Annotated in this window: 63 protein-coding genes (1 of these 63 running past the window's edge); 13 read left to right on the forward strand and 50 right to left on the reverse strand. The window is 26.6% G+C overall.

Features of this window, described 5'->3' with window-relative positions:
• Positions 1-106 precede the first annotated feature (106 nt).
• On the forward strand, positions 107-1,270 hold the full coding sequence (locus tag AVBRAN12647_RS02960; RefSeq protein WP_336609874.1) for an MFS transporter: 1,164 nt from the start codon (positions 107-109) through the stop codon (positions 1,268-1,270).
• Between the two features lie 639 nt (positions 1,271-1,909).
• On the opposite strand, the gene AVBRAN12647_RS02965 is transcribed toward AVBRAN12647_RS02960, so the two are convergent.
• Positions 1,910-2,971 (reverse strand): tyrosine-type recombinase/integrase, encoded by a 1,062-nt coding sequence (locus tag AVBRAN12647_RS02965; protein ID WP_214120637.1) that lies wholly within the window; start codon positions 2,969-2,971, stop codon positions 1,910-1,912.
• A gap of 718 nt (positions 2,972-3,689) precedes the next feature.
• Between AVBRAN12647_RS02965 and AVBRAN12647_RS02970 the strand changes: the two genes are divergently transcribed.
• Entirely contained in the window at positions 3,690-3,848 is a 159-nt protein-coding gene (locus tag AVBRAN12647_RS02970; protein WP_336614673.1) for a hypothetical protein, read from the forward strand.
• Between the two features lie 427 nt (positions 3,849-4,275).
• Here the strand turns inward: AVBRAN12647_RS02970 and AVBRAN12647_RS02975 are convergent, their stop codons facing one another.
• The 11 genes from AVBRAN12647_RS02975 to pheS form a co-directional block, all read right to left on the reverse strand.
• Positions 4,276-4,752, reverse strand: coding sequence for a PaaI family thioesterase (locus AVBRAN12647_RS02975; protein ID WP_214117512.1), 477 nt, complete (start codon positions 4,750-4,752; stop codon positions 4,276-4,278).
• A 1-nt stretch (position 4,753) separates the two neighbouring features.
• Positions 4,754-5,539, reverse strand: coding sequence for a tRNA 5-methoxyuridine(34)/uridine 5-oxyacetic acid(34) synthase CmoB (cmoB, locus tag AVBRAN12647_RS02980; RefSeq protein ID WP_239803684.1), 786 nt, complete (start codon positions 5,537-5,539; stop codon positions 4,754-4,756).
• The gene (locus AVBRAN12647_RS02985) at positions 5,539-5,802 is read right to left on the reverse strand and encodes a DUF2018 family protein (RefSeq protein ID WP_214117514.1); all 264 of its coding nucleotides are present in this window, start codon (positions 5,800-5,802) and stop codon (positions 5,539-5,541) included. Before AVBRAN12647_RS02985 ends, cmoB begins: the two co-directional genes overlap by 1 nt.
• Before the next feature lie 38 nt (positions 5,803-5,840).
• Positions 5,841-6,173: a hypothetical protein gene (locus AVBRAN12647_RS02990; protein ID WP_214117515.1), complete on the reverse strand. Its 333-nt coding sequence runs from the start codon at positions 6,171-6,173 to the stop codon at positions 5,841-5,843.
• Between the two features lie 2 nt (positions 6,174-6,175).
• On the reverse strand, positions 6,176-6,745 hold the full coding sequence (gene efp / locus AVBRAN12647_RS02995) for an elongation factor P (RefSeq protein ID WP_214117516.1): 570 nt from the start codon (positions 6,743-6,745) through the stop codon (positions 6,176-6,178).
• A gap of 23 nt (positions 6,746-6,768) precedes the next feature.
• The gene (locus AVBRAN12647_RS03000) at positions 6,769-7,251 is read right to left on the reverse strand and encodes a hypothetical protein (protein WP_214117517.1); all 483 of its coding nucleotides are present in this window, start codon (positions 7,249-7,251) and stop codon (positions 6,769-6,771) included.
• Between the two features lie 2 nt (positions 7,252-7,253).
• Complete coding sequence (locus AVBRAN12647_RS03005; protein ID WP_214117518.1) at positions 7,254-8,909, reverse strand: 30S ribosomal protein S1; 1,656 nt, start codon at positions 8,907-8,909, stop codon at positions 7,254-7,256.
• Between the two features lie 84 nt (positions 8,910-8,993).
• Positions 8,994-9,821 (reverse strand): 4-hydroxy-3-methylbut-2-enyl diphosphate reductase, encoded by an 828-nt coding sequence (locus AVBRAN12647_RS03010; protein WP_336614674.1) that lies wholly within the window; start codon positions 9,819-9,821, stop codon positions 8,994-8,996.
• Between the two features lie 3 nt (positions 9,822-9,824).
• Positions 9,825-11,102, reverse strand: a complete 1,278-nt coding sequence (aroA, locus tag AVBRAN12647_RS03015) for a 3-phosphoshikimate 1-carboxyvinyltransferase (RefSeq protein WP_336612459.1) — start codon at positions 11,100-11,102, stop codon at positions 9,825-9,827.
• Complete coding sequence (gene pheT / locus AVBRAN12647_RS03020; RefSeq protein WP_336614675.1) at positions 11,099-13,405, reverse strand: phenylalanine--tRNA ligase subunit beta; 2,307 nt, start codon at positions 13,403-13,405, stop codon at positions 11,099-11,101. Before pheT ends, aroA begins: the two co-directional genes overlap by 4 nt.
• A complete protein-coding gene (gene pheS, locus AVBRAN12647_RS03025) occupies positions 13,402-14,394 on the reverse strand; it encodes a phenylalanine--tRNA ligase subunit alpha (protein ID WP_336614676.1) in 993 nt (330 codons plus the stop codon). The genes pheT and pheS overlap by 4 nt, the downstream gene beginning before the upstream one ends.
• A gap of 84 nt (positions 14,395-14,478) precedes the next feature.
• Here pheS and AVBRAN12647_RS03030 point away from each other — a divergent pair, with 84 nt between their 5' ends.
• The gene (locus AVBRAN12647_RS03030; protein WP_214120332.1) at positions 14,479-14,841 is read left to right on the forward strand and encodes a histidine triad nucleotide-binding protein; all 363 of its coding nucleotides are present in this window, start codon (positions 14,479-14,481) and stop codon (positions 14,839-14,841) included.
• 31 nt (positions 14,842-14,872) lie between these two features.
• Here the strand turns inward: AVBRAN12647_RS03030 and AVBRAN12647_RS03035 are convergent, their stop codons facing one another.
• The 13 genes from AVBRAN12647_RS03035 to mobB all read right to left on the reverse strand — a co-directional run bounded on the left by AVBRAN12647_RS03035 (position 14,873) and on the right by mobB (position 27,701).
• Positions 14,873-15,901, reverse strand: coding sequence for a cytochrome-c peroxidase (locus tag AVBRAN12647_RS03035; protein ID WP_214117524.1), 1,029 nt, complete (start codon positions 15,899-15,901; stop codon positions 14,873-14,875).
• Positions 15,902-16,152: 251 nt separating this feature from the next.
• Positions 16,153-17,346, reverse strand: coding sequence for an argininosuccinate synthase (locus AVBRAN12647_RS03040; RefSeq protein WP_214150519.1), 1,194 nt, complete (start codon positions 17,344-17,346; stop codon positions 16,153-16,155).
• A 9-nt stretch (positions 17,347-17,355) separates the two neighbouring features.
• Positions 17,356-18,072: a transporter substrate-binding domain-containing protein gene (locus AVBRAN12647_RS03045; RefSeq protein ID WP_214117526.1), complete on the reverse strand. Its 717-nt coding sequence runs from the start codon at positions 18,070-18,072 to the stop codon at positions 17,356-17,358.
• Positions 18,073-18,380: 308 nt separating this feature from the next.
• Positions 18,381-19,076, reverse strand: coding sequence for a transporter substrate-binding domain-containing protein (locus tag AVBRAN12647_RS03050; RefSeq protein WP_336607976.1), 696 nt, complete (start codon positions 19,074-19,076; stop codon positions 18,381-18,383).
• Positions 19,077-19,085: 9 nt separating this feature from the next.
• Positions 19,086-19,787: an ABC transporter substrate-binding protein gene (locus tag AVBRAN12647_RS03055; RefSeq protein WP_336614677.1), complete on the reverse strand. Its 702-nt coding sequence runs from the start codon at positions 19,785-19,787 to the stop codon at positions 19,086-19,088.
• 284 nt (positions 19,788-20,071) lie between these two features.
• Positions 20,072-20,536 (reverse strand): ankyrin repeat domain-containing protein, encoded by a 465-nt coding sequence (locus tag AVBRAN12647_RS03060; RefSeq protein ID WP_214120329.1) that lies wholly within the window; start codon positions 20,534-20,536, stop codon positions 20,072-20,074.
• Between the two features lies 1 nt (position 20,537).
• Positions 20,538-21,965 (reverse strand): catalase, encoded by a 1,428-nt coding sequence (locus AVBRAN12647_RS03065; RefSeq protein ID WP_336614678.1) that lies wholly within the window; start codon positions 21,963-21,965, stop codon positions 20,538-20,540.
• A 110-nt stretch (positions 21,966-22,075) separates the two neighbouring features.
• Positions 22,076-23,476 (reverse strand): UDP-N-acetylmuramoyl-tripeptide--D-alanyl-D-alanine ligase, encoded by a 1,401-nt coding sequence (locus AVBRAN12647_RS03070; RefSeq protein ID WP_336614679.1) that lies wholly within the window; start codon positions 23,474-23,476, stop codon positions 22,076-22,078.
• Positions 23,473-24,312, reverse strand: coding sequence for a hypothetical protein (locus AVBRAN12647_RS03075; protein ID WP_214117532.1), 840 nt, complete (start codon positions 24,310-24,312; stop codon positions 23,473-23,475). Before AVBRAN12647_RS03075 ends, AVBRAN12647_RS03070 begins: the two co-directional genes overlap by 4 nt.
• A 3-nt stretch (positions 24,313-24,315) precedes the next feature.
• Entirely contained in the window at positions 24,316-26,187 is a 1,872-nt protein-coding gene (gene metG / locus AVBRAN12647_RS03080) for a methionine--tRNA ligase (RefSeq protein WP_214120458.1), read from the reverse strand.
• 8 nt (positions 26,188-26,195) lie between these two features.
• A complete protein-coding gene (locus tag AVBRAN12647_RS03085) occupies positions 26,196-26,381 on the reverse strand; it encodes a hypothetical protein (RefSeq protein ID WP_214117534.1) in 186 nt (61 codons plus the stop codon).
• Positions 26,368-27,231, reverse strand: a complete 864-nt coding sequence (locus AVBRAN12647_RS03090) for a class 1 fructose-bisphosphatase (RefSeq protein ID WP_336614680.1) — start codon at positions 27,229-27,231, stop codon at positions 26,368-26,370. The genes AVBRAN12647_RS03085 and AVBRAN12647_RS03090 overlap by 14 nt, the downstream gene beginning before the upstream one ends.
• Positions 27,231-27,701 (reverse strand): molybdopterin-guanine dinucleotide biosynthesis protein B, encoded by a 471-nt coding sequence (gene mobB, locus AVBRAN12647_RS03095; RefSeq protein WP_214117536.1) that lies wholly within the window; start codon positions 27,699-27,701, stop codon positions 27,231-27,233. Before mobB ends, AVBRAN12647_RS03090 begins: the two co-directional genes overlap by 1 nt.
• Before the next feature lie 56 nt (positions 27,702-27,757).
• Between mobB and AVBRAN12647_RS03100 the strand changes: the two genes are divergently transcribed.
• The gene (locus tag AVBRAN12647_RS03100) at positions 27,758-28,159 is read left to right on the forward strand and encodes a hypothetical protein (protein ID WP_336612468.1); all 402 of its coding nucleotides are present in this window, start codon (positions 27,758-27,760) and stop codon (positions 28,157-28,159) included.
• A 20-nt stretch (positions 28,160-28,179) separates the two neighbouring features.
• Here the strand turns inward: AVBRAN12647_RS03100 and AVBRAN12647_RS03105 are convergent, their stop codons facing one another.
• From AVBRAN12647_RS03105 to AVBRAN12647_RS03130, 6 genes are read right to left on the reverse strand one after another with little or no spacing between them, the layout of a single operon-like run.
• A complete protein-coding gene (locus AVBRAN12647_RS03105; protein ID WP_336607131.1) occupies positions 28,180-28,566 on the reverse strand; it encodes a hypothetical protein in 387 nt (128 codons plus the stop codon).
• Positions 28,567-28,599: 33 nt separating this feature from the next.
• The gene (locus AVBRAN12647_RS03110) at positions 28,600-29,037 is read right to left on the reverse strand and encodes a DUF4149 domain-containing protein (protein WP_336614681.1); all 438 of its coding nucleotides are present in this window, start codon (positions 29,035-29,037) and stop codon (positions 28,600-28,602) included.
• Complete coding sequence (locus AVBRAN12647_RS03115; protein ID WP_214117540.1) at positions 29,024-29,827, reverse strand: HemK/PrmC family methyltransferase; 804 nt, start codon at positions 29,825-29,827, stop codon at positions 29,024-29,026. The genes AVBRAN12647_RS03110 and AVBRAN12647_RS03115 overlap by 14 nt, the downstream gene beginning before the upstream one ends.
• Positions 29,811-30,998, reverse strand: a complete 1,188-nt coding sequence (locus AVBRAN12647_RS03120; protein ID WP_336614682.1) for a M48 family metallopeptidase — start codon at positions 30,996-30,998, stop codon at positions 29,811-29,813. Before AVBRAN12647_RS03120 ends, AVBRAN12647_RS03115 begins: the two co-directional genes overlap by 17 nt.
• Complete coding sequence (gene abc-f / locus AVBRAN12647_RS03125; protein ID WP_336614683.1) at positions 30,985-32,922, reverse strand: ribosomal protection-like ABC-F family protein; 1,938 nt, start codon at positions 32,920-32,922, stop codon at positions 30,985-30,987. Before abc-f ends, AVBRAN12647_RS03120 begins: the two co-directional genes overlap by 14 nt.
• Positions 32,923-32,972: 50 nt before the next feature.
• Positions 32,973-33,542 (reverse strand): hypothetical protein, encoded by a 570-nt coding sequence (locus tag AVBRAN12647_RS03130; protein WP_336614684.1) that lies wholly within the window; start codon positions 33,540-33,542, stop codon positions 32,973-32,975.
• Positions 33,543-33,667: 125 nt separating this feature from the next.
• Here AVBRAN12647_RS03130 and AVBRAN12647_RS03135 point away from each other — a divergent pair, with 125 nt between their 5' ends.
• Both AVBRAN12647_RS03135 and AVBRAN12647_RS03140 read left to right on the forward strand, forming a co-directional pair.
• Complete coding sequence (locus AVBRAN12647_RS03135; RefSeq protein ID WP_214117544.1) at positions 33,668-34,309, forward strand: thioredoxin domain-containing protein; 642 nt, start codon at positions 33,668-33,670, stop codon at positions 34,307-34,309.
• A gap of 56 nt (positions 34,310-34,365) precedes the next feature.
• Positions 34,366-34,899, forward strand: coding sequence for a hypothetical protein (locus AVBRAN12647_RS03140; RefSeq protein WP_336614685.1), 534 nt, complete (start codon positions 34,366-34,368; stop codon positions 34,897-34,899).
• Positions 34,900-34,926: 27 nt separating this feature from the next.
• On the opposite strand, the gene AVBRAN12647_RS03145 is transcribed toward AVBRAN12647_RS03140, so the two are convergent.
• From AVBRAN12647_RS03145 to AVBRAN12647_RS03170, 6 genes are all read right to left on the reverse strand, one after another.
• A complete protein-coding gene (locus tag AVBRAN12647_RS03145; protein WP_336614686.1) occupies positions 34,927-35,667 on the reverse strand; it encodes a hypothetical protein in 741 nt (246 codons plus the stop codon).
• Positions 35,668-35,683: 16 nt separating this feature from the next.
• Positions 35,684-36,307 (reverse strand): hypothetical protein, encoded by a 624-nt coding sequence (locus AVBRAN12647_RS03150; RefSeq protein WP_336614687.1) that lies wholly within the window; start codon positions 36,305-36,307, stop codon positions 35,684-35,686.
• 15 nt (positions 36,308-36,322) lie between these two features.
• The gene (locus AVBRAN12647_RS03155; RefSeq protein ID WP_336609519.1) at positions 36,323-36,640 is read right to left on the reverse strand and encodes a hypothetical protein; all 318 of its coding nucleotides are present in this window, start codon (positions 36,638-36,640) and stop codon (positions 36,323-36,325) included.
• Between the two features lie 505 nt (positions 36,641-37,145).
• Positions 37,146-38,681 (reverse strand): glutamine-hydrolyzing GMP synthase, encoded by a 1,536-nt coding sequence (gene guaA / locus AVBRAN12647_RS03160; RefSeq protein ID WP_214117549.1) that lies wholly within the window; start codon positions 38,679-38,681, stop codon positions 37,146-37,148.
• A 12-nt stretch (positions 38,682-38,693) separates the two neighbouring features.
• A complete protein-coding gene (gene nhaD / locus AVBRAN12647_RS03165; RefSeq protein ID WP_336614688.1) occupies positions 38,694-39,989 on the reverse strand; it encodes a sodium:proton antiporter NhaD in 1,296 nt (431 codons plus the stop codon).
• A gap of 33 nt (positions 39,990-40,022) precedes the next feature.
• On the reverse strand, positions 40,023-40,187 hold the full coding sequence (locus tag AVBRAN12647_RS03170) for a hypothetical protein (protein ID WP_336614689.1): 165 nt from the start codon (positions 40,185-40,187) through the stop codon (positions 40,023-40,025).
• Positions 40,188-40,244: 57 nt separating this feature from the next.
• Here AVBRAN12647_RS03170 and AVBRAN12647_RS03175 point away from each other — a divergent pair, with 57 nt between their 5' ends.
• The 7 genes from AVBRAN12647_RS03175 to AVBRAN12647_RS03205 are packed head-to-tail and all read left to right on the forward strand — an operon-like array spanning position 40,245 to position 46,827.
• Entirely contained in the window at positions 40,245-40,664 is a 420-nt protein-coding gene (locus tag AVBRAN12647_RS03175) for a hypothetical protein (RefSeq protein ID WP_336614690.1), read from the forward strand.
• Positions 40,633-42,405 carry an excinuclease ABC subunit UvrC gene (gene uvrC / locus AVBRAN12647_RS03180; protein WP_336614691.1) on the forward strand — a complete coding sequence of 591 codons (1,773 nt, stop codon included), beginning with the start codon at positions 40,633-40,635 and terminating at the stop codon, positions 42,403-42,405. The genes AVBRAN12647_RS03175 and uvrC overlap by 32 nt, the downstream gene beginning before the upstream one ends.
• 51 nt (positions 42,406-42,456) lie before the next feature.
• Positions 42,457-43,620 (forward strand): hypothetical protein, encoded by a 1,164-nt coding sequence (locus tag AVBRAN12647_RS03185; RefSeq protein WP_336614692.1) that lies wholly within the window; start codon positions 42,457-42,459, stop codon positions 43,618-43,620.
• Positions 43,617-44,786: an ABC transporter permease gene (locus AVBRAN12647_RS03190; protein ID WP_336614693.1), complete on the forward strand. Its 1,170-nt coding sequence runs from the start codon at positions 43,617-43,619 to the stop codon at positions 44,784-44,786. Before AVBRAN12647_RS03185 ends, AVBRAN12647_RS03190 begins: the two co-directional genes overlap by 4 nt.
• Positions 44,787-44,796: 10 nt before the next feature.
• The gene (locus AVBRAN12647_RS03195; protein WP_336614694.1) at positions 44,797-45,198 is read left to right on the forward strand and encodes a hypothetical protein; all 402 of its coding nucleotides are present in this window, start codon (positions 44,797-44,799) and stop codon (positions 45,196-45,198) included.
• A complete protein-coding gene (locus AVBRAN12647_RS03200) occupies positions 45,173-46,459 on the forward strand; it encodes an ATP-dependent DNA helicase (protein WP_336614695.1) in 1,287 nt (428 codons plus the stop codon). Before AVBRAN12647_RS03195 ends, AVBRAN12647_RS03200 begins: the two co-directional genes overlap by 26 nt.
• Positions 46,456-46,827, forward strand: a complete 372-nt coding sequence (locus AVBRAN12647_RS03205; RefSeq protein WP_214117557.1) for a flagellar basal body-associated FliL family protein — start codon at positions 46,456-46,458, stop codon at positions 46,825-46,827. The genes AVBRAN12647_RS03200 and AVBRAN12647_RS03205 overlap by 4 nt, the downstream gene beginning before the upstream one ends.
• Before the next feature lie 48 nt (positions 46,828-46,875).
• Here the strand turns inward: AVBRAN12647_RS03205 and AVBRAN12647_RS03210 are convergent, their stop codons facing one another.
• The 13 genes in view from AVBRAN12647_RS03210 to AVBRAN12647_RS03270 are tightly spaced (at most 60 nt apart) and all read right to left on the reverse strand, a layout consistent with a single transcriptional unit that may run on beyond the window.
• Positions 46,876-47,313 (reverse strand): hypothetical protein, encoded by a 438-nt coding sequence (locus AVBRAN12647_RS03210; protein WP_214117558.1) that lies wholly within the window; start codon positions 47,311-47,313, stop codon positions 46,876-46,878.
• Positions 47,314-47,373: 60 nt separating this feature from the next.
• A complete protein-coding gene (queC, locus tag AVBRAN12647_RS03215) occupies positions 47,374-48,036 on the reverse strand; it encodes a 7-cyano-7-deazaguanine synthase QueC (protein ID WP_336614696.1) in 663 nt (220 codons plus the stop codon).
• On the reverse strand, positions 48,033-49,199 hold the full coding sequence (locus tag AVBRAN12647_RS03220; protein ID WP_336614697.1) for a pyridoxal phosphate-dependent aminotransferase: 1,167 nt from the start codon (positions 49,197-49,199) through the stop codon (positions 48,033-48,035). Before AVBRAN12647_RS03220 ends, queC begins: the two co-directional genes overlap by 4 nt.
• A gap of 11 nt (positions 49,200-49,210) precedes the next feature.
• Positions 49,211-51,031 carry a biosynthetic arginine decarboxylase gene (speA, locus tag AVBRAN12647_RS03225; RefSeq protein ID WP_214117561.1) on the reverse strand — a complete coding sequence of 607 codons (1,821 nt, stop codon included), beginning with the start codon at positions 51,029-51,031 and terminating at the stop codon, positions 49,211-49,213.
• Positions 51,028-52,272 carry a histidine--tRNA ligase gene (gene hisS / locus AVBRAN12647_RS03230; protein ID WP_239803704.1) on the reverse strand — a complete coding sequence of 415 codons (1,245 nt, stop codon included), beginning with the start codon at positions 52,270-52,272 and terminating at the stop codon, positions 51,028-51,030. Before hisS ends, speA begins: the two co-directional genes overlap by 4 nt.
• Positions 52,256-52,840, reverse strand: coding sequence for a dTMP kinase (tmk, locus tag AVBRAN12647_RS03235; protein ID WP_214117563.1), 585 nt, complete (start codon positions 52,838-52,840; stop codon positions 52,256-52,258). The genes hisS and tmk overlap by 17 nt, the downstream gene beginning before the upstream one ends.
• Positions 52,837-53,298 carry a pantetheine-phosphate adenylyltransferase gene (coaD, locus tag AVBRAN12647_RS03240; RefSeq protein ID WP_239803706.1) on the reverse strand — a complete coding sequence of 154 codons (462 nt, stop codon included), beginning with the start codon at positions 53,296-53,298 and terminating at the stop codon, positions 52,837-52,839. The genes tmk and coaD overlap by 4 nt, the downstream gene beginning before the upstream one ends.
• Positions 53,295-53,837: a UbiX family flavin prenyltransferase gene (locus tag AVBRAN12647_RS03245; RefSeq protein WP_239803707.1), complete on the reverse strand. Its 543-nt coding sequence runs from the start codon at positions 53,835-53,837 to the stop codon at positions 53,295-53,297. The genes coaD and AVBRAN12647_RS03245 overlap by 4 nt, the downstream gene beginning before the upstream one ends.
• Positions 53,834-54,442 carry a flagellar basal body P-ring formation chaperone FlgA gene (gene flgA / locus AVBRAN12647_RS03250; protein WP_336614698.1) on the reverse strand — a complete coding sequence of 203 codons (609 nt, stop codon included), beginning with the start codon at positions 54,440-54,442 and terminating at the stop codon, positions 53,834-53,836. The genes AVBRAN12647_RS03245 and flgA overlap by 4 nt, the downstream gene beginning before the upstream one ends.
• On the reverse strand, positions 54,426-55,592 hold the full coding sequence (locus AVBRAN12647_RS03255; RefSeq protein ID WP_336613965.1) for a molybdopterin molybdotransferase MoeA: 1,167 nt from the start codon (positions 55,590-55,592) through the stop codon (positions 54,426-54,428). The genes flgA and AVBRAN12647_RS03255 overlap by 17 nt, the downstream gene beginning before the upstream one ends.
• Entirely contained in the window at positions 55,589-56,842 is a 1,254-nt protein-coding gene (murA, locus tag AVBRAN12647_RS03260) for a UDP-N-acetylglucosamine 1-carboxyvinyltransferase (protein ID WP_214117568.1), read from the reverse strand. The genes AVBRAN12647_RS03255 and murA overlap by 4 nt, the downstream gene beginning before the upstream one ends.
• The gene (locus tag AVBRAN12647_RS03265) at positions 56,839-57,588 is read right to left on the reverse strand and encodes an SDR family NAD(P)-dependent oxidoreductase (RefSeq protein ID WP_214149954.1); all 750 of its coding nucleotides are present in this window, start codon (positions 57,586-57,588) and stop codon (positions 56,839-56,841) included. Before AVBRAN12647_RS03265 ends, murA begins: the two co-directional genes overlap by 4 nt.
• On the reverse strand, positions 57,585-57,671 hold the end of the coding sequence (locus tag AVBRAN12647_RS03270; RefSeq protein WP_336607148.1) for an ankyrin repeat domain-containing protein. Its footprint extends 966 nt past the window's final position; only the last 87 of its 1,053 coding nucleotides appear in the window; its start codon lies off the right edge, out of view — the gene reads right to left on this strand; its stop codon occupies positions 57,585-57,587. Before AVBRAN12647_RS03270 ends, AVBRAN12647_RS03265 begins: the two co-directional genes overlap by 4 nt.

The raw sequence follows: 57,671 nt of genomic DNA on the forward strand, positions 1-57,671 counted from the left end.
AATCTAACTTAAGCAACGAATATTTAAAGCTTTCAATTCATTTTAAATCACTTAATTATTCACTATAAAAGTAGCTTTAATTACAAACAAGAACTATAATAAACCTATGCAAAGTAATTTTAAATTTATGCTTTTAATAGTTTCATTAGGTTCATTTTTAAGCACATTAGCGCTTAATCAAATTCTACCGCTTTTACCATTTATTATGCAAGAATATGGAGTGAGCGGAGATAAGATTAGCTTATATAGTGGTTTAGCTTATGCTGGTAGCACACTTACTATGGCATTGTTTGCACCATTATGGGGTATTTTAGCTGATAAATATGGTCGTAAAAAAATGCTTTTAAGAGCTAGTTTTGGTATGGGTTTGTGCTTGTTAATTAGCGTATTTTTAAAAACCGCAGAATCATTTATAATACTTAGATTTATTATGGGATTTTTTTCTGGGTTTAACCCTGCTTGTATTGCATTAATAGCTGTTAATGCTCCTAAAGATGATGTGAATGTATCTCTTGCAAAACTTAGCTCATTTCAGATAACAGGCTCGCTTTTAGGACCATTGTTTGGTGGAGTATTAATGCACTTTTTTGATTTTAGAGTTCAGTTTGCAATATCAGGATTTTTATTAATTAGTATATTTTTATTGATATTGTTTTTTGTAAAAGAAGATTTTACTCCAGTTCCTAAAGGCGAAAAAATAAGGCTTGATAAAGGCTTGTATTCATTTGTAATAGTTTTGTGTTTAGCTTCGTTTTTAGTGCAGTATTCTCAAACATTTATAGGTCCTATAATCGGCTTATTTGTTTCAAAATTAGTAGACCATAAAGAATTAGCTACAGGTTTTTGCTTTAGTTTAGCAGGAATTGCTAGTGCTATATTTGCTCCGAAATTATCAAAATTAGCAAAAGATTATGGAGAAGTTAATTTAATTTTAATTAGCACTTTTGCTTTGTTTATATGTTTAATATTGCATTATTTTACTAGCCATAATTTTTGGTTATTTTGCTTAGTTAGGTTTATAACCGGTATTAGCTTTTGCTCTATTATGCCTAGTGTTTATTCTATGATAAGAAAAAAGATACCTAAACAAATTAGCTCAAAAATATTTGGAATAAATCAGAGTTTTTACGGATTAGGTGCGTTTTTTGGTAGTTTAAGTGGTGGGTATTTTTATAACTTATATGATGAAAAAGTGTTTTTTATTTGTGCTAGTTTTATTTTAGCTAGTTGTTTTTTAGTTTTCTTTTATAAAAGAATAGGTTCAAAATAAAGTAGGGTATTTAGCTTAAGCATTTAAAAATAAATAGATTAGGTTGATTAGTAATAGTTTATTTTTGAATATCTTACAATCTATACGATGAAAAAATCTTTTTTATCTATTCAAGTTTTATTTTAGCTAGTTGTTTTTTTAGTTTTACTTTATAAAAGAATAATTTCAAAATAAAGCAGGTATATTTGTGCTATAGGATAAAAATTATAAATAATAGAATAAAAACTAATCTATATAAAATAAGTAAAATTTTAATTATAGTTATTTTGGCTAAGTGATTTATTTGTGTCAATTTTATTTAATAAAAAATAATCTCAAAATAAAGTAGGGTATTCAGCTTAAGCATTTAAAAATAATACGATGAAAAAATCTTTTTTATCTATTCAAGTTTTATTTTAGCTAGTTGTTTTTTTAGTTTTACTTTATAAAAGAATAATTTCAAAATAAAGTATGGTATTCAGTTTAAATATTTAGAGTAATTCAGAGTTATTTATGGATTAGGTTCGTTTTTTGGTGATATAGCTTATATGATGAAAAGTTTTTTTGCTAGTTTTATTTGTTATTTTACTTAATATATAGACTATACTTGTTTTGAGCTAAATTAATTTAATAGTTTTGATGGATACATAAGAAGACTTTTTAGTCTTCTTTTAAATTATTAGCTATTTTTGCTGCTAATTTTAATTTATCATTATCAAAATGAGTATAAATTCTTGAAGTATTAAGGGAAGCATGTCCTAAGGCTTCTTGGACTAATAACAAATCTTTTTCTTTTTTATAAAGTAGGGTAGCAAAACTATGTCTTAACATATGAGCTCCATTTTTTTCTTTACGAATACCTGCTGCTAATAATACATTTTCAATTAATCTTGATATATAAGCTTGAGTTAATGGCTTACCTTGTTTATTTGTAAATAAGTATTGATTAGGTTCGGCGAAATTATTAAAATATTCTAAATGCTCTTTAATGGAATTTATATTTAGTAAAACCACTCTATATTTATTACCTTTAGCATGAATTCTAAGGCTTATCAAATCATTTTCATAGCTAATATCTTTTAACCTTAATCTAAGAACTTCATTAACCCTTACTCCAGTAAATAATATGATTTTTATAGCAAGTTTATTTCTGTCTTGATTACTTTTAAACTCATAATTATTTAGAGTATTTAAAAATGTTTTCATTTGCTCTTCACTCATAAATTCTGGTAGTTTTTGTCCTGATGATGAGTTTAATCCTGACCAGTTTTTTAACTCTATTTCATAAACATAAGAACTATCATCATCTTTATTTTGCGAACTTAAAAATTTAAAAAAATTAACTATAGCGATTTTGTGATTTTTTTTACTCGCATCACTAAGACCTGCTGTTATGCTTGATAGAATTTCAATTACTAATTCTTCATCAATTAGTTTTAGAGAGTACAGCTTATAGTGAATTATTTGCTCGTAAAATTTTTTAATAGGGTTAAAATAAGTATTTACACCAATCATTCCTATATTTCTTGATTTTTTAGCTAACTCATCTAATTCTTCTATAGTGAAATTATTTTTACTTAAAGCAATATTAATCTCTCTTAATTCTTCTGCTTTTTCAAGTAGTTTATTTGATAAAGAATTTAATTTAAATTTTAGAAATTTAGCTATCCAAAATAAAAATGATTTTGAAAAATTGTCTTCACAATCTAAAGGGTATTTCATAATTGTTCCTTAAAATAAGTTGTTTAATATAGAAAAAAATTATAATAAAAGAAGATTATATTATAAACTTAGTTTTCAATATAAATTTAATATGTAAAATTTTATTAAAAATAATAATAAAAAAATATGATAATTTTACATAAAATAATACATAAAATAATATGATTATTTTTATAAATATACTAAATATCGTATAAAATATCAAAAAAATTATTTATATATTTTATTAAAATAATTAATATAGAAATAATTCAAATTTATGTTAAGCATATAAAAAATAGTTTGAAAATTATATTACATATATAAATTAAATTCTAAAACCTTATTAAATCTAATTTTGCTATGTTTGGAAATGAAGTATTTTTATAGTATTGAAATTATTGGCGTAGGCATATAAAAAATACATAAGTGATTGGTATAAGTATATAATTTTTAAGTTCCGTAAGACTATTAAATTATTTTAATAATAAAGCAATCTAAATTGATTATTAGCATATTTAATATTTTATATATTATATTAGTATTGAAAACTATAATTTTCAAATTAGTATTTTAAAACCATATCACCACTCTGCAATTTTAATAAAACTGAAGATTTTAGTAAGTCTTTTTTTTGCAACTATTAGTTCAAATGCTATTTTAAGCTTACTTGTTGTGTTTAATAGTATTTTGAATTATGTTTTATAAACTCATATATTTTATTGGACAATAGAAATATATGTATATGTTATTTGCTAAAAGCTCAAAATCACTAAGCTTAGCAGTATTATTAAAATCAGCCAAAGCACTCTCGAAATCTCACGCAAACTTCACAGGCACTGCTAAAGCACCAATTTGGGCTAAATTGCCACTTAGTTCATCTTTAAAATTTTTTTAACTCTTTACTTACTAATTTAGTAATACTTACATTCAATTTATCCATATCATTAGCACTTAGCTTTTTAATGCATAATTGTATAATACAAATGCGTGATATAAGTAGCTCTTATTGAGCGACAAGGGCTTTAAATGTATATTGTAGGCTAATATACAAGGCTTTAATGCTTCGCTAGCAAGGTAACTTAGTCTAGTCCGCCTGTCAATCAATATCATAAAATGACTCAATATAATATTTGCTATTGATATCTTTTGAAGTCAAATATATATAATGCTTAAGCACTTTTTAAATACTTATTTTAAACTAAATATCAAATATGCTTTAAGTTAAGGCAAATGCAAGTGCCGTTGTTTTAAGTGTAGTGTTGTTTTATATATTTTGAATTTGATTTGTATAAAAGGTTTTAGTTTATAAAACAAGAAAATTATTATTCTTGTTTTTTGCTCTGGTATTTTGCTAATTCACTTTTTTGCATTTTTAATATATGTTCATCTGTTACTAGAACATAAAAAATACCTTCAAATACACATACTTCTCTTATATATGCTTTTACTAAAACTTCTCTTTTTTTACTATTATCAAATTTAGCAGTTGCTTCAAAAGATATAATATCCCCTATTTTAGCCGGCGCAAAAAAACTAGTTCTTGAGCCTATAACACAGGTATTTTTTTTGTTAATTGCTACTTGTGCAACATAAGCTCCTGCAGAATATATAAAACCATTATGCGCTAAACCTTCAGAATCTGAAATTAATTCAGATGTTATTTTTAATTGCAGATTTGCTTTATTTTCATCTGTTTCGGTAATGTTGCCACAAATTTCTGTATTTATTGTAGGGCAAGCTTCAACATTGATTTTAATCTCTGTAGAATTTTCTTCTATATCATTTTTTTCTTCAGCCATTTCATACCTTTAATTTTATATATATTCTTTTTGGTGCAGGATAACCTTCTTTTGTAAAATCATCATCTTCTAAAAAATCTTCCAAGCTATATCCATCAATCCAATCTGTTTTCCTTTGCTCTTCTATTGTTGTTTTAGAAGTTGCTAGTATTTCAAATTCTTTAAAATTAGCTTTTTTACACCAATTTTGCAATGCTTTAATACTTGGTATAAAATATACATTAGACATTTTTGCATAACTTGTATCTGGAACTAAAGCAAAAGGTTGTTCGCTATCAAAATAAATAGTATCTAAGAATACAATCCCATTAGTGTTTAGGCTTTGTTTTAATTGTTTTAGCATTTGCACTGGGTCGCTTCTGTGATAAATCACCCCTAAGCAAAAAATTACATCAAATTTATGATTGTAGCTTGGTAAATCAGCTACCCCTAATCTTTCAAATACAATATTTGTTTTAAATAAGGAATTTAAAAAAGTAAATTGCTCATAGCACCTTTGAGAAGGGTCAAATCCGACAATCTTAGTCGGTCTAAATTCTTGCATTCTAAACATATAATAACCATTATTGCACCCAACATCAGCCACTATTTTATTCTCAATACAACTAATATGCTTTTTTAAAATATTATATTTTATATTGCTTTTCCACTCACTATCTATAAAAATATTATTTATTTTAAAAGGCCCTTTTCTCCAAGGTTTAAGGCTTTTTGCTTTAATTAATAAATCTTCTTCATTTAATGTATCATCATAAATTTCAACAATATCATCAAAAATAACTTTCATTATCCCTCATGCCCTAAAATTTTTGCTGTTAAATCTATAAAAACATCATTTAGCATTTCATTTAGCAAAGCATCATTATTAAATATAAATTCTTCAACTTGTGTATAGTCTATATTTTGCTTTTCTAATAATAATTTTAATGCCAAAAATTCTTTACTATGCGTTACTATAGTATTTTGAACTGCACCTCTTGGTGCGTTTTGTAATACGTCTATTAGTTTTTCTTCTGGTGTGGTCTCAAATAATTTATCAAAATCATCCATTTTAATTCTCCAATAACTTATTTAAATAAAAACATATTTTAACTAAATAAATTATCATACAATTGATTTTTATGTTTTGTTTTTTTGTATTGATTTTGCTTTTTTATTTTCTCTAGAGTATTAAATTTGCTAATTAGCTCAAATCTGTCTAATTGAGAAAAACAGCATAAATTTACAAAATTTTCTAATTCTTTTGAATATGTAGAATCAAGATAAACTGGCTCACATTTATTTAGTAATTTTAAATTCTGCTCTATGCTAGATGCGAAAATACCATCTGAAAAATCTTCTTTTTTTAAGGCTAAAGCAAAGCGATTAGCAGCTTTTTCTAAAGCTCTTAAGTATTTTACACGCTTTGCTTTATCGTTCATAATTATTTATTAGCTCTTTCTATATACTCGCCTCTTTGAGTATCTACTCTAATAACTTCCCCTTCTAATACATGGAAAGGTATTTGAACAACTGCACCACTTTCTAAAGTAGCTGGCTTTTTATTAGAGCCTTGTGTGTCACCCTTGAAATTCGGTTGAGTTTCAACTATTTTTAGTTCAACAACTTGCGGAACTTCAACGCCTATTGCTTTTCCGTTATGGAATAATACGCTTACATTCATACCATCAATCATCCATTTTCTACTTTCGCCAACATCTTCTTCTGTTATAGCTACTTGCTCATAAGTCTCATTATCCATAAATTGGCAAAATTCTCCATCATCATATAAATATTGCATTTCTTTTTCTACTAAGTTAGGAGATTCACATTTATCACCTGCGTGGAAAGTTTTTTCTAAAACCTTACCATTTATGAAAGATTTTATTTTTATTCTTACAAAAGCAGGACCTTTACCTGGCTTTACATGTTGATATTCCACTATTTTATAAGGAACACCTTCTATTTCTATTTTTAAACCCTTTTTTAAATCACCCATTGAATAAGATGCCATTTTGTTAATCCTTTAAAATTAAATTAAATCCAAATTTCTTCAAAATCAGAATTGATATTATAGTTTTTTAAACTATCTATAAGGTAATGTAATAAAGAAATATTGTTAGTATCTATGACTATCTGAGAATATTTTTTATTATTAATTAAAAAATATTTCAAATTTAAATTAGATATAGTTTGTTTTACACAAAATAAAGAATAATTATCGTTTTTATCTATATTTAATTTAAAAAATTTCTTTTTACTTAAATTACCTGTATCTTGTAATTCAAAATGAACATAAAGTTCATTTGATATTGGGTAAGAATCTCCCAATTCATCTTTAGCTAATTTAGCATACCACTCATTATTTGATATTTTATTTTTAATAATTTCAATATTTTCATCAATAATTTTAGAAATCTGCAAATCTTTATAATTTGCAGATTTTATTAATAGCATTAAAACCAATACTAAAATAAAAAAAATTATTCCAAATATAAAATATAACGAGTGTTGTTTCATTACTATTGTAATTGATCTTTAATTATATCACCTATTGTAATTTTATCATCAGAATTAAATTTTTCTAAATCTTCACGAGTTTTAATTAAATTTAATTTTTTTATACTTAAGCGAATTTTACCATTTCTAGTGAAAATTAAAGCTCCTTCAATTTCATCTCCAATATTAGGCTTAACTTCTCCTAAATCTTCATTTTTAATTAAAGCTTCAACTTTATCATTTACTTTAACGAACACTCCAAAGTCTTTAATATCGCTTACAATACCTTTAATAACATCACCTAATCTATGTTCTTTAGCAAATAATGAACTAGGACTTTCTTCTAAATGTTTAACACTTAAAGAAATTTTTTGGTTTTCACTATCAATTTTTCTAATTTTAACTTTTACTTTATCCCCTACTTTATAAACTTTTTTGCAAGTTTCATTTTCAGTCCAAGATATATCATCATTTAATAATAAACCTTCAATATTGTCAATTTTAACAAAAGCTCCAAAATTTGTAATAGTGCTAATCTCGCCTTCAACAATATCTCCTGCTTTAAATTTCTCATTAAAGCCATCAAAAGGTTTTGGAAGTAAATTTTTAAGAGATACTCTTAAACGGCGTTTTTCATAATCTATTTCAATTACTTCAACATCAATTTCTTGACCTTCTTTTAAATAATCTCTTGGATTTTTAACATTTTTATCCCAAGAAATTTCACTTATATGTAAAAATCCTTCAATATCATTTCCTAAATCTACAAAAGCTCCATAATTTTCAATATTAGAAACTACTACTTTTAAAATATCTCCAATTTCTAAGCTATCTTTAATTTCATCCCAAGGGTCACTTAAAGCTGCTTTGATTGATAAAGAAATATGTTTTTTCTCTTCATCATATCCTACAATTTTTACTAAAACTTTATCCCCTTCTTTGTATAAAGTACTAGGATTTACAGGACCTTTATAAGATATTTCGCTATAATGAACCAAGCCATCAACCCCACCAATATCAACAAACATTCCATAGCTTGTAAGTTTTCTAACAACACCTTCTTTAAGTTCTGAATCGTTGATTATATTATTAATTAATTCTTTTTTCTTTTTGCGGTCTTCTTCGTTTGCTTTTCTTTTTGACACAACTATACTTTGTGTTTCTTCATCAATTTTTAATATTTTAACTTTAATTTTTTTATTCATTAAAGTATTAATTTCTTTATGAGAGCATTGTGATTTTGGTAAGAAAAATTCTACTTCATTATTATCTACTGCAACAAAACCACCACGATTTTTTCCTATGATTTTTACTTCAAAAGTATCGTTATTGTCTTCATTATAGTTTTTAATAAATTCAACTACTTTTTCTTTACGAAGTGCTTTTTTGTATGATAATAAACGGCGTCCATTATAACTACCTACAACTGTTACTTTAATAACATCATCAACATTAAATAATAGCTTATCATCTTTTGTGATTTCACTAATGTTTAAAACACCTTCTGATTTATCTTGTATATCAACAAATACTTCGTCGCCTTCAATTTTAATAATTTTTCCATCAATTACTGAAATATTTTCAGGATTTTTTTCGCTTTCAAACTCATCTAACATTGCCGCGAAATCAATGTTTTCTAAATCTTCTAAATTGTTATGAGCTCCATTTAACTTAGCCATTTTGGTCCTTTTGTAATAAAATTAATCAAATTAAGAAATGATTGTGCCCTATTCTATCACTATTTCACTTATGACTATTTAATATTAAGTAAAATTTTCTATTTTTTTAACAACTTTATCAATAATCCATTCAGGTGTGCTAGCTCCTGCACTAATTCCGCATAGATTTTTATCCTTAAACCAATTAAAATCTAATTCATTTTCATTTTCAATTAAATAACTATCTTTGCAATGCTCTTTTGCTATTAAAAATAATTGCTTTGTATTTGAGCTATTTTTACCGCCAACAATTATCATAACATCACTTTTCATTGCAAGAATTTTAATAGCTTCTTGGTTTTTAAATGTTGCATCGCAAATTGTATTAAAAACTCTTACTTCTTTTACTTTTAACATTAAAAAATTAGCTATTTGCATAAATTTTTCTACTTTTTTTGTAGTTTGACTTACTAAAGCTACTTTATTTTTAAACTTAATATCTATCAGTTCTTTTTCATCTAAAACTACATAATTATTAGTAGTAGCATAACTTCTTACGCTTTTTACTTCTGGATGATTGCTATCTCCAAAAATAACAATTTCATACCCTTCGTTGCTCATTTTTTCCACAATTTCTTGTGGCTTTTTAACGAAAGGGCAAGTTGCGTCTATAATTTCTCTACCACTTTCTTTTAATACATCTAAGTCTTGTTTTGTTATTCCATGCGTTCTTATAATAGCCTTTTTCTCATCATTTAATTCTGTTATATCATTAATAGTCTTTACATTAAAATCGTTCTTTAATCTTGATATTTCATCATTATTGTGAATTAATGGCCCAATAGTGGCTGCATCTTTAGTCTTTTCTGCTTGTTTGATAGCTCTTTTAACTCCAAAACAAAATCCGTAACTTTTAGCTAATTCTATTTTCATATTTTATTGTCTTTCAAATAAAGATAAAATTTCATAAAAATTTGTAAAAGAAGCATCTACACATTCAACATTGTCAATTTCTATTTCATAATCTTTAGCTAGTAAAGAAAAACTCATAGCTATTCTGTGGTCTGCAAAACTTTTTAGTATTACATTATTATTTTTTATACTTTTTCCAACAACCATAAATCCATCTTCAAATTCTTCGTATTCAACACCTAAAATTGAATAATTTTCAAGGACAGCCTTTATTCTATCGCTTTCTTTTACTCTTAATTCTTTTGCATTTTTGACAATAGAATTTCCTTCAGCATATAAAAATGCTATTGATAATGCTGGTATTTCATCAATTAGCCAAGAAATATTTTCACTAACTTCAACAGCCTTTAATTTAGAACTTTTTATAGTAATGGTTCCTATATTTTCATAATCATTTTTCTCTATTTGATATGTAATATTTGCCCCCATTTTTTCAAGAATTTTAAATGCTTCAATTCTAGTTTTATTTAAAAGCATATTTTTTAAAACTAGAGTGGAATTATCACTGATAGCACATAAAACAGCAAAGAAAAATGCAGAAGAAGGGTCATTTGGAACTTCTATTTCATACGATTGTAATTTATCTTGTAATGGTTTTACTTCTATTTTAGAACCATCTGTTTTTATTGGTGCTTTTATCATTTTTAATAAATTTTCTGAATGGTCTCTGCTTAATTCGCTTTCGTATATTTCGCAACCATTACTTAATAATCCAGCTAATATTAATGCAGTTTTTACTTGTGCTGATTTTAGAGTATTTTCAAAAGTAAAATAATCTATTTTCTCTCCCCTAATTGCTAAAGGAGCATAATTTGCCCCTTCTCTACCATCAATTTTAGCCCCTAGTTTATTAAGTATATCGCTTACTCTTTTCATAGGTCTTTTGTTTAAATATTCATCTCCGCTTAAAACAAAAAAACCATCTTGACTAGCTAAAAAACCAATTAAAAGTCTCATTAGTGTCCCAGAATTTCCACAATCTAAAACTACATTAGGAGATTTGATAGCATTAGGCGGTGTTATAACTAATTCATTTTTATCTTCATATATTTTTATTGTAGCACCTAAATTTCTTACAACTTCTAAAGTATGTAGGCAATCTTGTGCGTAAAGATAGTTTTTAACCTTACACTCCCCATTAGTTAATAAAGAAAATAAAGCAGCTCTATGAGAGATAGATTTATCTGCAGCTATATTTTCCAAAACTAAATCAAATTGTTTATTTAATGCTTTTATTTTCATCTTAATTTTAATCCTATTTTATCTAATTCACTAATAATTTCATTCATTTCATTATTTATATCATCATTTTTTAATACTTTTTCATCATCAACAAATGAAAAACTTATACTTAAACTTTCATAATCTTTTAAGCTTTCATCTTGATATAAATCTACTATTTTAAAATCTTTTAAATTCTTAATGTTTAATTTATTTATAGTTGATTTTATAACCGAATAATCATAATTTTTAGGCACTAAAATACTTAAATCTCTAGTTGTTCCTTGGAATTTTGAATAAGCTTTTGCTTGTATAAAATCATACTCTAAAGCATTAAAATCAATTTCGCATAAATAAGTAACCGGTAATTCTAATTCATTTTCTAAATGTAAATCTAATCTTCCAACTACCCCTATTTTTTGATTGTTTTTATAAATATCAGCTCTTTCAAATTCGCTAAATAAATGATAATCACTAGATTTTAATTGAAAATCCTTTAATATTGTTTTTAATTCATTTAAGAATGTGAAAAAATCAACATTTTTAGGTTTTGCATGATTTTTTAAATTTGCATTTTCACTTAAGCCAGAGCTAATTAAAGCAAATTTTTTATTTTCTTGTCCGTTTTCATCAAAGACACTACCAATTTCAAATAATTTTACTGATTTTCTTGAATTATTAAAATTAAAACTAGCTTGTTTTAAAAGTGTGCTAATAATAGAACTTCTTAGCGTATTCATTTCATTTGTGATTGGGTTTATAATTTCATTTTTGATATATTTTAAATTTAATTTTTCTAAAAATTCTTTACTATCAAAAACATAGCCAATACTTTCAAAATATCCACACATTAAAGCTCTATTTCTTAATTCAAGAGATTTTTTATATTTTAAATAAGTGTTGTTTGTTCTGTTTAATTCATAAAAATCAAGTGGTTTAGGCTTAATATTATCAATGCCTATCATTCTTACTATTTCTTCACAAATATCAGCAGAATTATTAATATCATGTCTATAAAATGGAACTTTTAAATATAGATTATCTTCAGCAATACTTAATTCAAACCCTAATCTTTTTAAAATTTTCACAACATCATTTTTTTCGCAAGACTGACCTATCATATTTTCAAGCTCACTAATATTACAATTAATTGATATTTTTTCTTTGCTTGGGGTATTTTGACAAGAACTACCATAAATTTTAATGTTTTTATTAAGTTGTAACAAATTAAATAAATAATCAATTCCTATATTAAGCTCTGGTTCGCTGCCCCTAAAACTTCTATAAATATCTGTATTTTTATAATTTTTATGAGTATTTGCGATTATTTTAGGATTTACATAATTTGCAATTATGATTATTTTTTTACTATCTTTATCTATTTTAAATTCTTCATTTTGTGTAATTCCAGCAATTGCTAATTCTTTATCTTTATACTTAATAACAAATTCTTTGTTTTCTTTGGTTTTTACATCTAAACTTATTTGTTCGCATTCATTACATAATTTACTTAAATCAACTGCATTAAATAATACCCCGCTTGCATGTGTTGTATAAGATAATAAGTTTTCTATAGCATTATCTTTTAATTCTTCAATACTAGCTAATCTTAATTTAACCTTTAAAGTATTTTCAATATTATTTAATAATTCTATTGCTTTTATATTTAAATTACCATCAATTCCATCACTAAAATGAACATTTAAAATTCTTCTAATACCTTCTGCATTATCAACATCTTTAAAAGGTTTCTTTTCTTTTAAATTAATATCTAATGCTGCACTTAAATCTCTTGCTATACCATTAATACTTAAGCAATCCCCACGATTAGGAGTTAGCTCAATTTCAATTAATTCATCATTAAATAAAGGATATTCGCATAATTCTTTACCTAAAGTAAGTTCGCCTATACTACTATCTAAAACCATAATGCCATCATTTATTTTAGCAAATCCAAGTTCAGTTGATGAGCATATCATTCCATTGCTCTCAACCCCACGCAATTTAGCTTTTTTAATAGTAATATCACCAATTTGTGCACCTTCTAAACTAACTGCTACAAATTGCCCTGCTTCAACATTTTTAGCTCCACATACGATTTGTAAAACTTCATTACCAACATCTACTTGGCAAATGCTTAATTTTTCAGCATCAGGGTGCTTTTCTTTACTCATTACTTTTGCAACTACAACTTTTTTAGGAGCTATAATTGTAGTTACTCCATCAACTTCTAAACCTATGCTATTTAAAGTTTTTACTAATTCATCTGTGCTAATATTTTTTAAGTCTATAAATTCATTTAACCAATTCTTACTAATTATCATTTAAATTGCTCCAATAATCTTAAATCTCCTTCAAATAATGACCTTAAATCAGGTATTTTATGAAGTAGCATTGCAAATCGCTCAACTCCTAAACCAAAAGCATATCCGCTAACATTTTTATAGCCAACATTTTTAAATACATTTGGATGAACCATACCACAACCCATAACTTCAATAAAGCCAGTTTGCTTACAAATTCTACAACCACAACCACCACAAAATACACAAGATATATCAACTTCTGCACTAGGCTCTGTGAATGGGAAAAAGCTTGGACGAAATCTAACTTTTACATCTCCGAACATATATCTTAAAAATTCTTCTAAAACATATTTTAAATTAGCAAAAGATATTTTATCCCCATCTTCAACCACAAGCATTTCTATTTGATGAAACATAGGAGTATGTGTAATATCAAAATCTCTTCTAAATACGGCACCAGGTGCAATCATTCTAATAGGTGGATTTTGTTTTTTCATAGTTCTTATTTGCACCGGACTTGTTTGAGTTCTAAGTAGTAGTTTATCTATAAAATAAAAAGTATCTTGCATATCTCTAGCAGGATGTGATTTAGGTAAATTTAAAGCTTCAAAATTATGAAAGTCATCTTCAATCAACGGACCTTCTTCAAGACTAAAATTTTGTCTTAAAAAATAATCAATTATCTTATCCATTGTGCTCATTACGGGATGAAGAGCACCAGAATTTGAACGCTCATCAAAATAAGCAAAATTGAAAGCATCTTTTTTAGCTTTTGCTTTTATAAATTCATCTTTTAAATATTTTTGCTTTTGAGTAAATTTATCATTAAATTCATCTCTTAATTTATTTAAAATTTCTGCTTTTTGTTTTTTTTCATCACCTTCTAAGTCTTTTAACTTAGCAAATTCACTTGTTAAATAACCTTTTTTACCAAGAATTTGCACCTTTATTTGCTCTAATTCTTCAAGCGAAGAACAATTATCTAAACTAATTAAAATATCTTCCAAGAGTTAGCCTTTTTATTGATTTTTTACAATTTTAGTGTAAATTACATAAATAAACGATTAAGACTATTAAAAAAAGGAAAGAAAATGAGCGATTTAAATGTTTTTGAAAGAATTGTAATAGGCGAACTCCCATCTAGTAAAGTTTTAGAAAATGATGAATTTTTAGCATTTCACGATATAGACCCAAAAGCTCCTGTTCATATATTAATAATTCCTAAAAAAAGATTTGTAAGTTTTCAAGATGTTGATGGTGCTACAATGGCAAAAATGACAGATTTTATTCACGAAGTTGCAAAATTATTAGGACTTGATAAAAGCGGATATAAATTACTTACTAATGTAGGTGCTGATGCAGGACAAGAAGTGTTTCATTTACATTTTCATATGCTAGGTGGATTAAAACTATTTATCCCAAAAGTTGAAGAAAATAAAGAAGCATTATTTTAATTTAAATTCCTAGCATTTAGCTAGGAATGTTTTAATATTCTAAATCGGGTTTGATTGTTTTAGAAGTTGAAGCAGGTAAGCTAGGATATGTAATATCAGGCATTTTACCTGTTAGTGATTTTAAGAATGTAATTATTAATTGTGATTCTTCATCATTTATTTCTATTCCTAATTGGATTTTTCCCATTAATTTAACAGCTTCATCTAATTCCCAAATAGCACCATTATGATAATAAGGTGCGGTTAATTCAATGTTTCTTAATGTAGGAGCTTTAATTAAACCATCGCTATCTCCTTTAAAATCACCTATATTTGCATATTTATATTTATTAGCTACTTCAAATGCTTGTAGTGTCCCACCAAGATTAATACCTGTATGACAAGCAGTGCAACCTTTATCTATGAATAGTTTTAATCCTTGTTTTTCTTCTTTACTTAAAGCTTTTTCATTACCATTTAAAAATTCATCAAATCTTGATGGAGTTATTAAGGTTCTTTCAAAAATACCAATACTTGTAGCAATTAAATCAAAATCAATTTTTTTATCTCCATAAGCTTTTTTAAAATCATTAACATATTCAGGAATTGAAGTAATTTTGCTCACAACTTCACTTGGTATAGCTGCCATTTCTACTGATGATTGGATAGGTCCTTTTGCTTGGTCTTGCAAGTGACCTGAACGACCATCCCAAAATTGCGAAGAATTAAATACAGAATTATAAACCGTTGGAGAGTTTAGATGATGTGGATTAGGAGACCATTTATGCCCTGTACTTGCTGGAACTCCATCAGTTCCACCTAAACCTAAATTATGACAGGTATTACAAGATATAATTCCACTTTTTGAAATTCTTGGGTCAAAATATAGTTTTTTACCAAGCTCAACTCTTTCTTTAGTGGTAGGATATTCTACATAATCAGGTGCATATTGTTTAATTAATTCTTCTAATTTGGCTTTATCGCTAGGTATAGCAACCAAACCTGCTTCTTTTGCTTCATCAATTAAACTAGCAGCATTTAAACCTACTAATAAACTTAAAGATAACATAATTTTTTTCATTATTTTCTCCTTTTAATTAAAGTAAAAAGATTATAAAGTTTTTTAGATAATAAAAAATATTATTTATATAAAATTTTAAAATTTTGTAATTTATTTTTTGATAAAAAATATTATTTGATATAAAAATATACTTTGTATAAAAACTAAAATACATATTATTTTGAAGAGCTATAAAAGGTTTAGATTACAAATAAAGTAAATATAGAAATAGAATAATTTTAGGTCTTAATGAAAAGACCTAAAATATTAAATTAAGATTTTTTTAGTGCTCTAATTTTTGCACTTAAGCTAAATAGTCTTATAAATCCTGCTGCATCAAATTGATTATAAACTTCATCTTCGCTAAAAGTTGCAAAATCTTTATCATAAAGACTATTAGGAGAGCTTTTACTCATTGCATTGCAATTGCCTTTATATAATTCTATAATTATTTCTCCATTTAAATCTTTGCTAAATTCATTAATCGCAGCACTAATAGCAGCTCTTGTAGGGCAAAACCACTTACCATCATACACTAAATAGCTCATTTCAAGCCCTAACATAGCTCTTAATTTTAAGCTATCTCTATCAAGAACGATTTGCTCTAGTGCTCTTAAAGCAGTATTTATAATTGTTCCGCCAGGTGTTTCATAACATCCCCTTGATTTCATTCCCACAAGCCTATTTTCTACAATATCAATCCTACCAACTCCGTGTTTTGCCCCTATTTCATTAAGCTTATTTAAAGCTTCATAAGGACTTAGACTAATATCATTTACCTTTGTAACCACACCTTTTTCAATGCTTAATTTTACTAATTCAGCTTCATTAGGAGCGATTTTTGGATTTACACTTAGACAAAAACAATCTTCATTATTAAAAGTTGTAGTATCTTCTAAAACTCCACCTTCAGTTGAAATATGCCAAGCGTTTGCATCTTTGCTATAGATTTTTTCTTTACTCGCAGTTGTTTTAATATTTTTTAACGCTAAAAAATCAAGCAAATCTTCTCTTGATTTCATATTCCAAATTCTCCAAGGAGCTATAACTTCTAACTTAGGTGCTAGTGCGTTTATAGTATATTCAAATCTTACTTGATCATTACCTTTTCCTGTAGCTCCATGTGCGATAGCATCAGCATTAATGCTTATTGCATAATCAACTAAAGCCTTAGCAATTACCGGTCTTGCCATTGAAGTGCCTAGTAAATATGTGCCTTCATATAATGCCCCGCTTAAAATTGTAGGATATATATAGTTTTTAACAAAATCTTCTTTTAAATCAACTACCACACAATCTTTTGCCCCTGAATTAAATGCCTTTTGTTTAACATCTACTAATTCATTTTTATCTTGACCCACATCAGCTACTAAAGCATACACTTCACAATCATAATTTTCTTTAAGCCAAGGAATAATTGCTGAAGTATCAAGACCCCCGCTATAAGCTAAAACAATTTTTTTCATACTTTCTCCTTAATTATCTAAATCGTATTTTTGTAATAATTTTACATAAGTTCCGTTGTCTTTTAGAATTTTTAAGGCATTATTAAAATCATCTTTTAATTTTGTATTACCTTTAGCAAATGCAAAACTCACTCCATCACCTAAAATTGGTGTTTTAGCAAATACGCTAAGTTCAGGATAAGTATTAATATAGCCTTTAGCCACAGCAGCGTCTAATACAAAACCATCTATTTTTTTATTAACCGTTGCTAAAACAAAAACTATTAATTCAGAATTTAAATATGGTTTTACGCCTTTAATTTTACTAACTTCATCAGCTTGTAAAGTGCCTAATTGAGCTCCTAATTTAGCCCCTTTTGATAAATCTTCTAAAGAATTTATATTAGTATTTTCTTTTAATTTAACATAATAATTTACCCCGTTATAATATGAATTAGAAAAATCAACACTTTTTGCTCTTTGTGGGGTTTCATTCATTCCAGAAGCTATAACATCAATTTTTCCTGCTTTTAAAGCATTGATTAAACCATCAAATTCAATAGCAACAAATTCAACTTTAATATCTAGTATTTTTGCTATTTCTTCCACTAAATCCATATCAAATCCAACAATTTTACCATCTTTCATATATTCAAATGGTGCATAACCAGGAGATGTTCCTACTTTTAAAATATCTTGAGCAAAAATTTGTGCAACTAGTGCAAAACCTAAAAATAACTTTTTCATAATTAATCCTTTTAATAAAAATAAATAACTAAATTGCTTAGAGCAAAAAACTAAAATAACCTAAATAATAATGATAAAACTAACAATAATAAAAATTAACAATGATAAAATCTGGGAAATTAAAAAATAGTAGTAAGCATCAACGAAGTCTTAAAAATAATTTAGCAACACTCTTTTGCATTTTTTCTCCTTTAAAATAATTTAAATAATAATATCAATATTTTTTGTTAATGATGATAAAAAATTATTTTTTTTGTTAATTTCGTTACGATTTGTAACAAAATTAACAAAATTTATATTAAAAAATATCACATTTCATATTTTTCTAATAATTTTTCATAAATTCCTTGACTTTTTACAATTTCTAAAGCCTTATTAAAATCATCTCTTAATTTAATATTGCCTTTAGCAAATGCAAAGCTAGTGCCACCTTTTTCTTTTATATCTTTAAATATTTCAATTTCTTTATAGGTATTTAAATATCCTCTAGCTACTAATTTATCAACTATAACAGCATCTATTTTGCCATTTACTAATGCTAGGATTAGATTTGAAATCTCAGAATTTAAAAATGGTTTTGCCGAAGGAATTTCATTAAGCATTGCAGCTTGAATTGAACCTAATTGCACTCCTACTACTAAATTATTTAAATCTTTAATATCAGTTCTTGATTTTAATCTTAAAAAACAATTTGAACCAGTGTAATAAATATCACTAAACTCAACATTTTTTGCCCTTGCAGGAGTATTGCTAAGTCCTGAAGCTATCACATCAATTTTGCCTAATTTAACAGCGCCCATTAAAGCATCAAAATCCATAGGAACAAATTCTACTTTAATATCCAACACTTTAGCTATTTCATTTACTAAATCTATATCAAAGCCAACGATTTTTTCATCTTTTATATATCCAAACGGAGCAAAACCAGGCGACATACCAACTTTAATTAAATCTTGTGCGAAAATTTGCATTACAAATGCTAATAAAATAATTAATTTTTTCATAATTTTTCCTTATTCCATATCATATTTTTTTATTAAATTATCATAAATTCCACTATCTTTTATAATTTTAAGTGCCCTATTAAATTCATCTCTTAACTTTGTATTTCCTTTAGCAAAAGCAAAACTAAGACCATCAGTTTTTTCTTCAGTTTTCTTAAATACAACTAAATTTTTATAATTTCTTAAATATCCTTTGGCTACAGTTTTATCTACTAAAACAGAATCAATTTTGCCACCAACTAATGCTAAAATTAAATTTGAAGTATCAGCATTTAAAAATGGTTTTACATCTTTAAATCTAGCTAATATATCAGCTTGAATTGAGCCTAATTGTGCTCCTATAGTAAGTCCATTAATTTCATTAATATCAGTTCTTGAAGATTGTTTTAAAAAATAATTACTACTTATATAGTAAAAATCACTAAACTCAACGCTCTTAGCTCTTTCTGGTGTATTTCTAAGTCCTGAAGCTATCACATCAATTTTGCCTAATTTAACAGCACCCATTAAAGCATCAAAATCCATAGGAACAAATTCCACTTTAATATCCAACACTTTAGCTATTTCATTTACTAAATCTATATCAAAGCCAACGATTTTTTCATCTTTTATATATCCAAACGGAGCAAAACCAGGCGACATACCAACTTTAATTAAATCTTGTGCGAAAATTTGCATTACAAATGCTAATAAAATAATTAATTTTTTCATAATTTTTCCTTTAAAAACAATAAAACAAATTTATTTTCAAGCAAATACAATAAAGCTATAAAGCTTAAAATGCTAAAAATAAAAAACTAAAAAAATAAACAATAATAAAAATTTGGGAAATTAAAAAATAAGAGTAAGGGTCAATGGGCTTTAGTTAATAATACAAAAGAATTTAGATTGTTACAATTTAACATTTTATCTCCTTTAAAATTTTTTGCAAAAATATATCATAAAATAGCAAATAATATTAATTATTTATAAAAAATATTATTTGCTTTTAAATTTTATACTTTTTTGAAGAGTTTTAAGAGTTTTAACGTTAATTTTTTTAATATACTAGATTTTTGCGAAGCTAAATATTCAGCAATTTCAGTTCTTCCAAACATTAAAGCAAATGTGTAAGGAGTCATTCCTAAACCATTGTTTTCATCAATATTCGCTCCATTTTCTACTAGCAGTTTTACGATATTTAAATAACCTTTAAAGCAAACTCCAGCTAGTGGAGTTTGACCTTTATCATTTTTCATATCAACACTTGCACCATTGCTAATAAGCATTTGAGCGCATTCGTAAGAGCCGTTATAACAAGCCAACATTAAAAGTGTGTTTCCACGATGGTCTTTAAAATCAACATTAAATCCTGCCTTTATCATGTTAAGGAGAGTGTTGTAATCATTATTTCTTGCAAAATCCAACGCCATTTTACATAATTCATCGTATCTTGCTAATTCGGCACTACTTAATTGCATTTTATTTTCCTAAAGCTTTTCTTACGCCATTTGCATATTCAGGGCTAATTTTTTCAAAATGTGCTAGAGCTTTTGCAATGATTTCATCTTTTACACCATCAAAACTTGCTGCTAGATTTTTATATAGTCTTTCTTTTTCATCAGCAGGTAAGATATTAAATAGATTTCTTGGTTGTGTATAAAAATCATTATCAAGCGGAGCATATCTAGCTGCACTATTACCTATTGCCAAATCAGGCTCAAGATATTTAGTATTTTCACTTGCACCACCTAAAGTATTTGGCTCATAATAAGCACCATTAGCTAAATTATCACCTATACCAAAATTCATAGCACCTGCAACATTATATGTGCTAACTTCATTTCTAGCTCTATTTACAGGTAATTGATGATAGTTTGCACCAATTCTGTATCTTTGTGCGTCAGGATAGCTAAAAATTCTAGCTTGAAGCATTTTATCAGGGCTAAAGCTTATACCTGGAACAATATTGCTTGGGCTAAATGCAGCTTGCTCTACTTCATTAAAGTAATTTTGTGGATTGCGATTTAATATCATTTCTCCAACTTCAATTAATGGAACAATGCTATGAGGCCATACTTTTGTTAAATCAAATGGATTAAATCCAAGTTTTTCAACTTCATTTTCTGCAAGGATTTGAACTTTTACGCTCCAAACAGGGAAATTTCCTTTTTCAATATTTTCATATAAATCTCTTTGATGAGATTCTCTATCTTTTGCTATGATTTTTTCTGCTTCTTCATTTGTTAAGCACTTAATTCCTTGTTTGGTTTTAAAGTGAAATTTAACCCAAAATCTTTCATTTTTATCATTAATAAATGAATAAGTATGAGAACCATATCCATTCATATGACGATATGATGCAGGAATTCCTCTATCACTCATAAGAATTGTTACTTGATGTAGTGCTTCAGGAGTTAAAGTCCAAAAATCCCACGCCGCATTATTGCTTCTTAAATGAGTTCTTGGGTCTCTTTTTTGAGTATGAATAAAATCAGGGAATTTATAAGCATCTCTTAAGAAAAATGTAGGAGTATTATTACCTACTAAATCCCAAATACCTTCTTTTGTGTAAAACTTAATCGCAAAACCACGAACATCTCTTTCAGCATCAGCTGCACCTGCTTCACCTGCAACTGTTGAAAAGCGTAAGAAAAGTGGAGTAACTTCACCCTTAGCAAAAACTTTTGCTTTTGTATATTTGCTAATATCTTGTGTTATTCTTAATTCTCCATAAGCTCCACTTCCTTTTGCATGAACTGCACGCTCTGGAATTCTTTCTCTATTTTGATGAGCAAGTTTTTCAATCAATTGATAATCTTGCATTAAAAGCGGTCCCATTGCACCTGCACTAAGTGAGTTTTGATTTGAACCTATTGGGTTACCAAAATCCGTTGTTAATTGTTTCATTATATCTCCTTTTAAAAATGTGAAGTAATAATAAATAACATAGGATAATAATTGGTAAATAATAAAAATTATTATCTAAAAAATTTTTTAGCTAATAATTTTATTCTATTTTATATGAAATTAGGAGCATCGTTTGAGAATATTATTAAATCCTTTTCTTTAGTTTCATTAGCTAAAGTTTCAATTAATTTTGCTTTATCTTTTAGAATGATTTTTTTAATTTTTAAATTCTCATCATATATTCTAGCATTAGTCTCGCTTGTAATAATTGCTAAATCAAAACATTCATTAATTACTTCGCATAGTTTTTTGTTTAACTCTTCACTTGCTTCAATTATCCCTGGACTAACTAAGACTTTTTTGCCTAAGTTATAATCTTTAATTATTCTATAACTATCACTCATACCATCATAATTACCATTAAATCCATCATCAATTATAAATTTTGGCTCACGAGAGATGATTTGTAATCTATGTTCTGTAGCTTTTAAATTAGCTATTTCTTTGCTAATTTGCTCGTAATTTAAACCTAAAGCCTTAGCTAGGTAAATACAAGCACATAAATTACTAGCATTAAAACTACCTAATAAATTAGCAAAATACTTTTCATCATTGCATTTAAAACTAAGCCCATCTAAACTAGCCTTTATCTCACTTAAAGCACTATCATAGCTAAAGCTCTCCCCTACACTACTATGAGTGATTGCTAATTCTAATCTAGTGCTTTTTAGGGCTTCTTTTTTAACTTCTTTAGTATTTTCTATATTTTTAAAATATTCTAAATGAGCTGTGCCAATTTGACCTATTATTACATAATGTGGGCGGACTAATTTTGTGATTTCTTCTATGTCGCCCTTTTTTCTAGCACCTGCTTCTATTATTAATAAATTTGTATTTGGGTCTAGGTTTTCATTAATATCTTTAATAAGCCCTAAAAGAGTGTTAATACTACCTTTAGCATAATGAATTTTAAAATAGTTTTGAGTAATACTAGCTAGGTAATGTTTGATACTTGTTTTACCATAACTTGCAGTGATTAATACTACTTTACAATCTTTTAAATTGCTTATTTTGTTGTAAGCTTTATCATAAAAACTCTTATTTACAAAATACTCACAAATATACGAAAGTAAAAATGCAAAAATTATAATATCTAAAGTATGTGGGTCAAGTTTGCAATAAAAATGAATTGGGGTAAATACAAAAGCACCTAATAAATTAAATAAAAATAATCTCTTAATCCTAGCTGTAAATACTAAAGGTTTATCAATATTTTTTGCTAAAAAAATTAAAGCTAAAAGATAAATTATAGCCACTCCTAAGGCTAAAAAATGATTAATATCACAAGTAATTACATAGAGTAAAAAAGGTGCTATTAGATAATAAAAATGCCAACGCTTTTTAGAAAAATTAAATAAAACTCTTTTAAATTTATAATTATTTAACTGCAATACTAAAGCTAAATAATAAAGCATCAAAAAAGAAAACGCAAAAGAAACTATATAAATCATAAAAATAACCCTTCGTTAAATACATTTAATTCATTAATAAATTTATTTTTATCGCCTTTATATAGCATATAAGTATGATTTTTTATTTCGGTGATTTCAAATAAATTTAAATGTTTTTTGATTTCGCTAATGATTAATTCGTTATTTTCAAAAAACACAACTTTAGAGCCTTCACTCATTTTGACTATTTCATTATTGTCATTTAAAAATATAAAATCTAATAATTTAAGATTTGAATAATTGATATTTAGTTCTTTAAATACATTGATTTTTGCAAATTGTTCTGTAAATATTATAGGTATAAAAACATTGTAATAATACTCATCATTTAATATTAAATCTTGATAAAAAAAACTAGAGCGTTTGATAATTTCATAAGAATACTTTACATTTTCATAGCTTAAGCTTAATTTATCTAAATATTCCTTGCTTGAGCAAAAGATTAAGTTATTTTTTAAAATATTTTCAAAATCATAAAATAAGTCATTTTTTAAAGTAGTAATATTTAGCCTATTTAAACATTCTATGCTTAATTCATCTAATAAAACCACCCTTTTATCAATTGAATAAAACGCAAGCAATCTTGTTAAAGCAAATTCAAAATCATTTATTTTTAAAAATGCTACTTCTTTATCACTAATTGATAAATCCTTAGTGCTAATTATCGCATAAGCACCTTTTTTAATAGCTTCATTTGCCAATGCTTGTTCATTGGTAAAAAACGCACTAGCATTAGTAACGCTATTTAAATTAAGGCAAAAATCTTTAAGCCTAGAAACACTAGGCTTATTAATAATTTTTGCATTAATTAATTCTGAAAAATTAGTTATTTCCAATTTTTATCCAATCACTGCACCATTTTCACATTTAGTAAGCGGTGTTAATAAAACTAAGCTTTCATCTGAATTTTTAGCACTTAAAATCATACCTTCACTTAAATGCTTAAATACTTTTCTACTCTCTAAATTAGCAAGTAAAATAATTTGTTTGCCAACTAAATCTTTAGCATTATAATATTTCGCAATTCCGCTTAAAACTTGTCTTTTTTCAGTTCCTAAATCAAGTTGGAATTTTAATAATTTCTCACTACCTTCTACATTTTCACATTCTAAGACGGTTGCTACTTGCATTTTGATTTTTGCAAAATCATCAATTTTGATTTTTGGCTCTTTTAATTCTTGTTTTACTTCTTCTTTGCTTTCAATTTTAAGCTCAACTCTTGAGAATAAATGTTCGCATTCGTTTAAATTAAATTCTTTTTGTAAATTAAACATATCGTTATATGTTTTAGTATCAATATTTACTCCTAAAGCATTAGCTATTTTTGCACTAGCTTTTGGCATAACAGGACTTAATAAAATACTAGCATTTTTTAAAATGTTAAAAATTACTGCTAATAAGCTTTGAGTTTGTTTGCTTTCGTTGTTTTTCATCATAGTCCAAGGCTCATATTTTGAAACCATCGCATTTGCTATACTTAAAGCTTTCATAATTTCGCTTATATATTCATTCATTCTAAGCTCATTTATAGCATTTATACTTGCTTTAAAATATTCATTTGCCTTATTTAATTCTTCACTAAATCCTGATTCAAATTCCACTTTCAAATCAAAATATTTTTTAGCCATTGATATGCTTCTGCTTAATAAATTACCTAATTCATTTACTAATTCAGCATTTATTTTATTAACCATTGCAAGTTTGCTAAAATCTCCATCATTTCCAAAAGGCATTTGAGATAATAAAAAATATCTTAAAGGCTCATTGCCAAATTCGTTTTTAACATCAATAGGATTTATTACATTTCCTACACTTTTACTCATTTTTTCGCCTTCAACCGTCCACCAGCCGTGCGCTCCTATCATTTTAGGCAACTCTAAATCAAGGCTCATTAAAAAACAAGGCCAATAAATTGCGTGGAATTTTAAAATATCTTTACCAACTAATTGAATATTTGCAGGCCAAAAAGACATTTTTTCATCATTATCTAAATACCCTAAAGCACTCAAATAGTTACTCAAAGCATCAAGCCATACATAAACTATATGCTTACTATCATTTAATTCATCAGGTATTTTTATACCCCAAGAAAAGCTAGTTCTAGTTACCGATAAATCCCTTAAGCCTTGTTTTACGAATGCTATTACTTCGTTTTTTTTGCTAGCTGGCATAATGCAAGTAGGATTATCTTCATACCATTTTAATAATCTATCTTGGTATTTGCTTAATCTAAAAAAATAGCTTTCTTCTTTTAAAATTCTAGTAGGCTTTTTGCAATCAGGACATTTATCATTATCAAGTAATTGAGTTTTTGTATGAAAAGTCTCGCAAGATACACAATAATGACCTTCGTATTCATCTTTATAAATATCGCCTTTTTCATACATTTTTAAAAAAATCTTACGAACGCAATTTTTATGATTTTCATCAGTTGTTCTAATAAAATAATCATTACTAATTTCAAGTTCAGCCCACAAATCTTTAAAACTTTTGCTAACTTTATCAGCATAAGCTTTTGGGCTTTCGTTGTTTTTGATAGCGCTTTCTTCTATTTTTTGACCATGCTCATCAGTGCCTGTTAAAAAGAAAGTCTCATCTCCTTTAAGTCTAGCAAATCTAGCAAGCGTATCAGCAATTATAGTAGTATATGCGTGACCTATATGAGCTTTGTCATTTACATAATAAATTGGAGTTGTAATATATGTTTTCATCTAAATCCTTAAAAATTAAAATCTTGTGAAGCACCTTGCGACATATTTTCATAAGTAGCCTTTACAAAAGCATTTCTTATATCGCACTCACAGAGCTTTTCACAATCTATACAAGATAATTTATTTTGTGTTTTTTGTTGGCAATCTTGCAAATTCTTTTTAGCAATTTGCAAATTACTCTCATAAATATTCATCTAAATATGCCTTTTCACTGATTGAACCAAGATAGCAAGGTGTGCTTGCGTGAATTGTGCTAAATTTTAAATTAAGCAAACTCTCATATCCTTTAGAGCCTTTTATCCCATCACTTGAAAATCCACCAGCTTTTTCGTAAATATAAGCGAAAGGAAATACTTCAAATAAAGCCCTAAGTTTTCCTAATTTACCATCATTTAATGTAGCTTCGCTTGTATTTGGATATGAAAACAATCCCCCACCTTTTATTAAAATCTGATGTAAATCACTAACCATAGCACCGCTATATCTTAAGCGGTATCCATCACTAAATATTTTATCAATCATTGCTTTATGAGCCTTGCTCCAATCTTTTTGAGTGCCGCCTGTTGCGTTTAATTTACCTTTTTCATTTAGTTTTAAATCTTTTAAGAATTTAAATTCTTTTCCATCATATTCATATAATTTTGGCTCATTTATACAAACTACTAATTGGGTTCTAGGACCATAAATTGAATAAATAGCTGCTTTTAAACTATTAGGCTCTGCAGTATTTTCATAGATGGCAAATATACTTCCTACTGCAAAATTAACATCAAATAAAGAAGAGCCATCAAGTGGGTCATACGCAACTATATATTTTGCATCATCGTATAAAAATTGCGGATTTTCTTTTTCTTCACTGATAATTGCTTTAATTGAGCCAATTTTACTAAGCTCGTTTGTAATTATCATATCGCTTAATACATCTTGTTTTAATTGTAAATCCCCACTAGCATTGCTTAATTCTGTATAGCCATATTCAGGGCTATCAAAGCTTTGCTTAATCTTTAAAACGCTTTGTTTTATAGCTTCTATTATTTCTTGCATTAAATCTCCTTAGCATTATTCAAAACAAATTCACTAATACTAGCAATATCATCTAAATTAAATTGCTTTAAACCATAATCTTTATTAGAATAACTAGCTAATGCTAAAGAATATTCTAAATAACTCTCATCAACTTCTTTGCAAAACACACATAATCTTGGTAAAGGCAAACTTTTAAGTCCTTCAACTAAAACAATATCAGCACTAAATTGCTTTATTATCTGCTCTATTTCTAAGCTTTCGTGATAAAAAATAGTAGTTTTTACAGGGCTTAAAACTGCAACTTCAGCACCCGTTTGATAGAATTTAAAACTATCTTTACCATTCGTATCAAATACTGCTTTATCTTTTGGGTCGTGCTTAATTATTGCTACCTTTAAGCCAAGCTTTTGTAAATGCTCTGAAATTTTACAAATTAGTGTAGTTTTGCCCGAATTTGATGGGCCAGTAAATGCGAATGCTTTTTTCATTGATTAACCTTTTTTATTAAAAATTATAAATTTATAAATTAAACGAAAGAGAAGTAATGAAAAAAGCTTTATTTTTAGTAATTTTGATATGTTTTACAGCTTGTGTTAAGCAAAATGATGAATTTTATAATTCAAAAGAAGAAATAATGTTAAGGTCTTATTATGTAAATGATTGCATTATTAGTTATTTAGGAGTTAAGGATAATAACGATTATTTTGTGATTGCTAGTAAAAACGAAATTGAACATATAATAATTGAAGGGTATTTGGTTCAATTTTTAAAACTGCCAAAAAATGAATTTAATTTGCCTTACAAAAATGATTTTTTATATTTTTACAAAATAATAAATACTGCTAGTAAAAAGACAAATATTGATATGGAAATTACCTTAAATAATGAAGAAACAAGAAGCGTTAAAATACAAAGAATTTCAAAATCTCTTGAATATCAATTTTAAGGGCTAAAAAACCCTTAAAATTACGCTAATAATGACGCTATTTGAGTTTGGTTAAAATTAACTTGTTGAGCGTTTTTAAAACTTTCTTCATTTTGCTTTAAAAAATTAGCGTTTAATTTAGAAAAATCTTCATTTTTAAATCTATCGTTATTGTTATTTGCTGTTTTTAAACTATTTTCTATTTTTTCTAAATCATTTTTCAAATCAACTTTATTTGTATTATTATTTTGAATTTTTGAAATCATTTCATCTTGTTGAGTGCTGATTTCTTGATATTTTTTCTCGCTTAATTTTTCTTCACTTACTTTTTTCTCATTTAGTTGTTCTACCGAAGTATCTTCAACTTTTTGAGTAGCTTTATTTTGAGCCATTAAGACATTGCTTTGTATGTTATTGTTAATTTGCATACTAAACTCCTTTTAAATTTTGCCGATTATAGCCTATTTTTCTTTTTTCTTAGTAAAAAATAATATTAATTGTAAAATAACCATAACTTTAAAAATCATTTCACTTTGCTTATGATTATCATCAAAATCTTTACTATCAGTAACGCCTAAAGCCTGCATATCAAGCACATTAGCTGTATAATAAAATACAAATACTAAGGCTAAAATCAAAATTATTAGGCTTAAAATTGACTTTAAACTAAATAATTTATTTGAAATACTTTCATAAATAATATTTAATAAACTTACGAAAAGTAACAAATAATTAAATTTTACAAACACTTGTGTCATCAAAAGTCCGCTTTGAAAGTGGCTTAAAATCCCATCTCCAATAATTGCACTAGGATAAAAAATAATAGGAGCAACAACAATTCCTATGAATAATTCTACAAAAATTATTCCAGCTAATAAAAAATCATTAATTTTTTTCATAATCTAACCTTTCTGCTATAAAAACTCTATCAAAACCATTTAAATCTTTATAAAAACTAGCCTTAAAATTCTTTTCTTTTAGATAATCATTTAGGATTTCTTTTTGATCATATCCAAATTCGCACATTAAAAATCTCACATTTTCTAAATAACATTTATCAATTATTTTAAATAATATTTCATATCCTTTTTTACCACCAAAAAGCGCTGTTTTAGGCTCTTTTAATACTGATTTATCTAAATTATATTCGGTGCTAATATATGGAGGATTTGAGATAATTAGTTCATAGTCTTTAAAATTAACTTTCATAAAATCGCTAATAAAAAAATCACAATTTACATTATGCAATTTAGCATTTTCATTGGCTAGTTTTAAGGCTAATTTGTTTATATCACAAGCTTTTATATTTGCTTTTGTAAATAATTTTAAAAATATACTAATAATCCCACTTCCAAAACCTATTTCAAAAATATTTTTTATATTATTTTGATTTATTAGATTTATTGCTAAATCTATTAGTATTTCAGTATCATTTCTAGGAATTAACACTCCTTTAGCACATTTAAATTCTAAATCTTTTATATAAGTTTTTGAGAATATGTATTGCAATGGAGTGCCGTTTTTGTATTCGTTTGCAATACTTAAGAGTTTAATTTTATCGCTTGGATTTATCACATTTGCCCTTGCAACTGAATACTCAAGCATTGAATATGAAAAATACTCCATTATAATCTGTCTTGCAATTACTTCATTGCTTAGGGCTTTTAATTCGTTAAATGTGGCTATCATTTAATGCACTTATTCTTCTACTTAAACTCGGATGAGTTTTATAAACCATTTCATAAATAGCGTTATGATCTAGCAAGGCTTTATTGTGAATAGCTAATACCTTTAAAGCACTTATCATATCGTTTTTGCTAGTTTTTATTGCCCCGTGTTTATCTGCACTAAATTCATTTTTTCTTGATAAGGAATTTAAAATAGGACTTAAAATAAACGAAATTGCCGAGCCTACCATAATAAAAGCAAACAACGGACTAGATACAAAGCCTTCTAAATTAAATTGATTTTCAAAAAAACTTGAAAAATATCCAAAAAACGCAAAGGTAATTAATAGATTTAAACCACTTATAAAAAGCATTTTTAAAATATCTTTATGTTTAAAATGCCCTAATTCGTGAGCTAATACGGCAAGTAATTCATCTTTACTCATAGCATTGATTAAAGTATCATAAAGAACTACTTTTTTTGCTCCAAACATACCCGCAAAATAAGCATTAAGTCTAGTATCATTTTTACTAGCGTCCATACTAAATACCCCATTACTTTTAAAGCCACATTCATCTAATAATTTTGCAATATCATCTCTTAATTCACCTTCTACAGGGCTTAATTTATTAAACAATGGAACTATAAAATTAGGATAAATAACCATAGCTAAAAGACTAAAAATAAATAAAATAGCAAAGCCACCTATCCACCAAAACTCGCCTAATTTAGCAATAGCAAAAAGCAAAATATAAACTAAAGCTCCACCTATAATTACTAATAAGATTAATGATTTTAAAAGGTCTTTAAAATACATTTTAGGAGTTTTTTTATTAAAGCCGTGCTTAGTATCAACAACCATAGTTTTATAATAATCTAAGCAAGTTAGAATGCAAGAATTTATAATAAAATACAATAAAACTAAAATAGTATTATCAAGCAGTGAATTAGGCTCAAAATGAACCTTTAATACATTAAATAACACCAATATAAATATGCAATTTAAAATAAGTGCTAAAAAATTATTTAGTATTGAAAATTTATGCTCAACTATGGCTATATTTTTAAATTCTATAAATTGCTCATCACTTAAAAAACTTTTATTTGTTTTTGTTTTAATATGATTTATTTCAAGTAATTTAAGTATTGTTTCAATCACAAAAATTACACTAATTATACTAATTATCAACATTTTCTAACCTTTCTGTAAGTTCTAAAACTTCGTAATACTCATTTTCTAAAATATCTAATTCCTGATTTAAATTCTCAAGTCTTTCATTTAAAGCCAATATCCCATATTTTTCATATTTTGCAGGGTCGCTTAAGTATTCATTTAATAATCTAATTTCTTTTTCAATCTCTTCAATCTTAACTGGGTGTTCTTCTAGAATTTTATTTTGTTTATAGCTTAATTTTACGCTTTTTTTACGCTCAACTTTTACTGGTTTTTCTTTATCATTTTCTATTTCGCTATTTAACTCGCTTAATTCATCGTTTAATTCTAAAAGCTCACTAAATTTCATAGTTTCAATTTCAATTGATTGATTTGAAAAGGCAAAAAGCTTAGTAGCAAGTCTATCCGTAAAATATCTATCATGACTTACAAATATCAAAGCACCTTTAAAATCCATTAAATATTGCTCTAAAATATTAATCGTAGCAATATCTAAATCATTAGTAGGCTCATCTAAAATTAATACTTCATAATCTTTTGTAAAAAGTTTTGCTAAAGCCACCCTACTTTTTTCGCCACCACTAAGTGAGCCAATTTTATAAGTAAGTTGTTCTTTAGGAAATAAAAAATGCTTTAAATATCCATATACATGCATATTAGAGCCTTTCACATTGATAGTATCACCGCCATTTGGACAAAAATACTCAATCAAAGTTTCATCATCTTTTAAATCACTTTTTTTCTGGTCAAAATATCCTATATTTATCTCACCTTTTTTAATAAAACCACTGCTAGGGCGAAGTTTTTCAAGTAGAATTTGTAAAAAGCTAGATTTTCCACAGCCGTTTTTGCCTACAATTGCTATTTTTTCACCTTGTAAAATCCTTGCATTAAATGGCTTAAATAATAATTTTTCGCCTAGCGTTAGGCTAATATCGTGTAATTCAAAAAGCATTTTTTTCTTATTTGCTATTAGTGGATTTGATTTTATATCACTTGCACGGGCAAGCTCAACTCTTAGTCTATTCAAAATACTAGGATTTTTTTTAGCCTCTTCACGCATTTTAAAAATACGCTCTTTTCTGCCTTCGTTTCGCTTAAGCCTTGCTTTTACCCCACGACGCAGCCATTCTTCTTCGCTTTTTAATTGTTTTACTAAAGTTTCATAGCTTTTATTAAGGCTTTCTAGTAATTTTGCCTTAGCTTGTAAATAATTTGAATACCCACCTTCAAATTCTCTTAATTTCGCATCTTCTATTTCTACGCATTTACTTGCAATATTGTCTATAAAATATCTATCGTGACTTATAAAAATAACACATTTTTTACTAGCTTTTAACATATCTTCAAGGTATTTACACATAGTTACATCTAAGTGGTTCGTAGGCTCATCTAAAATCAAAACATCAGGAGATTTAAGCAGCATACAAGCAAGGCTTAATCTTCTTAATTCCCCACCACTAAGACTTGCTAGATTTCTATTTATAAAACTACTTAATTCAAATTCTTTTAAAGCTCTATTTATTTTACTATCAATACTCCAAGCGTCCTTGCTCTCTATTAAATCAAATAAAATTTGTTGTTTTTGCAATAATTCTTTATCATTTGGATTAGTTGATAGTTTAGAATTAATCTCATTATATTCGCTTAAAGCATTAAAAATATCGCCTAATTCTAATTTAATATATTCATCTACGCTAAGATTATAATCTATATTAATGCTTTGAGAAAGCATAGAAAAATTTATACTTGAATTAATCAATACCCTACCATTATCAGGTTCTATTTCTTTAGTAATTATTTTTAAAAATGTAGATTTGCCCTGCCCGTTTTTACCTATTATTGCGATTTTTTCGCCATCGTTTATACTAAAATTTACATTTTTTAAAATAACTTTTTCGCCGTAAGCTTTATCAATATCAATACAATCTATTAAAATCAATTTAAATAATCCTTAAGTTTTTTAAAGGCTAGTATTCTAGCCTTTAAAGATTATTTAACATCTACATCAAAATAAATTTCAACTTCTTCGTGAGTTTTCTTTCCGTGAAGTGCTGAGATTTGTTTATCAGTTGAAAGTGCTGTGAATGCTTCAGTTGTATTAAAATCAGTATTCATATTGATTACTCCTTTTACAACTAATTTACCATCAGCTACACTATAAGTCATTGGAATTTCTTTTGTAATGTCATTAAATGTGATTACACCTATAGCATTACCACTTGTTTCATCACCTTTTACATCTTTTAAACTAGCTTCAATTTTGCTATTTTTTAGATTTGCAATATAAGTTCTATGGATATTGTTTTCACGAATTTTATCTTTTGTATTTTCGTTAGCAAAATCCATACTTGCTTTAGTTCCGTTTAAAATATCTACAACAGAGCCGCTTGTTTTGCTAAATTCAAATTTAGCATCATCAATAACACCAGGAACACCTAATTTTTTTGTCATTTTAAAGCCAACAAAATGAGCTTTTACACTAGCTTCATCAATAGTAATTGCATAAGCACTTGAGCCTAAAATCGCAGTAGCGATAATTGAAGAAAATATCTTTTTCATTTTTTGTCCTTTTTTTTAAATTGAACCATTATTATACGATATTTTGTTAATCATTATCATTTCTAATAGAAAATTTTTATTAATTAAAATTTTATATATTTATGCAATTTTTTTAAGGAGAAAAAATGTTAAAACAAATTAAAAAGTTAGCTTTAGTGTTGCTTGTTAGTTCAAACTTATTTGCCTTAAGTGAAGGTGTAGAATACAATGTGCTTGAAAATCCAATTCCAAATTCTGATAATTCTTTAACAGAAATATGGTCTTATCAATGTTCGCATTGTTATTTACACCACAATCACAATACTTTAGGACTAATAAAAGAGCAATTAAAAGATTTAGATATTAGATTAATGATGGTAAAAACTTGGGGAAAATTTGGTCAAGAAATGGCTAATTTACTTGCATACGCACATTATCAAGATGAAAAAAATAAAATTAGTTTGATTGATAAAAATAGCCTATATGATAAAATTAGTAGCGTTTATTTTGTTGAAATGTTTAAAAATAAATCAACTTGGAATAATAATCCTGATGAATTTTATAAATCTGGTCTAAGTATTCTTGGAATTTCAAAGAAAAAATTAGAAAGCTTCTTGCAAAGCCCTGAAGGAAAATATTTGTTAAGCTCAACTGATATTGCAAATGAAATTGCTAATACTTACGGAACTCCAACTTTTATTGTAAATGGAAAATATGTAATCAATTTAGCTTATGCAAAATCTCCACAAATGCTTATAGATATGATAAACGAACTATCTAAAAAATAAGGATTTACTTAGGTAAATCCTAAATATTTCTAATACTTGTATTAAAAAGTAGTGAAATGTTGCATAAAATTATAAAACTATTACAATATTTATCTTATTATTTATCTTGGTTATGCGTAGTTGTTAGTTTGATTGAGCTTTTTATGGGCTTTAATTTTGCTTATTATTTTATATCTGCAATTTTGCTTTCTGCTATTTATGGAAGTATTAAAAAGAGATTAGATGAGATTAGATTTAATAAATACTTTTTAATAATTTTAGCTTTAGTATCTGCTTATAAATACTATGAATTTTTTATAAAAGAGCCAAATGATTTAATAGCAAAAATCATAAATGCTAATAAAACTTGCCTAGAAAATCAAAGATATTGCATAATAAATGAAGTTACTACAAAAGAACTCAACGCTGTATTACTAGATAAAAACAATGATGAAATTCTTAAATATCTAAAAGAATATGGATTTAGAAAAAATGAGAAAAATAATATGCTGTATTTTCAAGATACTATTTATAACAACCCAGTTGATATAGCAATAAAATTGCAAGATAATCAAATAAATAAAATATATTATAAAGCAGATAGAAAATAAATCTACTTTACACAAAATAAGCAAATCCTACTTATATACCTTATAATGAATTTCTTGGATTACTTTATCTTTATAAATTAAAGCTATGAAAATAGTCTTACCAAACACTACATTTTTATAACAAATATTAGCATTTTTATAACACCTTAGCATTTTAAATTCTTTAAAATATTCATAAACTTCATAAGGGCTTTTATCCTTTATATTTTTATTAAGTGCATTGATTAAATTAATATCATCTAATAAAAAATAATCATCAAAATTAATCTTTTTAGCCTTTATAATCTGCATTACAAGTTCATTTGGCTGTTTTAAAAAATAATCATAATATTTATAGGCACAAAATACTAGTAAGATAGCTAAAATAAGTGCTTGGTATTTAATTGTATTTTTACCAACTAATTTATAAATTATGAAAAATAAAATCGCATAAATAATGTCTAAAATAAAATCATTTTTTACATAAAGATTAAATAAAGCATTAGCTAAGGCAATAAACATTATATAAAATGAAAAATATTTTAAAACACTAAAAAATCTATCTTTTAAATATATTTCAAAGTTTTTTAATCTTTTAGAAATTATATAATAAAGCATAAAAGATAGGCTTAAAATTATCAAATAAATTATAAAATCCAAGTGATTATTAAAACTCAATGGATTTATATAGATTAAATAAAACAAAGCTAAAGCTACGAAAAAGAAAAACCAAGCTAGATAAAAAAGTATATTTTTTATAAATACAATAAAATCATTTTTAAAAGCCATATATTCTCGCATTATATTATTTTAGTTTTGAAATAATTTTATTGTAAATATAATTTATTGCAAGAGCTAAATACATATAAAACAAATTAATATTTAAAATAACTTCTTCTGAAAATATTTTATAAAATTGTTGATAATAAGTAATAAAAATAGCAATAGTTAAAAAGAATAAATAAATTGTCTTAACTCTAAAAAAATAACACACAATATGTATTATTAAAGATATAACTAATAAGCTAAAACTAGGAAAAATATTATAAAAAAGATACAATAATGCAACAATAAAAATCAAACTTATATACGCATATTCAATATTGATTTTATGTGAAATTTTATTTTTAAAACTAGCAAAAAACCACATATAAGGTAAAATGAAAAAATGAATAATTGTAAAAATTATGTTGAAAAATATATAGCTATCATTTGAGTTATGTGAAAATGCTTTAGTCAAAAGCCCTAAATCAACAGAATAATAAAGTGATAAATAAAACAAGAATAATAAAAATCTATAAATACTAATCTTCAAATAAGAAAATGGAAAAAACATAGCTTTAAAATAATCAAAATCTATTAAAGCTTTATTCTTGCTATTTAAATTAATAATAACCCAAGATATTAGCATATTAATATAGTTTTTCATTACTTGCCTTTTTTATTAAAATAAATCTTGTATATATTCTATTCCAAGAAATGGCTCGTATTCTATTACAATATATTTCGCTACAATACCATTGTCCGTTTCATTACTAACGAATGTTATATCATAATATTGACCTTTTATAATCTTCTTGCAAGAATAAACATTATTTTTAAATTTAATTTGTTTAAATCCACTATCTTCAAAATATTTTTTAGTATTATCTCTTATTTTTGTATTAACATAATCAAATAAATCTAAATCATTTTTTATCACATAGATATATCCGCCTTTCTTTCCATCTGTAAAATACCCTTTATTAGAACTTATAATCATTTTTATTAATTCATTTGGTTCTTTTATATGTGTTATATAAAATTGTGAAATTATTAGCAAAGTTGATAAAGTAATAAAAATATATAAAACTTTTTTAGAAGGTTTATAATCTCTTATAATCATTGATGTTAACAAATAAAGAAAAGCAAAAACTATCGTGCAAAGCAATAATATATCATTACAAACATTGATATAAATTAAAGATACAAGATGTATAAAAAAAATTATAAATAAAGCAAGAAAAATATTTTTCAAAATACCTATGATAAGTTTTAAAATATTAAAAATGTTACCAATACATTTCATAGTTTTACCTTTTTTGCTTGAATAGTATTTAAAATACATAAAAGACAATTAAAATTCTAATTTTTATTAATATAATTTATTTTATATTAAAATCTTCTCATTAAAAAGCTTGATATTTTTATAAAAGGATTTAAATGTTTTTAAAAGAGTTTTATTAACCCTAGCTTAGGTATTAATTAAGCTAGAGTTATTTGGAATTTTATTCCCATTCTATAGTTGCAGGTGGCTTACTAGAAATATCATAAACTACTCTATTAATTCCATTAACTTCGTTTATAATTCTTCTACTTACATTCTCTAATAATTCATAAGGTAAATGAGAAAATGTAGCTGTCATACCATCACTTGCATCAACTGCTCTTAAAGCTATTGCATTATCATAGGTTCTATTATCACCCATTACTCCAACGCTTCTTACATTTAACAATACGCAAAATGCTTGCCAAGTTTTATCATAATAACCATTTGCTTTAAGTTCTTGAATGAAAATATCATCAGCTTCTTTTAAGATATTTAGGCTTTCTTCATTTACTTCACCCATAATTCTAATTGCAAGTCCTGGACCTGGGAAAGGATGGCGATATACTAAGTCTTTAGTAAGACCTAATTCAAGTCCAAGCAATCTTACTTCGTCTTTAAATATTTCTTTTAAAGGTTCAACTAATTTTAAATTCATCTTTTCAGGTAAGCCACCTACATTGTGATGGCTCTTAATTGTTTTTGAGCTACCTACAACGCTACTTTCAATAATATCAGTATATAAAGTGCCTTGAGCTAAAAATTCAACACCTTCTTGTTTTTTTGCAAAATCTTCAAATATTTCAATAAAGGTATTTCCGATAATTTTACGCTTAGTTTCTGGGTCTGTTACACCTTTTAATTTTTTTAAGAAAATTTCTCTTGCATCAATTGTATTTAATTCTATTCCGAATTTTAATTTAAGCATACTTTCTACTTGCTCTTTTTCATTTTTTCTAAGTAATCCAGTATCAACAAAAACTAAAATAGTTTGTTCTTTAATAGCACTAGCAAGCAATGCAGCCACAACGCTACTATCTACACCACCACTAATTGCACAAAGAACTTTTTTATCTCCAACTTGCTCTTTAATCTTTTCAATTTGTGTCTTAGCAAATGAACCCATATTCCAAACGCTTTCGCAATTGCAAACATATTTTGCAAAGTTTTTAAGAATATTTTTACCAAATTCGCTATGTTGAACTTCAGGATGAAATTGTAAGGCATACATTTTTTTCTCATCATTACCATATACGCAAAATGGACTATTATCGCTAACAGCAATAGTTTTAAATCCTGCTGGTAAATTCTCAACCTTATCAGAATGGCTCATCCAAACCACTTGAGATTTAGGTAAGTTTTTAAATAAACAACTATCTTCTTGAATGCTAATTTTAGCTTTACCATATTCTTTATGTCCTGCAGGTGCAACAACTGCTCCAAAGTGATGAGCCATTAACTGCATTCCATAACAAATCCCTAAAATCGGCAAACCTAAATCAAAAATTTCTTTATCGCAAAAATAAGCATCATTTGCATAAACACTAGCAGGACCACCACTTAAAATAATACCTTTAGGCTCATAATTTTTAATATCATTTGCACTAATATTAAATGGTAAAATAAGTGTATAAACTCCTTGCTCTCTAAGTCTTCTAGCAATAAGTTGGGTGTATTGCGACCCAAAGTCAAGCACTAAAATATCTGCTTTTTCCATCAATTTCCTTTCCTAATATAAATCAAAATACTCAAATTGTAACCACCAAACAATAACACTTAGAACATAACCTAATAAAACAGTCCAAGCGTATTTCATATGTGAGCTAAAGGTATAAATTCCACGCATTTTACCCATTACTCCAACCCCAGCAGCAGAACCAAAACTAATTAATGAACCACCTATTCCAGCTGTTAAGGTTACCAAAAGCCAATCATCTATATTCATATTTGGATTTGCCTTTAAAACTGCACTCATAACAGGCACATTATCAACTACTGCACTTAAAAATCCAACTCCAATATTTGTGCTCATAACTCCAGCAAAATCATATAATCTTGAAGCATAAGCTAACCAACCTGCAAAATGAAGTGCTCCAACAGCTGCTAAAATACCGAAGAAAAATAACAATGTATCCATTTCAATTTTAGTCATATAAGCAAATATATTTATATCTCTTTTACCACGAGCGACATTAAATCTATAAGTATAAAGGCTTAAAAGTGATAAACCAAACATCATTCCCCACATAGCAGGTAAACCAAATAATGAGTGCATTAAAACTGCGCTAAGAATTGTTAAAGCACCTAATAAAATAATGATTTTCCCACCATCTTTAATATGTTCAATTTTTAAAGATTTCTCATCAAAACTAGGCTTTACATTTGGAACGAATTTGCTTAATAAAAATGCAGTTAGCCACCAACCAAGGAAACTAGCAGGAAATAATGCGAAAAAATCTATAAAAGGACTTTTACCAGCAGTCCAAACCATAAGAGTTGTAATATCTCCAAAAGGACTCCAAGCTCCACCTGCATTTGCAGCTACAACTATATTTATAGCACCAGGAACTAAAAATTCCTTTTTTTGATTATCAATTGTAAGTAAAACGGTTGAAAGAATTAAAGCTGTAGTTAAATTATCAGCAACAGGAGATATGAAAAATGCTAAAAGTCCAGTTAGCCAAAATAATTTTCTATAAGTATATCCCTTTGTTACAAGCTTATATTTTAAGGTATTAAATACATTACGCTCAATTAAAGCTTCAATATAAGTCATAGCAACCATTAAGAAAAACACTATTTCAGCAATCTCTTCTATTAAGTCTTTTACTTCGTGTTCTAATGGCTCTGTGCTTTTTCCGTTTATGCACAAATATAGCCCTAAAATAATAAACATTAAAGTCCCGATAAATATTGCAGGTTTTGTCTTGTTTATATGATATTTATCTTCAGCTGCGATAAAATAGTAACCGATGATAAATATCACTAAGCATAAAATTCCCGCCCATGAAAATGTAATTTCCATAAAAGCTCCTTTTTAAAAAATGATAGATATTATTTACTCTAATTCAACGAAGGGTAATTTTTGCGTTTGCATTGACTTGTTATTATAATAACTTGGGTCGCTTTTATACCCACAAGCAGAAAACAACAAGGTAGCAAGTAAAACAATATGGTGGAATTTAAAAACATTGAAAATATTCATAATATTCTTTCTTCTCATAATAAAAACCTTTTATTTTTAAAGATTAATAAGCAATTAAAATTATTTATTTTAAGTATGCCACCTGACCTTAAATATAAATTAACTCAAAAAGGTGTAGTTTGTGATGTATTTAAAAAATATAATAAAAATTGCTTTAGGATTAGAGTTTATCATCCGACTTTAGCACAAGATTTAAGAAATGATTCAACTATAAAAACATTAAAAGAACATATTAAAATATATAAAAGAATTAATCCAAAAGACGCTGCTATTTTAAATCTATTTGAAGAAGAAATTATAATTAATTCCAATGCTATTTTAAAAGCATATATTGATTATGAGAAATCAAAACAACCAAAAATATTTTTAAAAGACTTAATGTGTGAGAATTTTCAAAATCTAGCGATATATGAAGAACAAAAAATATTAATAAATAATCTAAAAGAAAGTATCAAAAAAACAAATGCAAAAATCAAATCTCTTAGACAAAATTAAATCATTACCAAATTCTTCTGGAGTTTATAGATATTATCATAATAATACCTTGCTTTATGTAGGTAAAGCAAAAGATTTAAAAAAAAGAGTTAAAAGCTATTTTGCCTTTACTCCAAGCCTTAGAGCAAATCCTAAAAACTCTCCTAGAATTATAAAATTAATTGAAGAAGCAAATAATTTAGAATATACCGCTACAAATAGTGAATTAGACGCACTGATTTTAGAAAATTCATTAATTAAACAAATGCGACCAAAATATAATATTTTATTAAGAGATGATAAGACTTATCCATATATTTGCTGTGATTTAAAAGAAGCTTATCCAAGATTTGAGATAACTAGAAAGGTTAAAAAAGACCCACTGACTAAATATTATGGGCCTTATGCTAGTGGGGCTAAGGATTTATTAGAAGCATTGTATTTATGTTATCCATTAAGACAAATGAAAAGCTGTAAAAAAAGATGTATATTTTATGATATGTCAAGATGTTTAGCTCCTTGTGAGTTTAGCGTTAAAGATGAATATGAAAATATCTTAAAACAAGCCCTACAAGCTCTAAAAAATCCAAAACAAATGCTACAAACTTTAAATGAAAAAATGTTTAGATATGCTGATAATGAAAACTACGAAGAAGCGGCAAAAATAAGAGATATGATAAATCATATAAAGAATTTAAATCAAGAAATTGAAGTGGATTTAGCAAAAGATGTTAGTTTTGATGTATTTGCAATAACCAATAATAATGAATTCTTATCAAGCACTAGATTAGTGATAAATCACGGAAAAGTAATAAGCGTAATAAATGAAAAAATATCTAATAAAGAAGGTGATTTTTTAACCCAATTAATACTAGCAAATTATAAAGAAGGAATAATTCCTATTAATATTTATATAGAAAATCACAATGAAAATATAGAACTCTTAGAAGAATACTTAAGCAATCTTGCAAATCATAAAGTAAATATAAAAATAGCAAAAACTTTAGAGATAAAAAAACTAATTCAATTAGCTAAAAACAATGCTTTAATAAATCTTGAAAAGACTGAAAATAATATAGCAAATAAATTAAAAAGCTTTTTTAATCTTAGCAATGCTCCTTATAATATTGAAGTATTTGATAATTCACATTTTCAAGGTCAAGCAATAATCGGAGCTTTAATTAGTTATGATGTGTTTTCTAATAGTTTTAATAAAAATAATTATAAAAGATTTAATCTTACTAGCAATAACGATTATGAACAAATGAGAGAAATGCTTACTAGAAGGATAAATTCTTTTGATAAATCAGTTTGTCCTGATTTATGGATTATAGATGGTGGAAAGGCTTTATTAGATTTAGCAAACGAGCTTTTAGCTCAAAACGAAATCAATTTAGATGTAATTGCAATTTCTAAAGAAAAATTAAATCATTTAGCACATAGAGCAAAAGGTGCTGCTAGGGATAAAATACATTTTAAGGATAAAGAATTTAATCTTAAAACAAGTGATGAAATATTGCAATTTATTCAAAAACTAAGAGATGAAGCGCATAGATTTGCAATTACTTGCCATCAAAACGCAAAAAGAAAACAAGATATAAAATCATCAAAATTAGAGCAAATTGGAATTTCAAAAGCTAGTATCGTAAAATTATTAAAATACTTTGAAAATTATGAAAATATATACAATGCAAGTTATGATGAAATAGCAAAAGTAACAAATAAAAATGTAGCAACGAAAATTAGCCAAATTATTAAGTAATCATTTAATTTAATAGACATAATTATGCTCTAAATTATATAAAGGATTGTTGTGTTCCCAAGCTTGTTTAATATATTATTATGTGCTATTTTAATAGCAAGTTTATTTATAGAAAACCTATTAAATCAAACAATTTTTACAATTATTCTAGCAATAATTTTGATATTTAATGCTGTTAGTTTTATGGCTGCATTAATTAGAAAAAAAAGTGCTAACCAAAAAATAAATATTTTAAAAGAAATTTTAAAAAGTTTAGGTGCTAATAGCGATAACTTAGATTTGAATAAGAATTTAAGATTAATCGTTGATGAGGTTGGTAAAATCAAACAAAAAATGATGGCGTTACAAAACCACAATGATTTTTTACAAAAGCATTTAACCGATAATGCAAAAAAATTAAAGAATATAAATGCCGTGTTATCTTATACAAATGATAAGAATTTAAATCAAATTAAAGAATTAATAGAAAAGCATAATGAAGATAATATTCAAAATATATACTCTTTAACAAAAACTACAATTACATACGAAACTAATTACGATAATTTTGATAATGAGTTAAATCCTAATTTTGCAAGTGCAAAAATAGCTATTTTAAATAATGATTTATTAGAAAACTTTTTGCTAGAAACATTACTAAATCAATACGGAATTAGTGTTGATTTTTATACAAAAATTAATGATTTTTCAAATTATGCCTGCGTTATAGCTGATGAAAATTTTAATTATAAAGAAAAAAATACAATTATCTTAAGTGAAAATTGCAATAAAGATAGTTTTTTAAAAAGACCTTTTAATAAAAATAAATTAAAAAATATTTTAGTAACAATACTAAATGATTATAAGAGTGATATGAATACAACAAATTATCAAAACGATGTATTAATATTGCTTAGTTCTGATATGCAAAGTGATTATTTATATCATATCGCAAATAAACACGCAAAATTGAATAAAAAAGTAGATAGTATAAGTTCATTTAAAGATGAACTAAAAAATAATTATAAAATCATTGCCATTGGATATGAGGCTATTTTATTTGATTATGAAAGTTTAGTTAGCAATATTAATCAAGTAAAAAGCGAAAATCCAAATACTTTTATAATGTTATTTTTAGGCAATAAACACGCTAAAAAGAATTTAGATTTTGCAGATTTGATTATTAAAGATGCTACAGAAACACAAATTGCAGAAGTAATGAAGAAATATTTATGATTAGATACTTGCTTTTTAAATACCTAAGATTTGATAAATCAATGCCATTTATTATGATTACTAAGCTACTTGCTTTTATCGGAGTAGCTTTAGGAGTTTGTGTTTTAATAATAACTATGGCAGTAATGAATGGAATGAATAAAAGCTTTATTGATAAATTACTTACTATGAATTATCCAATTACTTTATATCCTAAAACCACATTAATTGATGAAGAATTAATAAATGAATTAAGTAAAAATTATAAAATCAGTCCTTTTATTCAAACACAAGCCGCTATTAAATATGGTAATGAAATGAGAGGTGCTATAATTTTTGGGATTGATTTTGAAAAAGAAAAAGAAGTAAATAAAATTTTTAAAGATTATTATTTAAATTCTAATTTGAAATTTCCTGCAATTTTAGGCAATTTACTAGCTTCAAGATTAGAAGTTAATAAAGAAGATAAAATACATATAATTTTTACAAATCTTAATGCAAATGCTTTTAGTATTACACCTAATATAAAAAGTTTTTATGTAAATAATACTTTTCATTCAGGTCTAAATGCTTATGATTCATCATATGTATATGTAGATATTAAAGATTTACAAAAGGTATTAAAAAATAATGAGATTACAGGCATTCATATAGATACTAATAATGCTAAAGAAGAGATTTTAAAACTTAAAGAAAAATATAAAGATAATTATTATTTTATTGGTTGGTGGGAACAAAATGGCAATATTTTAAGTGCTATTGATTTAGAAAAAAAAGCATTATTTTTTATACTAATGATGATTGTAATTATTGCTAGTTTAAATATAATAACTTCATTATTTATGATAGTTTTAAATAGAAGAAGTGAAATAGCCCTACTTTTAGCATTGGGTGCAAGTAAAAGTGAGATTAAAAAATCATTTTTTGCTATTGGTTGTTTTATAGGTTTTACTGGTATTATTTTTGGAATTTTATTAGGATTTTTTGGACTTTGGATTTTAGATACATTTGATATTATTTCTTTACCAGCTGATGTTTATGGTAGTTCAAAATTACCTATTAACTTAAGTATAAGTGATTTTTGCTTTATTATTTTAGGTGCTAGTTTAGTAGTTGTATTATCATCTATTTATCCAGCCTATAAAGCAAGCAAAATTAATGTATTAAAAACTTTAAGAAATGATTAAAAGGAGCAACATGCAAATTTTTAAAAAAGAAGATATGAGAAAAGTTATTGATTTTTTTACAGCAAATATTTATAGATATTTTTATGATATAGATTTTGAATTTTGTCTTGCGTATATCAAAAGCCCAGATGAAGAGCATAGAAAAGTAATTGCTAGTATTTTAAGAAAAACAGATTGTGTGTTTGAGTTAAATAGTGGGATAATAATATTATTTTCTGGAACAAGCAAGGAAAAAACTCAAATTCTAAGTAATGAAATATATGATTTTTTAAACACAAAAGCAAGAGATTGTGTAGCTTTTTATCCTTATGATGGAGATAATTTTGATGATTTGATGATAAGACTTAATAATCTTACTACAAAAAACTATAAAGTAAATATTTTAGATGAATCAAACCAAGCACATAATTGATTTATTAAAGCAAGGAAGAAATGTATTTTTAACAGGTGGTGCAGGAGTTGGAAAATCCTACACCATAGAAAAAATCATAAAAAGTGAAGCTTTTAAAACAATAGTCTTAGCTAGTACTGCACTTGCTGCTATTAATATTGGCGGAGACACCGTTCATAGGTTTTTTAAATTACGCCTAGCTAAAAACATTAATGAATTAAAAACAAGCAAAGATGATTTAATTGCCTTAAACAAGTCTTTAACAAATATTGATTTGATAATAATTGATGAAATTTCAATGATTAGTAGTGATGTTTTTGATATGATTTATTCAAGGCTTTTTGGATATAGCAATATAAAATTATTAATAGTTGGAGATTTTTATCAACTTGAGCCTGTAAAATCTGATGGAAATTATGCTTTTTGCTCTAAATACTGGAATGAGTGCAATTTTAAAGTAATTGAGCTAATTACCCAACACAGAATGGAAGATAAGGAATTTTATGAAAACTTAAGAAGTGTTAGGATTGGTAATATAACTAATACTTGCATAGAGTATTTTAAAAAATACAAAATTCAAGATGATATAAATAATTATGATGATTATACAATTATTTGTGGGACTAACGAAGAAGCAAAGAATATAAATAATGCTAAACTTAAAAAAATTGATGATGAAGAATATGTTTTTAACTCAAGTATTAAAAAAAATACAGAATTAAACGAAGAACAAGAAAAAGAATTTAAACAATGGCTAAAAGCTCAACCAATTGAAGAAGAATTTATTTTTAAAATTGGAGCTAAAGTTATTTTTACTTATAATTCTGATAATTATTACAATGGAATGCAAGGAGAAATAATTGCGTGGGATAAAAGCGAACAAGAGCTAAAAATTAAATCTAATAGAATGATTTATTCTGTTTATCCTAAAGAATTTTTATATTTTAACGACCCTGAAATAGCTGCTAGTTATAGAATTAATCCAAGTTTGATTGATGCTAAGCCTGATGCTATATTAAAAGCATTTCCACTAAAATTATCATATGCTATTACCATACATAAAAGTCAAGGAATGAGTATTGATAAACTAATTTGCAAATGCGATAGAATTTTTGCACAAGGTCAGCTATATGTTGCATTATCAAGAAGTTCAAATCCTAATAATTTTAAAATTATTTTTAATGGAAGTGACAAATCGTATGAGAATTTGTTTAGATTAAAAGCAAAGACAAATCAAGTAGTAAAGACATTTTATCAATTTTGCGATAAGGAACAATTATGAAAAAAATAATGCTAATATTTTTTAGTATTTTTGCATTTGCAAATAGTATAGAAATTAATAATTTTGAGACCGATTTGTATTCAAAATCAAACGGGCTTAAAAAAATTACTTTAAGTTTAAAAATCATAGGAGATAATGTTAATAACGAAAATGATTATATACAAGATAGTATTAATATGGTGATTTCTAGCTATTATTACGAAGATTTATTTACAGAACTTGGTAAGGAAAATCTCAAAAAAACCATAATAAAATACGCAGGTAAAAAATACTCTGTAAATATTGATGATATATTAATCATAAATCTAAAAAGCAAAGATAGTGCAGAAGCAATAAAGGAGATATTAAAAGACGCAAATTTAATATAAAAATTAATAAATAAGTTCATAAATTTTAGAACTTATTTAAAATTATTATCATAAATTATTAGCTAAATCTTTATCTTGAGAGTATTTAATATAACCCAAAACAAAAGCTAAAATAATTATTAAAATTACGAAAAATAAAATATTTAAAAAAGAATTTAAAAAAACAATAGGAAATTTAATAAACAAAAAGCTCATATAATTAGTAAAAAAAGCTTCGTAAAAATCCACACATAAAAAATACAATAAAATAGCTGGCAATAAGCCTATTTTAAACATAGAAAAAATCTGATTTTTATTTTGTATATTTTTATATTCTATTTTTAAAAATTGTTGATAGGCTAGTTTGATTAAATACATAAATACAAATGATAAAAGAATTTGAATTGAAACATTTGAAGCAATATAATCAGACAAATATTTAAAAAACATCAAAAAAGACATATAAGAAATGATATATCCATCAATCTTAGAAATAACCTTTAGCATAATTTTTCCTTTTAATAGAATTTAAAATAAGAATTTTAAATTCTTATTTTAAATCTTATCTTACTGATATTTTATCAAATCATTAAACCCAGCTTCACTAAAGCCTTTTAGTCTTAATTGGCAAGATTCACATTTACCACAAGCTAAATCATTACTATCATAACAACTATAACTAAGCTCTAAAGGTGCTTTTAGGCTCATTCCAAGTTTTACTATTTCTGATTTTTTTAGCTTGATTAAAGGAGTAATTATTTTAATATCTTCTCCACTACCTTCTTTTATAAACGAAGCGGTTTTTTCAACGAAACCTAAAGTAGTATCAGGATAATTGCTAGAATCCTCACTAACTAAGCCTGTATAAATTGCACTAGCATTAAATCTTTGTGCAACAGCAGCAGCAATACTATAAAAAATCCCATTTCTAAAAGGCACATAAGTATTTGGCAATTCACCATTTTTACCTAATTCATCTTTTGGAATTTCTAAACTCATATCAGTTAAACTAGAGCCGCCAATTTGTTTGAAAAAATCCATATCCACAACTAATTTTTCTATATTATAAAACTTGCAAATTTCATTAAAAGCTTGTAATTCTCTTTGCTCTGTTCTTTGACTATAATTAAAATGAAGGGCTATTACTTTATAGCCTTCATTTATAGCACAAGCAGTGCTAACGCAGCTATCTAGCCCTCCACTTAAAATACTTATAGCGATTTTACTCACTTATATTCCTTTACAAATTCTGCGATTTTTTCTATACCTTCTATGATATTTTCCATTGAAGTTGCATAAGAAATTCTAAAATACCCACTCATTCCAAATCCACTTCCTGGCACGCAAGCTACTTTTTTATCATCTAAAAGCTTAGCACAAAACTCAACATCATCAGGATTAATACTAGAGCAATCAATAAATAAATAAAACGCCCCGCTAGGTTTTACGCTTAATTTAAGCCCATTAATGCTATTAATCATTTTACAAGCCTTATCTCTTCTTTTTTTGAATTCTTTTTTCATCATCTCAATATCTTTATCAATCTCTCCAACTAAAGCAGGAACTGCAGCAGCTTGAGTTATGCTACAAATATTACTTGTGCATTGACCTTGAAGATTTTTCATTAATTTATTTAATTCTTTATTTTTACTAGCACTATAACCAAATCTATATCCTGGCATTGCAGCACATTTGCTAAGTCCATTTATTGTAACCGTGCGTTTTAGTGCATCTTCGCTTAAACTTGCAAACGCTACAAATTCTCCATCATAAACTAATTTTTCATACATTTCATCAGCTAATACAACAATACTAGTGCCTTCTAAAACTTTAGCTAATGCCATTAATTCATCTTTTGAATATAAAGCTCCACTAGGATTACTAGGATTATTTAATATTAATATTTTCGTCTTAGGTGTAATTGCAGCTTTTAATTCATCAGCACTGATTTTAAAATCTTTTTTAGGAGTTACAATCACAGGAACTCCACCTGAATACTTAACTTGTTCTGGATAAGTTACCCAATAAGGAGCTGGGATTATTACTTCATCACCATCACAAACAAGTGCTTGAATTGCATTAAACAAACTATGTTTAGCTCCAACATTTGCTATTACTTCACTTATCTCATAATCTAAATTATGGTCTTTTTTAAGCTTAGTGCAAATTGCTTTTAAAACTTCAGTAGTTCCAGATACTGGAGTGTATTTTCCGCATCCATCATTTATCGCTTTAATAGCTGCATTTTTTACAACTTGCGGAGTATCAAAATCAGGCTCTCCTGCACTAAAACTAATAACTCTTACACCTTGTTCTTTTAGTAATTTTGCTTTAGCTGTAATTGCTAAAGTTATTGATTCTTCTAAACCTTTAATTTTTTCTGAAAATTGCATATTCTCTCCTTTTAAATTTTCTTTAAATATCCATTATCGTGCATAAATATGAAAAGCTCACCTAAAATATGTTTTTTAGTTTTTTCATTTATTAATTCCGAAGAATTTATTTTATCTTGAATTTTTTCATCAATTTCACGAATATCGTAGTCTAAATCTTCTAAAATATCCCTAATTGATTGACTTTCAATAATACTTTCAATCTCATAACCTTTATCATCAATATCAATACTAACTTGAGTTGGATGGGTAAATAAATTATGCTTCATTCCTAATACTTCTTGATAAGCACCAACTAAGAAAAATCCTAAGAAATAATCTTCTTGTTCTACATCAACATCGTGTAAAAATAAAGGACGCTTAGCAGCATCAAATGATATTTCTCCATCACTATCACAAGTTATATCCCAAATACTAGCTGATCTTGTTGGTTGAGTATCTAATCTATCAAGTGGCATTATAGGAAATTCTTGCCCTAAGCCCCAAAAATCTGGCAAACTTTGAAACATTGAAAAATTGACCAAATATCTTTCTTGAACTTCTTTTTGAGTTCTTAATAAATGTTTTGGACTTAGCATAGAAACTGCTTTTTTACCTATTAGATGAACCAATATTTCGGCATTTGAGCGGTCTTGTAAATCTACATATCCTAAGTCAAATAAGGTTAAAATACTATCTAAATGGTCATAACTATCGTGCATATATTCTACTGCATTGCTTGGCTTTATATTTTTGTATAAATCGCATAATTCATCTATTAATTGCGGGTTTTTTTCTTTTAACTGCATTTTGCTTTCTGAATATTCTTGAGAAAATAGTTCAAGAACAGGTGCTACTAATACTGCGTGAGAACCGCTTACAAAACGACCACTTTCTATATAAATATTTGGCTCTATTTCTTGTTTTTGTGCTGCAAGAGTTTTTAGAATAAATACAATATCATTTGCATATTCACTTAAAGTATAGTTTCTTTGAGAAGTCTTTTGAAATTGTGAATACTCAATTGCTAAACCACCACCAATATCAATATTTTCAAGGTTATTTGCACCCATTTTGCGTAATTCAAAATAAATATTTCCTGCTTCGCTTAAAGCTTTTTTTAAAGGATGTATTTCATTAATTTGTGAGCCTATATGAAAATGTATCATAGTAAAACAATCTAATAAATCATTTTCTTTTAAAAGCCCTACTGCTTCTATTAATTCAGTTGATGTTAGACCAAATTTTGAATTAATCCCACCACTTTTAGCCCAAGTGCCACTACCTAAAGAATGTAGCCTTACTCTAAGACCGATTTTTGGTTTTATCCCAAAACGCTCTTTTGCTGTTTTGATAATTACTTCAAGCTCATTAATACCTTCAATAGTTAAAGTTATGTTATGCCCCATTTCAGCAGCGATAAAGCCCATTGTTATTAGTTCTTTATCTTTAAAGCCATTAACAGTTATTGGAGCATTTTCGTTGTTATAAGCCATAGCTAATAATAATTCTCCTTTACTACCAGCTTCAAGACCATAATTTAGATTTTTACCAAGTTTTACAAGACTTTTTACAAAACCAGGAAATTGATTGACTTTTAGTGGATAAACAGCATTAAAACTACCACGATAATCAAATTCTTTAATGGCATTATTAAAATTTATATAGATTTGTTCTATTTGTTTTTTAATTAAATGATTAAATCTTAAAATTATAGGACCTTTATATCCATCATCTAAAAGAGTATTTACTATATCAATAATGGCAGGTTCGCTTCCATATTTTAAACATACCTTGCCATTTTTAATGATAAAATTATCATCTCCCCAAATATCTATGCCATAATCATTCATAAAATTTCCTTTAATTCATCGTATTTTATACTTTTTTGTTCGCCACTTTCTAAATCTTTAAAAAATACTTCATTTTTACTAGCTTCATCACTACCAATTGCAATAAAGTATTTATAGTTTTGTTTATTCGCTATATTTAAATGTTTCGCTAATTTTTTTGCTTCGTAATTTAGATTAATTGTTTTTCCGTTTTCTCTTAAATTATCAACTAATTTATAAGCAATTGGCAATAATTCTTCATCTAATATACAAAAATAAGTATTTTGTAATTTTTGCTCTATATTTTTACTTCTTAAAATATCCATAACACGCTCAACACCCATAGCAAATCCAACGCCATAGCTTTTAGCTCCGCCTAAATACTCAACCAAATAATCATATCTTCCACCACCAGCTATTGCAGCCTTTGCACCTATTTCGCTACTTTCAAACTCAAATGCTGTTTTTGAATAATAATCAAGCCCGCGAACCAATCTTTCATCAATTACAAAACTAATCTCATTATCTTTTAAAATCTCTTGTAATTTAATAAAATCAGCCCTACTCTCATCATCTAAAAACTCACTTAATTTAGGAGCGTTTATTAAGTGTTTAGCACATTCATCGTTTTTACAATCTAATACTCTAATAACATTAGTTTGTGTTCTTTTAGCACAATCAGCACAGAATTTAAAACCAGAACTATTTTCAATGTTTGCAATATATTCTCTTAATGCTTTTCTATAGTTTTGAAGGCATTCAGGCGAGCCTAAAGAATTGATTTTTAAAGTATAATTAATATCAAGTTTTTTAAAGATTTTAGCAAGTATCATAATCACACTAGCGTCTTCATAAACATTAGCTATATTAAAACACTCTAAGCCAAATTGATGAAATTCTCTATAACGACCTCTTTGTGGTTTTTCATAGCGAAACATTGAGCCGTGATAAAACCATCTTTTAACAACTCCAGCTTTATCCATCTTATGTTCAATAAAAGCTCTTACAACCCCAGCAGTTCCTTCAGGTCTAAGACATACACTATCCCCGCTTTTATCTAAAAACTCATACATTTCTTTACCAACTATATCGCTACTTTCTCCTACGCTTCTTTTAAAAAGCGGAGTAACTTCTAAATGTGGCACTTCAATATAGCTATAACCATAAGTTTTTGCTACTTCTTCACAAGTTTTTATAATCTTTTCGTAAATTAACGCATCATCATCTAATAAATCATTCATTCCTTTAATTGCATGTATCATTTATATACTCCTTAATCATTGTATTTATTTTATCTATACTAAGACTTGCATCTATTGTAAAAACTTTTAAATTTAAAGCCTTAAAAATCGCTTCATAATTTTCTTGAACTTTTAAAAAATATTCTACGCCTTTTTGCTCTATTTTATCAAGGCTTTTATTATTTAATCTACTTTCTAATAATTCCTTACTGCCTTTAAAAAATATTATATGATTAGGTAAAACATTATTAGTTGCAAATAAATTAAAATCCAATAATTGTTTGTAATCACTATCAACTTCATAAGCTAAATGAGAAAACAAACTCCTATCAGCTATAATAAATTCTTTAGTAAAATCAATTTTTGAAAATAATTCAGCCCTATCAGCTAAAAACAAAAACATTCTAGCCTTTTTACTCATTTCTTCATTTAAAATCAATTCTCTTAATTTTATTCCTAAAGTAGTTTCGCCTGGTTCTTTTACAAAAATCGGCTGGAATTTAAAATAAGAATTTGGTAATTCTTGTAAAAGCTTAATTTGAGTGCTTTTGCCTAGAGTATCAATTCCTTCAAAAGCGTAATAATTCATTTTAAATCCTTTAAAATACTAGATGGAACTAATTTTGAAATATCTCCACCATGAGCTTTAATGCTTCTTACAATTGAGCTTGAAATAAAGGCATTTTTAAGGCTTGGCATTAAATAAATAGTGTCTATTTCTTCGTTTAATTCAGCATTTGCATAGTGCATTTGTAACTCGTATTCAAAATCACTCACAGCCCTTAAACCCCTTACAATGGTATATATTTTTTGCTCTTTTGCAAAATCTACTAATAAATTGTCAAACCCTATTACTTCTACATTCAATCCATTTGTTGCATTTTTTACTAAATTAATCCTAGTTTCTAAATCATAATCAGGCTTTTTTTTATCATTTTTAGCAACTGCTATTATTAATTTATCAAAAATTTTTAAAGCCCTTTTTATTACATCTAAATGCCCATTTGTTATCGGATCAAATGTGCCTGGATAAATTGCTTTTTTCATTCGCTTTTCCATCTTTTAAATTTTTTATATTCAACTCCAAGCAAATCACACCATTTACCTATTACAAATTCTTTAAAAGAACTCTTAGAATATTTAGCGTAAATTGCAGGGGCTATTATACAGCCTAATTTATTTAATTTTAAAATATTTTTAAGCATTAATTCATTTAATGGCATTTCTCTTGGAGCTATTATGATTTTTCTATTTTCTTTAAGATTTACGGTAAAACTTCTTAGAATTAAAGTATCACTAAAACCATAACTAGCCTTTGCTAAAAAATCACTACTAGCATAATAAAACGCTGCATCAAGCTTAAAACTCCCACTTGATACAGGTGCAGCTAAATCATCATTTTTTAAAAGAGTAATATTTGTATTTTTAATGTATTTTTTCAATTTTTTATTATTTTCTTCTTTTAAAACCTTTAAAGCACCTTTACTAAGGATTAAATATACTTCATTTTCTTTGCTTAATACCTTAGCTAATTTTAAAGCCAAATTAACTCCACTAGCTCCATTAATCGCTACTAAAAATCTCATTTTATTAAGACCTGTTTTTCATTAATTATTTCGCCAGTTAGATTGTGTCCTTGAGTGTTTTTAAGGCGAATTCTTTGACCTTTTACTCCACTTTGCAAGGCTATTAAATCAACAAACACACTTAAATCTCCATCATCTAAAATCCCAACTACACTATCATCTTTATTAATTAAATAATTTGGCATTAGCATAGAGGTTTTTATAATACTACCTGCTCTTGCTTTGCTTTTAAACTTAATACTATTATCAAGTGTTCTTAAAGCATTATAAGGTAATTTTGAAAAATCAATTTTTTCACTTTTTAAATCAAATAGCCCTATTTCTTCATCTTTTAAAACATCTTTTTTTAAAACATAAACCTTAGTAAGAGCTTGTAATTTAAAAGATATTTGCATATCTTTATCATTGCAATTTGCTTTAAAAAATCCTTGTTTGCTAAGATTTGGATATGTAATAATTTTGCAATTATTAATATTAGGATTAAAACTAAGACTTTTTATTTCTAAAAATTCATCTTGTTTTTTCCAATGTTTTAATAATTCATCGCTTAAATTATTAGCAAACAAAACCCCACTTAATACAAATAAACTAAATACTTTGTTCATAAACTCTTACTTTATCGTTTTGTTTAATATCACAATCAATAGGACAAATTATGTAATGAGTGCATTTATTTAATGGAGTAATTTGTCCGCTACTAAGTTTTGCATTATTAAACGGAACAAAAGTATCATTTATAATATTTCCAATAACTACATTTTCTTTATTATTTTTAATCTTTAAATCCATTGATATAGGATATAAAAAGCTTGGCTTTTCATATATAATTCCTTGCATTTTATAAATTAAAGCTCTTGCATAAATTAAAGCCCCAATATAAGCGCTCATAGGATTACCCGGTAAAACCAAAATATATTTATTATCTTTAAAATATAAGCTAACAGGACCTGCAGGTTTCATTTTTACCTTAGTAAAAATAGGTTTAAAACCTAGTTCATCTAAAGCTTTTTTGATAAAGTCAGCATCACCTACACTTGCAGCTCCGATACTTACAACTAAATCAAAATTATCTAAAGCACCTTTTAAAGAATTTAAAACAAACTCATATTCATCTTTTAAAACCCCTAAATAATAAGGTTTAGAAAAACTCTTAAAAGCAGAATAAATTCCATAAGCATTAGAATTATAAACACCAAATCCATTTGAATAAGGCTCAATAATCTCAAGACCACTTGCAAAAATACCAACTTTTATTTCTTTAATAACTTCAATATTAAAAACTCCATTACTAGCTAAAATCATAATAATCTCATCAGTAATTACGCCTTTTTTGATAATCAATTCGCCTTTTTTGTATTCTTCGCCTTCATATCTTATAGCTTCACCTACTTTTAAATTATCACTTGTAGCATACATTAAATCATCTTTAATAATAGAGTTTTCAACCATTAAAACACTATCAGCACCCTTTGGCACTCTTGCACCTGTCATAATCTTTACACATTCGCCACTTTTAATCTCGCATTCACTCATATCTCCTGCAAAAATAGTCTTTAAAACTTTAAGACCATTTTTAAACTCACTAGCCTTTAAAGCATAGCCATCCATTGCAGAATTTGTAAATAAAGGAGCGTTACATTTAGCATAAAAATCATTCGCTAAAACTCTTCCTTTTGCATCAAATAAATTAACAATTTCGGTGCTTTGAGTGTGATTAAGTGATTTTATATTTTCTAATGCTTCATTAATTGTCATTCTTCTTCCTTTAATTCAACTAATTTCGCACCTAATTTACTTAATTTCTCACACAAATTCTCATATCCACGCTCTAAATGATAAATTCTATGAATATTAGTAGTCCCATTTGCAGCAAGTGCAGCTAAAATTAATGCAGAACTAGCCCTTAAATCAGTTGCCATCACTTCAGCACCTTGTAAATTAGAAGTCTTAACATTAGCAATATGTCCATTTAGCTTGATATTTGCACCCATACGATTTAGCTCACTTACATGCATAAAACGATTTTCAAATAATCTTTCATCAATAATACTTTCTCCATTTGCCTTAAGACATAAAGCCATAAATTGAGCTTGCATATCAGTAGGAAAGCCTGGATATTCGCTAGTTTTGATATTTGCTGCTTTATAATCGCTTGAATATACTTTAATACTATTTTTTAAAGTTTCGTATTTAATCCCCATTTCATCAAATTTTGATAATAATGCACCTAAATGCTCTGGAATTATATTTTTAACTTCTATATTTGATTTTGTAATAGCACCTGCACAAAGATATGTTCCTGCTTCAATTCTATCAGGAATAATTTCGCAAGTAAAATCAGTATTTAATTTGGTTACTCCTGTGATTTCAATAGTATTTGTCCCTATACCTTTTATATTAACACCTGCTTTTACTAAAAACTCACATAAATTAACGATTTCAGGCTCACAAGCTGCATTTATTATAGTAGTTACACCTTTAGCATAAACTGCTGCTAAAATTGTATTTTCAGTAGCACCAACAGAAATTTTATCAAAATGTATTTTAGCTCCAACCAACTCTCCACTAGCTTTTACATAGCCATCAACTAATTCAATATTAGCACCCATTTTCTCTAAAGCACTTAAGTGCATATCAATTGGGCGTTGTCCTATAGCACAGCCACCTGGTAAAGATACTTCGCAAATTTTAAATCTACTAAGCAAAGGTCCTAAAACCAATATGCTAGCACGCATTTTGCGAACAATATCATAAAGTGCTTTTGTATTAAATACATTACTTGAATCAATTGTAACGCTATGATTGTTTAGTTCATATGTAGCTCCTAAATTCTCAAGCAATCTTAACATGGTCTTAATATCTGATACTAAAGGAAGATTTGTTAAAGTGCATTTTCCTTTAATAAGTAAAGCAGCAGCAAGTAATGGTAAAGCTGCATTTTTAGCTCCACTAATTTCTACGCTACCACTTAATTTTGCATTACCTTCTATTTTTAAATATTTCATTCATTATCCTTTTGTATGTGAAAACCTGCCCAAGTTTGAGTAACAGGCATTAATTCTATTCTATTTATATTTACATGGTCTTTTAAATTAATAATACTAATAACTGTATCAGCAATATCTTCTGCATCAAGGTATTTTGTATTTTCATAAACTTTATCAGCTGCAATTTTATCGCCTTTAAAACGCACTTCGCTAAATTCTGTCTTACATAATCCTGGTGCAATATCAGTAATTTTTATATTATTTTTTCTTACATCATTTCTTAATGCGTGACTAAATTGACCCACAAAAGCTTTAGTTCCTGCATATACATTACCACCAAAATAAGGATTATTAGCAGCAACTGAACCAAAATTAAATATGTGTCCGCCGTTTTCAAGCATTCTTGGTAAAATCAAATGAGTTACATATAAAAGCCCTTTTATATTAGTATCAACCATAGTTTCAATATCTGCTAAATCTAATTTATAAAACTCTCCTAAACCTAATGCTAATCCTGCTGAATTAACTAAAACATCAATTTTATTAAAATCATTAGGCAAATTATTTACAACATTTTTTAAAGCATTTATATCTCTTACATCAGCTTCTGCTATATATACATTATTTTTAAATTCATTTTCAAATTCTAATAATTTTTCCTTGCGTCTTGCAAGAACTACTACTTTATAATTATTCTTTAAAAGTCTTTTAGCAATCGCTTTTCCAAAACCACTACTAGCACCTGTTACAAACGCTGTTTTCATTGTTCTTTCTCCTTTAATCCTAATTTTTTTAAATACTCAATATTTTCTTTATTGTTATAAATCATCGCATAATCTAGTGCATT

Origin of the sequence: Campylobacter sp. RM12647, assembly GCF_020138135.1 — a bacterium.
Classification (GTDB): Bacteria; Campylobacterota; Campylobacteria; order Campylobacterales; family Campylobacteraceae; genus Campylobacter_E.

Excerpts from the sequence above, each read along its gene's own strand:
- AVBRAN12647_RS02960 (WP_336609874.1), top strand. The coding sequence starts at position 107 with ATGCAAAGTAATTTTAAATTTATGCTTTTAATAGTTTCATTAGGTTCA.
- AVBRAN12647_RS02965 (WP_214120637.1), bottom strand. The coding sequence starts at position 2,971 with ATGAAATACCCTTTAGATTGTGAAGACAATTTTTCAAAATCATTTTTA.
- AVBRAN12647_RS02970 (WP_336614673.1), top strand. The coding sequence starts at position 3,690 with ATGTATATGTTATTTGCTAAAAGCTCAAAATCACTAAGCTTAGCAGTA.
- AVBRAN12647_RS02975 (WP_214117512.1), bottom strand. The coding sequence starts at position 4,752 with ATGGCTGAAGAAAAAAATGATATAGAAGAAAATTCTACAGAGATTAAA.
- cmoB (WP_239803684.1), bottom strand. The coding sequence starts at position 5,539 with ATGAAAGTTATTTTTGATGATATTGTTGAAATTTATGATGATACATTA.
- AVBRAN12647_RS02985 (WP_214117514.1), bottom strand. The coding sequence starts at position 5,802 with ATGGATGATTTTGATAAATTATTTGAGACCACACCAGAAGAAAAACTA.
- AVBRAN12647_RS02990 (WP_214117515.1), bottom strand. The coding sequence starts at position 6,173 with ATGAACGATAAAGCAAAGCGTGTAAAATACTTAAGAGCTTTAGAAAAA.
- efp (WP_214117516.1), bottom strand. The coding sequence starts at position 6,745 with ATGGCATCTTATTCAATGGGTGATTTAAAAAAGGGTTTAAAAATAGAA.
- AVBRAN12647_RS03000 (WP_214117517.1), bottom strand. The coding sequence starts at position 7,251 with ATGAAACAACACTCGTTATATTTTATATTTGGAATAATTTTTTTTATT.
- AVBRAN12647_RS03005 (WP_214117518.1), bottom strand. The coding sequence starts at position 8,909 with ATGGCTAAGTTAAATGGAGCTCATAACAATTTAGAAGATTTAGAAAAC.
- AVBRAN12647_RS03010 (WP_336614674.1), bottom strand. The coding sequence starts at position 9,821 with ATGAAAATAGAATTAGCTAAAAGTTACGGATTTTGTTTTGGAGTTAAA.
- aroA (WP_336612459.1), bottom strand. The coding sequence starts at position 11,102 with ATGAAAATAAAAGCATTAAATAAACAATTTGATTTAGTTTTGGAAAAT.
- pheT (WP_336614675.1), bottom strand. The coding sequence starts at position 13,405 with ATGATAATTAGTAAGAATTGGTTAAATGAATTTATAGACTTAAAAAAT.
- AVBRAN12647_RS03030 (WP_214120332.1), top strand. The coding sequence starts at position 14,479 with ATGAGCGATTTAAATGTTTTTGAAAGAATTGTAATAGGCGAACTCCCA.
- AVBRAN12647_RS03035 (WP_214117524.1), bottom strand. The coding sequence starts at position 15,901 with ATGAAAAAAATTATGTTATCTTTAAGTTTATTAGTAGGTTTAAATGCT.
- AVBRAN12647_RS03040 (WP_214150519.1), bottom strand. The coding sequence starts at position 17,346 with ATGAAAAAAATTGTTTTAGCTTATAGCGGGGGTCTTGATACTTCAGCA.
- AVBRAN12647_RS03045 (WP_214117526.1), bottom strand. The coding sequence starts at position 18,072 with ATGAAAAAGTTATTTTTAGGTTTTGCACTAGTTGCACAAATTTTTGCT.
- AVBRAN12647_RS03050 (WP_336607976.1), bottom strand. The coding sequence starts at position 19,076 with ATGAAAAAATTAATTATTTTATTAGCATTTGTAATGCAAATTTTCGCA.
- AVBRAN12647_RS03055 (WP_336614677.1), bottom strand. The coding sequence starts at position 19,787 with ATGAAAAAATTAATTATTTTATTAGCATTTGTAATGCAAATTTTCGCA.
- AVBRAN12647_RS03060 (WP_214120329.1), bottom strand. The coding sequence starts at position 20,536 with ATGCAATTAAGTAGTGCCGAATTAGCAAGATACGATGAATTATGTAAA.
- AVBRAN12647_RS03065 (WP_336614678.1), bottom strand. The coding sequence starts at position 21,965 with ATGAAACAATTAACAACGGATTTTGGTAACCCAATAGGTTCAAATCAA.
- AVBRAN12647_RS03070 (WP_336614679.1), bottom strand. The coding sequence starts at position 23,476 with ATGATTTATATAGTTTCTTTTGCGTTTTCTTTTTTGATGCTTTATTAT.
- metG (WP_214120458.1), bottom strand. The coding sequence starts at position 26,187 with ATGAAAACATATATTACAACTCCAATTTATTATGTAAATGACAAAGCT.
- AVBRAN12647_RS03085 (WP_214117534.1), bottom strand. The coding sequence starts at position 26,381 with ATGAATATTTATGAGAGTAATTTGCAAATTGCTAAAAAGAATTTGCAA.
- AVBRAN12647_RS03090 (WP_336614680.1), bottom strand. The coding sequence starts at position 27,231 with ATGCAAGAAATAATAGAAGCTATAAAACAAAGCGTTTTAAAGATTAAG.
- mobB (WP_214117536.1), bottom strand. The coding sequence starts at position 27,701 with ATGAAAAAAGCATTCGCATTTACTGGCCCATCAAATTCGGGCAAAACT.
- AVBRAN12647_RS03100 (WP_336612468.1), top strand. The coding sequence starts at position 27,758 with ATGAAAAAAGCTTTATTTTTAGTAATTTTGATATGTTTTACAGCTTGT.
- AVBRAN12647_RS03105 (WP_336607131.1), bottom strand. The coding sequence starts at position 28,566 with ATGCAAATTAACAATAACATACAAAGCAATGTCTTAATGGCTCAAAAT.
- AVBRAN12647_RS03110 (WP_336614681.1), bottom strand. The coding sequence starts at position 29,037 with ATGAAAAAAATTAATGATTTTTTATTAGCTGGAATAATTTTTGTAGAA.
- AVBRAN12647_RS03115 (WP_214117540.1), bottom strand. The coding sequence starts at position 29,827 with ATGATAGCCACATTTAACGAATTAAAAGCCCTAAGCAATGAAGTAATT.
- AVBRAN12647_RS03120 (WP_336614682.1), bottom strand. The coding sequence starts at position 30,998 with ATGTTGATAATTAGTATAATTAGTGTAATTTTTGTGATTGAAACAATA.
- AVBRAN12647_RS03130 (WP_336614684.1), bottom strand. The coding sequence starts at position 33,542 with ATGAAAAAGATATTTTCTTCAATTATCGCTACTGCGATTTTAGGCTCA.
- AVBRAN12647_RS03135 (WP_214117544.1), top strand. The coding sequence starts at position 33,668 with ATGTTAAAACAAATTAAAAAGTTAGCTTTAGTGTTGCTTGTTAGTTCA.
- AVBRAN12647_RS03140 (WP_336614685.1), top strand. The coding sequence starts at position 34,366 with ATGTTGCATAAAATTATAAAACTATTACAATATTTATCTTATTATTTA.
- AVBRAN12647_RS03145 (WP_336614686.1), bottom strand. The coding sequence starts at position 35,667 with ATGGCTTTTAAAAATGATTTTATTGTATTTATAAAAAATATACTTTTT.
- AVBRAN12647_RS03150 (WP_336614687.1), bottom strand. The coding sequence starts at position 36,307 with ATGAAAAACTATATTAATATGCTAATATCTTGGGTTATTATTAATTTA.
- AVBRAN12647_RS03155 (WP_336609519.1), bottom strand. The coding sequence starts at position 36,640 with ATGATTATAAGTTCTAATAAAGGGTATTTTACAGATGGAAAGAAAGGC.
- guaA (WP_214117549.1), bottom strand. The coding sequence starts at position 38,681 with ATGGAAAAAGCAGATATTTTAGTGCTTGACTTTGGGTCGCAATACACC.
- nhaD (WP_336614688.1), bottom strand. The coding sequence starts at position 39,989 with ATGGAAATTACATTTTCATGGGCGGGAATTTTATGCTTAGTGATATTT.
- AVBRAN12647_RS03170 (WP_336614689.1), bottom strand. The coding sequence starts at position 40,187 with ATGAGAAGAAAGAATATTATGAATATTTTCAATGTTTTTAAATTCCAC.
- AVBRAN12647_RS03175 (WP_336614690.1), top strand. The coding sequence starts at position 40,245 with ATGCCACCTGACCTTAAATATAAATTAACTCAAAAAGGTGTAGTTTGT.
- uvrC (WP_336614691.1), top strand. The coding sequence starts at position 40,633 with ATGCAAAAATCAAATCTCTTAGACAAAATTAAATCATTACCAAATTCT.
- AVBRAN12647_RS03190 (WP_336614693.1), top strand. The coding sequence starts at position 43,617 with ATGATTAGATACTTGCTTTTTAAATACCTAAGATTTGATAAATCAATG.
- AVBRAN12647_RS03195 (WP_336614694.1), top strand. The coding sequence starts at position 44,797 with ATGCAAATTTTTAAAAAAGAAGATATGAGAAAAGTTATTGATTTTTTT.
- AVBRAN12647_RS03200 (WP_336614695.1), top strand. The coding sequence starts at position 45,173 with ATGAATCAAACCAAGCACATAATTGATTTATTAAAGCAAGGAAGAAAT.
- AVBRAN12647_RS03205 (WP_214117557.1), top strand. The coding sequence starts at position 46,456 with ATGAAAAAAATAATGCTAATATTTTTTAGTATTTTTGCATTTGCAAAT.
- AVBRAN12647_RS03210 (WP_214117558.1), bottom strand. The coding sequence starts at position 47,313 with ATGCTAAAGGTTATTTCTAAGATTGATGGATATATCATTTCTTATATG.
- AVBRAN12647_RS03220 (WP_336614697.1), bottom strand. The coding sequence starts at position 49,199 with ATGCAATTTTCAGAAAAAATTAAAGGTTTAGAAGAATCAATAACTTTA.
- speA (WP_214117561.1), bottom strand. The coding sequence starts at position 51,031 with ATGAATGATTATGGCATAGATATTTGGGGAGATGATAATTTTATCATT.
- hisS (WP_239803704.1), bottom strand. The coding sequence starts at position 52,272 with ATGATACATGCAATTAAAGGAATGAATGATTTATTAGATGATGATGCG.
- tmk (WP_214117563.1), bottom strand. The coding sequence starts at position 52,840 with ATGAATTATTACGCTTTTGAAGGAATTGATACTCTAGGCAAAAGCACT.
- coaD (WP_239803706.1), bottom strand. The coding sequence starts at position 53,298 with ATGAAAAAAGCAATTTATCCAGGCACATTTGATCCGATAACAAATGGG.
- AVBRAN12647_RS03245 (WP_239803707.1), bottom strand. The coding sequence starts at position 53,837 with ATGAGATTTTTAGTAGCGATTAATGGAGCTAGTGGAGTTAATTTGGCT.
- flgA (WP_336614698.1), bottom strand. The coding sequence starts at position 54,442 with ATGAACAAAGTATTTAGTTTATTTGTATTAAGTGGGGTTTTGTTTGCT.
- AVBRAN12647_RS03255 (WP_336613965.1), bottom strand. The coding sequence starts at position 55,592 with ATGACAATTAATGAAGCATTAGAAAATATAAAATCACTTAATCACACT.
- murA (WP_214117568.1), bottom strand. The coding sequence starts at position 56,842 with ATGAAATATTTAAAAATAGAAGGTAATGCAAAATTAAGTGGTAGCGTA.
- AVBRAN12647_RS03265 (WP_214149954.1), bottom strand. The coding sequence starts at position 57,588 with ATGAAAACAGCGTTTGTAACAGGTGCTAGTAGTGGTTTTGGAAAAGCG.